At 65.1% G+C, this 52,576-nt stretch carries 55 protein-coding genes and 2 pseudogenes; 22 read left to right on the forward strand and 35 right to left on the reverse strand.

Annotated features, from left to right (window positions below; all coding sequences use genetic code 11):
• Nucleotides 1-6: 6 nt before the first annotated feature.
• A complete protein-coding gene (gene tpx / locus AC2VOG_RS11225) occupies nt 7-510 on the reverse strand; it encodes a thiol peroxidase (protein ID WP_486939971.1) in 504 nt (167 codons plus the stop codon).
• Nucleotides 511-626: 116 nt separating this feature from the next.
• On the opposite strand from tpx, the gene AC2VOG_RS11230 reads away from it, so the two are divergent.
• Nucleotides 627-1,484 (forward strand): glycoside hydrolase family 16 protein, encoded by an 858-nt coding sequence (locus AC2VOG_RS11230; protein WP_486940020.1) that lies wholly within the window; start codon nt 627-629, stop codon nt 1,482-1,484.
• Nucleotides 1,485-1,495: 11 nt separating this feature from the next.
• Here the strand turns inward: AC2VOG_RS11230 and AC2VOG_RS11235 are convergent, their stop codons facing one another.
• Entirely contained in the window at nt 1,496-2,257 is a 762-nt protein-coding gene (locus tag AC2VOG_RS11235; protein WP_486939972.1) for a hypothetical protein, read from the reverse strand.
• A gap of 59 nt (nt 2,258-2,316) precedes the next feature.
• Nucleotides 2,317-2,859, reverse strand: coding sequence for a TetR/AcrR family transcriptional regulator (locus AC2VOG_RS11240; protein WP_486939973.1), 543 nt, complete (start codon nt 2,857-2,859; stop codon nt 2,317-2,319).
• 243 nt (nt 2,860-3,102) lie between these two features.
• Between AC2VOG_RS11240 and AC2VOG_RS11245 the strand changes: the two genes are divergently transcribed.
• From AC2VOG_RS11245 to AC2VOG_RS11260, 4 genes are read left to right on the forward strand one after another with little or no spacing between them, the layout of a single operon-like run.
• The gene (locus AC2VOG_RS11245) at nt 3,103-3,807 is read left to right on the forward strand and encodes a hypothetical protein (RefSeq protein ID WP_486939974.1); all 705 of its coding nucleotides are present in this window, start codon (nt 3,103-3,105) and stop codon (nt 3,805-3,807) included.
• Nucleotides 3,804-4,553 carry a hypothetical protein gene (locus AC2VOG_RS11250; protein ID WP_486939975.1) on the forward strand — a complete coding sequence of 250 codons (750 nt, stop codon included), beginning with the start codon at nt 3,804-3,806 and terminating at the stop codon, nt 4,551-4,553. Before AC2VOG_RS11245 ends, AC2VOG_RS11250 begins: the two co-directional genes overlap by 4 nt.
• On the forward strand, nt 4,550-5,134 hold the full coding sequence (locus AC2VOG_RS11255; protein WP_486939976.1) for a cytochrome c oxidase subunit 3: 585 nt from the start codon (nt 4,550-4,552) through the stop codon (nt 5,132-5,134). The genes AC2VOG_RS11250 and AC2VOG_RS11255 overlap by 4 nt, the downstream gene beginning before the upstream one ends.
• 4 nt (nt 5,135-5,138) lie before the next feature.
• Nucleotides 5,139-5,417 carry a cytochrome C oxidase subunit IV family protein gene (locus AC2VOG_RS11260; protein ID WP_486939977.1) on the forward strand — a complete coding sequence of 93 codons (279 nt, stop codon included), beginning with the start codon at nt 5,139-5,141 and terminating at the stop codon, nt 5,415-5,417.
• 6 nt (nt 5,418-5,423) lie between these two features.
• Here AC2VOG_RS11260 and AC2VOG_RS11265 read toward each other — a convergent pair whose 3' ends face one another.
• Nucleotides 5,424-6,491: a phosphotransferase gene (locus AC2VOG_RS11265; protein ID WP_486939978.1), complete on the reverse strand. Its 1,068-nt coding sequence runs from the start codon at nt 6,489-6,491 to the stop codon at nt 5,424-5,426.
• Between the two features lie 134 nt (nt 6,492-6,625).
• Here AC2VOG_RS11265 and AC2VOG_RS11270 point away from each other — a divergent pair, with 134 nt between their 5' ends.
• A complete protein-coding gene (locus AC2VOG_RS11270; RefSeq protein ID WP_486939979.1) occupies nt 6,626-7,621 on the forward strand; it encodes an LLM class flavin-dependent oxidoreductase in 996 nt (331 codons plus the stop codon).
• Nucleotides 7,622-7,656: 35 nt separating this feature from the next.
• On the opposite strand, the gene AC2VOG_RS11275 is transcribed toward AC2VOG_RS11270, so the two are convergent.
• The 3 genes from AC2VOG_RS11275 to AC2VOG_RS11285 all read right to left on the reverse strand — a co-directional run bounded on the left by AC2VOG_RS11275 (nt 7,657) and on the right by AC2VOG_RS11285 (nt 11,105).
• Nucleotides 7,657-8,820: an LLM class flavin-dependent oxidoreductase gene (locus tag AC2VOG_RS11275; protein ID WP_486939980.1), complete on the reverse strand. Its 1,164-nt coding sequence runs from the start codon at nt 8,818-8,820 to the stop codon at nt 7,657-7,659.
• Between the two features lie 114 nt (nt 8,821-8,934).
• A complete protein-coding gene (locus tag AC2VOG_RS11280; RefSeq protein ID WP_486939981.1) occupies nt 8,935-9,627 on the reverse strand; it encodes an Rv0518 family GDSL lipase in 693 nt (230 codons plus the stop codon).
• Nucleotides 9,628-9,869: 242 nt separating this feature from the next.
• On the reverse strand, nt 9,870-11,105 hold the full coding sequence (locus AC2VOG_RS11285; RefSeq protein WP_486939982.1) for an acyltransferase family protein: 1,236 nt from the start codon (nt 11,103-11,105) through the stop codon (nt 9,870-9,872).
• A gap of 379 nt (nt 11,106-11,484) precedes the next feature.
• On the opposite strand from AC2VOG_RS11285, the gene AC2VOG_RS11290 reads away from it, so the two are divergent.
• Entirely contained in the window at nt 11,485-11,940 is a 456-nt protein-coding gene (locus AC2VOG_RS11290) for an STAS domain-containing protein (RefSeq protein ID WP_486939983.1), read from the forward strand.
• Nucleotides 11,941-11,995: 55 nt separating this feature from the next.
• The gene (locus AC2VOG_RS11295; protein ID WP_486939984.1) at nt 11,996-12,529 is read left to right on the forward strand and encodes an Rv1352/Rv1906c domain-containing protein; all 534 of its coding nucleotides are present in this window, start codon (nt 11,996-11,998) and stop codon (nt 12,527-12,529) included.
• Between the two features lie 129 nt (nt 12,530-12,658).
• Here AC2VOG_RS11295 and AC2VOG_RS11300 read toward each other — a convergent pair whose 3' ends face one another.
• Nucleotides 12,659-13,927 (reverse strand): esterase/lipase family protein, encoded by a 1,269-nt coding sequence (locus AC2VOG_RS11300; RefSeq protein ID WP_486939985.1) that lies wholly within the window; start codon nt 13,925-13,927, stop codon nt 12,659-12,661.
• Between the two features lie 165 nt (nt 13,928-14,092).
• Here AC2VOG_RS11300 and AC2VOG_RS11305 point away from each other — a divergent pair, with 165 nt between their 5' ends.
• Nucleotides 14,093-15,325 (forward strand): acyl-CoA dehydrogenase family protein, encoded by a 1,233-nt coding sequence (locus tag AC2VOG_RS11305; protein WP_486939986.1) that lies wholly within the window; start codon nt 14,093-14,095, stop codon nt 15,323-15,325.
• Between the two features lie 9 nt (nt 15,326-15,334).
• Here the strand turns inward: AC2VOG_RS11305 and AC2VOG_RS11310 are convergent, their stop codons facing one another.
• Nucleotides 15,335-15,907, reverse strand: a complete 573-nt coding sequence (locus AC2VOG_RS11310) for an XRE family transcriptional regulator (RefSeq protein ID WP_486939987.1) — start codon at nt 15,905-15,907, stop codon at nt 15,335-15,337.
• A 224-nt stretch (nt 15,908-16,131) separates the two neighbouring features.
• Between AC2VOG_RS11310 and AC2VOG_RS11315 the strand changes: the two genes are divergently transcribed.
• Nucleotides 16,132-17,403, forward strand: coding sequence for an MFS transporter (locus AC2VOG_RS11315; RefSeq protein ID WP_486939988.1), 1,272 nt, complete (start codon nt 16,132-16,134; stop codon nt 17,401-17,403).
• Here the strand turns inward: AC2VOG_RS11315 and AC2VOG_RS11320 are convergent.
• Both AC2VOG_RS11320 and AC2VOG_RS11325 read right to left on the reverse strand, forming a co-directional pair.
• On the reverse strand, nt 17,364-18,644 hold the full coding sequence (locus AC2VOG_RS11320) for a competence/damage-inducible protein A (protein WP_486939989.1): 1,281 nt from the start codon (nt 18,642-18,644) through the stop codon (nt 17,364-17,366). The genes AC2VOG_RS11315 and AC2VOG_RS11320 overlap by 40 nt on opposite strands.
• Before the next feature lie 10 nt (nt 18,645-18,654).
• Nucleotides 18,655-18,975 (reverse strand): thiamine-binding protein, encoded by a 321-nt coding sequence (locus tag AC2VOG_RS11325; protein ID WP_486939990.1) that lies wholly within the window; start codon nt 18,973-18,975, stop codon nt 18,655-18,657.
• 29 nt (nt 18,976-19,004) lie between these two features.
• On the opposite strand from AC2VOG_RS11325, the gene dtd reads away from it, so the two are divergent.
• Entirely contained in the window at nt 19,005-19,436 is a 432-nt protein-coding gene (gene dtd / locus AC2VOG_RS11330) for a D-aminoacyl-tRNA deacylase (RefSeq protein ID WP_486939991.1), read from the forward strand.
• A gap of 19 nt (nt 19,437-19,455) precedes the next feature.
• Nucleotides 19,456-20,376, forward strand: coding sequence for a class I SAM-dependent methyltransferase (locus AC2VOG_RS11335; RefSeq protein ID WP_486939992.1), 921 nt, complete (start codon nt 19,456-19,458; stop codon nt 20,374-20,376).
• Between the two features lie 62 nt (nt 20,377-20,438).
• On the opposite strand, the gene fadD1 is transcribed toward AC2VOG_RS11335, so the two are convergent.
• The 8 genes from fadD1 to AC2VOG_RS11375 form a co-directional block, all read right to left on the reverse strand.
• On the reverse strand, nt 20,439-22,037 hold the full coding sequence (gene fadD1 / locus AC2VOG_RS11340) for a fatty-acid--CoA ligase FadD1 (RefSeq protein WP_486939993.1): 1,599 nt from the start codon (nt 22,035-22,037) through the stop codon (nt 20,439-20,441).
• Nucleotides 22,030-22,437, reverse strand: coding sequence for a Zn-ribbon domain-containing OB-fold protein (locus tag AC2VOG_RS11345; RefSeq protein WP_486940021.1), 408 nt, complete (start codon nt 22,435-22,437; stop codon nt 22,030-22,032). Before AC2VOG_RS11345 ends, fadD1 begins: the two co-directional genes overlap by 8 nt.
• A 1-nt stretch (nt 22,438) precedes the next feature.
• Nucleotides 22,439-23,641 (reverse strand): thiolase family protein, encoded by a 1,203-nt coding sequence (locus tag AC2VOG_RS11350; protein ID WP_486939994.1) that lies wholly within the window; start codon nt 23,639-23,641, stop codon nt 22,439-22,441.
• The gene (locus tag AC2VOG_RS11355; protein ID WP_486939995.1) at nt 23,638-24,081 is read right to left on the reverse strand and encodes a MaoC/PaaZ C-terminal domain-containing protein; all 444 of its coding nucleotides are present in this window, start codon (nt 24,079-24,081) and stop codon (nt 23,638-23,640) included. Before AC2VOG_RS11355 ends, AC2VOG_RS11350 begins: the two co-directional genes overlap by 4 nt.
• 9 nt (nt 24,082-24,090) lie before the next feature.
• Nucleotides 24,091-24,606, reverse strand: coding sequence for a MaoC family dehydratase (locus AC2VOG_RS11360; protein WP_486939996.1), 516 nt, complete (start codon nt 24,604-24,606; stop codon nt 24,091-24,093).
• 34 nt (nt 24,607-24,640) lie between these two features.
• The gene (locus AC2VOG_RS11365; protein WP_486939997.1) at nt 24,641-25,762 is read right to left on the reverse strand and encodes an acyl-CoA dehydrogenase family protein; all 1,122 of its coding nucleotides are present in this window, start codon (nt 25,760-25,762) and stop codon (nt 24,641-24,643) included.
• A 7-nt stretch (nt 25,763-25,769) separates the two neighbouring features.
• Complete coding sequence (locus AC2VOG_RS11370; protein WP_486940022.1) at nt 25,770-26,939, reverse strand: acyl-CoA dehydrogenase family protein; 1,170 nt, start codon at nt 26,937-26,939, stop codon at nt 25,770-25,772.
• Nucleotides 26,940-27,172: 233 nt separating this feature from the next.
• The gene (locus tag AC2VOG_RS11375) at nt 27,173-27,910 is read right to left on the reverse strand and encodes a glucose 1-dehydrogenase (protein ID WP_486939998.1); all 738 of its coding nucleotides are present in this window, start codon (nt 27,908-27,910) and stop codon (nt 27,173-27,175) included.
• Nucleotides 27,911-28,079: 169 nt separating this feature from the next.
• Between AC2VOG_RS11375 and AC2VOG_RS11380 the strand changes: the two genes are divergently transcribed.
• On the forward strand, nt 28,080-29,210 hold the full coding sequence (locus AC2VOG_RS11380; RefSeq protein WP_486939999.1) for a nitronate monooxygenase: 1,131 nt from the start codon (nt 28,080-28,082) through the stop codon (nt 29,208-29,210).
• Here the strand turns inward: AC2VOG_RS11380 and AC2VOG_RS11385 are convergent.
• Nucleotides 29,207-29,425, reverse strand: a complete 219-nt coding sequence (locus AC2VOG_RS11385; RefSeq protein WP_486940000.1) for an Rv1893 family protein — start codon at nt 29,423-29,425, stop codon at nt 29,207-29,209. The genes AC2VOG_RS11380 and AC2VOG_RS11385 overlap by 4 nt on opposite strands.
• Nucleotides 29,426-29,441: 16 nt before the next feature.
• Complete coding sequence (locus tag AC2VOG_RS11390) at nt 29,442-29,885, reverse strand: hypothetical protein (protein ID WP_486940001.1); 444 nt, start codon at nt 29,883-29,885, stop codon at nt 29,442-29,444.
• 435 nt (nt 29,886-30,320) lie between these two features.
• Here AC2VOG_RS11390 and AC2VOG_RS11395 point away from each other — a divergent pair, with 435 nt between their 5' ends.
• The 4 genes and pseudogenes from AC2VOG_RS11395 (at nt 30,321) to AC2VOG_RS11410 (ending at nt 34,049) form a co-directional block, all read left to right on the forward strand.
• Nucleotides 30,321-31,583, forward strand: coding sequence for a cytochrome P450 (locus AC2VOG_RS11395; protein WP_486940002.1), 1,263 nt, complete (start codon nt 30,321-30,323; stop codon nt 31,581-31,583).
• Nucleotides 31,584-31,592: 9 nt separating this feature from the next.
• Nucleotides 31,593-32,606, forward strand: coding sequence for an alcohol dehydrogenase catalytic domain-containing protein (locus AC2VOG_RS11400; protein ID WP_486940003.1), 1,014 nt, complete (start codon nt 31,593-31,595; stop codon nt 32,604-32,606).
• A pseudogene (locus tag AC2VOG_RS11405) lies at nt 32,603-33,162 on the forward strand (YceI family protein). The gene AC2VOG_RS11400 and the pseudogene AC2VOG_RS11405 overlap by 4 nt, the downstream one beginning before the upstream one ends.
• 14 nt (nt 33,163-33,176) lie before the next feature.
• Nucleotides 33,177-34,049 carry an LLM class F420-dependent oxidoreductase gene (locus AC2VOG_RS11410; RefSeq protein WP_486940004.1) on the forward strand — a complete coding sequence of 291 codons (873 nt, stop codon included), beginning with the start codon at nt 33,177-33,179 and terminating at the stop codon, nt 34,047-34,049.
• Here the strand turns inward: AC2VOG_RS11410 and AC2VOG_RS11415 are convergent, their stop codons facing one another.
• Complete coding sequence (locus AC2VOG_RS11415) at nt 34,050-35,234, reverse strand: DUF7159 family protein (protein ID WP_486940005.1); 1,185 nt, start codon at nt 35,232-35,234, stop codon at nt 34,050-34,052.
• 349 nt (nt 35,235-35,583) lie between these two features.
• Between AC2VOG_RS11415 and AC2VOG_RS11420 the strand changes: the two genes are divergently transcribed.
• The gene (locus AC2VOG_RS11420; protein WP_486940006.1) at nt 35,584-36,564 is read left to right on the forward strand and encodes an esterase family protein; all 981 of its coding nucleotides are present in this window, start codon (nt 35,584-35,586) and stop codon (nt 36,562-36,564) included.
• Nucleotides 36,565-36,650: 86 nt separating this feature from the next.
• Here AC2VOG_RS11420 and AC2VOG_RS11425 read toward each other — a convergent pair whose 3' ends face one another.
• Complete coding sequence (locus tag AC2VOG_RS11425) at nt 36,651-37,046, reverse strand: hypothetical protein (protein ID WP_486940023.1); 396 nt, start codon at nt 37,044-37,046, stop codon at nt 36,651-36,653.
• Nucleotides 37,047-37,358: 312 nt separating this feature from the next.
• Between AC2VOG_RS11425 and AC2VOG_RS11430 the strand changes: the two genes are divergently transcribed.
• Together AC2VOG_RS11430 and AC2VOG_RS11435 are read left to right on the forward strand one after the other, a co-directional pair.
• Nucleotides 37,359-37,814, forward strand: a complete 456-nt coding sequence (locus AC2VOG_RS11430; protein WP_486940007.1) for an SRPBCC family protein — start codon at nt 37,359-37,361, stop codon at nt 37,812-37,814.
• 95 nt (nt 37,815-37,909) lie between these two features.
• A complete protein-coding gene (locus tag AC2VOG_RS11435) occupies nt 37,910-39,226 on the forward strand; it encodes a cytochrome P450 (protein ID WP_486940024.1) in 1,317 nt (438 codons plus the stop codon).
• Between the two features lie 405 nt (nt 39,227-39,631).
• Here AC2VOG_RS11435 and AC2VOG_RS11440 read toward each other — a convergent pair whose 3' ends face one another.
• From AC2VOG_RS11440 to AC2VOG_RS11460, 5 genes are all read right to left on the reverse strand, one after another.
• Complete coding sequence (locus tag AC2VOG_RS11440) at nt 39,632-40,381, reverse strand: peroxiredoxin (RefSeq protein WP_486940008.1); 750 nt, start codon at nt 40,379-40,381, stop codon at nt 39,632-39,634.
• 213 nt (nt 40,382-40,594) lie between these two features.
• The gene (ctaD, locus tag AC2VOG_RS11445; protein WP_486940009.1) at nt 40,595-42,340 is read right to left on the reverse strand and encodes an aa3-type cytochrome oxidase subunit I; all 1,746 of its coding nucleotides are present in this window, start codon (nt 42,338-42,340) and stop codon (nt 40,595-40,597) included.
• Between the two features lie 460 nt (nt 42,341-42,800).
• Complete coding sequence (locus tag AC2VOG_RS11450; protein WP_486940010.1) at nt 42,801-43,676, reverse strand: acyl-CoA thioesterase; 876 nt, start codon at nt 43,674-43,676, stop codon at nt 42,801-42,803.
• A 15-nt stretch (nt 43,677-43,691) separates the two neighbouring features.
• Nucleotides 43,692-44,585, reverse strand: coding sequence for a dienelactone hydrolase family protein (locus AC2VOG_RS11455; RefSeq protein WP_486940011.1), 894 nt, complete (start codon nt 44,583-44,585; stop codon nt 43,692-43,694).
• A 57-nt stretch (nt 44,586-44,642) separates the two neighbouring features.
• On the reverse strand, nt 44,643-46,436 hold the full coding sequence (locus AC2VOG_RS11460; protein WP_486940025.1) for a CocE/NonD family hydrolase: 1,794 nt from the start codon (nt 46,434-46,436) through the stop codon (nt 44,643-44,645).
• A 183-nt stretch (nt 46,437-46,619) separates the two neighbouring features.
• Here AC2VOG_RS11460 and AC2VOG_RS11465 point away from each other — a divergent pair, with 183 nt between their 5' ends.
• Nucleotides 46,620-47,063, forward strand: coding sequence for a nuclear transport factor 2 family protein (locus tag AC2VOG_RS11465; RefSeq protein WP_486940012.1), 444 nt, complete (start codon nt 46,620-46,622; stop codon nt 47,061-47,063).
• A gap of 14 nt (nt 47,064-47,077) precedes the next feature.
• Here AC2VOG_RS11465 and AC2VOG_RS11470 read toward each other — a convergent pair whose 3' ends face one another.
• The 3 genes from AC2VOG_RS11470 to bfr are packed head-to-tail and all read right to left on the reverse strand — an operon-like array spanning nt 47,078 to nt 49,507.
• A complete protein-coding gene (locus tag AC2VOG_RS11470; protein ID WP_486940013.1) occupies nt 47,078-48,430 on the reverse strand; it encodes a type I glutamate--ammonia ligase in 1,353 nt (450 codons plus the stop codon).
• 45 nt (nt 48,431-48,475) lie between these two features.
• A complete protein-coding gene (locus tag AC2VOG_RS11475; protein ID WP_486940014.1) occupies nt 48,476-48,970 on the reverse strand; it encodes a carboxymuconolactone decarboxylase family protein in 495 nt (164 codons plus the stop codon).
• Between the two features lie 51 nt (nt 48,971-49,021).
• Nucleotides 49,022-49,507 (reverse strand): bacterioferritin, encoded by a 486-nt coding sequence (bfr, locus tag AC2VOG_RS11480; RefSeq protein WP_486940015.1) that lies wholly within the window; start codon nt 49,505-49,507, stop codon nt 49,022-49,024.
• Nucleotides 49,508-49,864: 357 nt separating this feature from the next.
• Between bfr and AC2VOG_RS11485 the strand changes: the two genes are divergently transcribed.
• Nucleotides 49,865-50,047, forward strand: coding sequence for a (2Fe-2S)-binding protein (locus AC2VOG_RS11485; RefSeq protein ID WP_486940016.1), 183 nt, complete (start codon nt 49,865-49,867; stop codon nt 50,045-50,047).
• Nucleotides 50,048-50,052: 5 nt separating this feature from the next.
• Here the strand turns inward: AC2VOG_RS11485 and AC2VOG_RS11490 are convergent, their stop codons facing one another.
• From AC2VOG_RS11490 to AC2VOG_RS11505, 4 genes and pseudogenes are all read right to left on the reverse strand, one after another.
• The gene (locus AC2VOG_RS11490; protein WP_486940017.1) at nt 50,053-50,811 is read right to left on the reverse strand and encodes an enoyl-CoA hydratase/isomerase family protein; all 759 of its coding nucleotides are present in this window, start codon (nt 50,809-50,811) and stop codon (nt 50,053-50,055) included.
• A 9-nt stretch (nt 50,812-50,820) separates the two neighbouring features.
• Complete coding sequence (locus tag AC2VOG_RS11495) at nt 50,821-51,519, reverse strand: EthD domain-containing protein (RefSeq protein WP_486940018.1); 699 nt, start codon at nt 51,517-51,519, stop codon at nt 50,821-50,823.
• Between the two features lie 9 nt (nt 51,520-51,528).
• On the reverse strand, nt 51,529-52,161 hold the full coding sequence (locus AC2VOG_RS11500) for a PaaI family thioesterase (protein WP_486940019.1): 633 nt from the start codon (nt 52,159-52,161) through the stop codon (nt 51,529-51,531).
• A gap of 44 nt (nt 52,162-52,205) precedes the next feature.
• Nucleotides 52,206-52,415, reverse strand: a pseudogene (locus AC2VOG_RS11505) (IS607 family transposase); the annotation flags it as partial.
• Nucleotides 52,416-52,576 lie beyond the last annotated feature (161 nt).

Below are 52,576 nucleotides of genomic sequence, written 5' to 3' on the forward strand. Positions count from 1 at the left end.
CAACGGTCAGGACGTTGCGCCGAATGCGGCCAGCGCTGCGTCGTAGTTCGGCTCTTGCGCGATCTCCGGCACGAGTTCCTCGTAGGCGACGTTGCCGTCGGCCCCGATCACCACAACAGCCCTGGCAAGGAGGCCGGCGAAAGGGCCGTCGGCGATGGTGACGCCGTAGTCCCGGCCGAAGCTGTCGCGGAACGCCGAGGCGCTCTGCACGTTCTCGATGCCCTCCGCGCCACAGAAGCGGGCATGCGCGAACGGCAGGTCGTTGGACACGTTGACCACGGAGAGGCCGCCCGCGGCGGCACGCTCGTTGAAGGTGCGCACGCTGGTCGCGCAGACCGGAGTGTCCACGGAAGGAAAGATGTTCAGCAACACGGCTTTGCCCGCAAACTGCTGACTGTTCACCGCCCCCAAATCCGATCCGGTCAAGTTGAACGCAGGGGCCTTGGTACCGACGGACGGCAGCTCGCCGACGGTGCTGAAGGGGTTTCCGCGCAAAGTTATCTGTGCCATGGGACACAGTCTGCCAAGTTGCGCGCGCTGGCCGTGGGCCGGGGCGGGCTTGGTGTCGAAGCGAACGGGACTGGAAGACAGCCCGTTTCTCTTTATATGGTGTGACTGTGCCAGAGATGAATCGACGCAACGTCATGCTGACGTTCGGGATCGGCGCGCTTGCCGCCACGATCCCCACCCCGAAATCCCACGCCTACCCTTCGCAACCCGCGCCCGCGCCGCTGGCACCACCGCCCGGAGCGCAGACCGGCGGCTTCTTGTTCCACGACGAGTTCGACGGCCCGGCCGGCTCGGCACCGGACCCGTCGAAGTGGGCGGTGTCGTCTCGTCGCACGCCGATCAAGAATCCGAAAGGTTTCGATCGGCCCGAATTCTGGGGTCAGTACCGCAATAGCCGGGAAAACGTGTTCCTCGACGGCAATTCCAACCTCGTTCTGCGAGCCACCAAAGACGGCAATAAATACTTCGGTGGCCTGGTCAGCGGAAATTGGCGCGGCGGCATCGACACCACGTGGGAAGCCCGGATCAAACTCGATTGCCTCACCGCCGGCGCGTGGCCCGCCTGGTGGCTGTCCAACGACTTCCCCGGTCGCGAGGGCGAAGTCGATGTGCTCGAGTGGTACGGCAACGGTGAATGGCCCGCTGGAACCACCGTGCACGCCGACCCGTTCGGCACGGCGTTCGAGACCCACCCGATCGCGGTCGACGGCGGCTGGCACACCTGGCGCGTGACGTGGAATCAAAGCGGCTTTTACTTCTGGGAGGACTACGCCGACGGCAAGGAGCCCTACTTCAGCGTTCCCTCCACCGGCATCGAAGACCTCAACGACCCGATCCGTAAGTGGCCGTTCAACGACCCGGACTACAATTTTTTCCCGGTGCTGAATCTCGCCGTCGGCGGTTCGGGTGGTGGCGATCCCGCCACGGGCAGCTACCCGGCCGAGATGCTGGTGGACTGGGTCCGCGTTTTCTGACCTACGCGGGTTCAGCGTCGTGCCGGACGCACTTTGTACGTCGACGGCCACGAATGGCGAGTGTCGTCGCCGACCAGTGCGGTGCCCTTGCTGCCGACCTTGACGGCGTACGCCTCTTCGCCGGCGCCGACCTCTCGGTTGGCGTGTTCTTGCGCCAGGTAATACAACTCGTCGATAGTGGCCTCGTGGTAGGCGACGAACGTGGTTCTGCGTTCGATGTCGCCGGCCGCGGCGGTCATCCAGTCCGGCAGCACCCGGGTGGCCAGTGCGCCAAGGCCGAGCAGGGCGAATGGCACGACTCGAGAGCCGAGGTAGCACGCGGGCCCGTGGGCGTCGAGGATCGCTGGAATCGCCGATGACACTGTCATACCGGCGAACACCACGACCCAGATCATGGTCAGCCGGTTGGTGATCTGGCCGAAGACCTCGCTGTTGGCCACCGCCGGCGGCTGATTCGCCGCCGCGTACTCGTGCGGGAACGACCGGCCGAAGTGTCGGCCAGACACCACCGTCAGCAGTGCCCCGGCGAAGCTGAGCGGTAGACCCCACCGCAGCGCCACCGACTGGCCGGCCGACAAAGTCAGCGCGGTGACGATCAGAAATGTTGCACCGGAGCCGATTTCGAGTGAGCGGGTAGCTGTCCTGGTGAAATATCCGGCGGTCAGGCCGGCGATGGCGAGCGCGAAAGCGGTCACCGCCGCGACCAGGACCGGCGCATGGCCGACCAACACCCAATACCCGATCCACGGTGCGAAGCCAAACAGAATGCCCACGGTCGCTCAGTGTAGGAGCGCCGTCACGGCGACCCGAGCATCGGGTGTCGTGCGAGTGCTCAGCGCCGCAGGCTGCGCAGCGTGCTGATGAGGAATCTCTTCAGCACCTCCTCACGCGACGCCCCGGGCGCTCCCGCGCTGATCAGTTGCCCATGCACGCCGATCAGAAAGAACGCGGCGCTGTCGTAGGGGTCGACGTCGTCGTAGAGCTCACCGCGGATGCGTGCTCGCTCGATCTCGGCCGCCAGCAGCAGGAATGTGGGGTGCTTCGTCCAATTCTCGTCTTTGGGTGCTGCCGGGGAGAAGTACAGGCTGATAACGTCACGGAATAGTGCCGCACCCCAACGCGTTTCGAGTGCCACGACGAGTCTGATGATTTCGTTCAACACTTCCGCCAGATCGCGTCGGGTGTTGAGAAACTGACTGAGTTCGGCGGCAAGATAGTCCTCGTCCCGGCGGATCAGTTCGAGCAGAACGTGTTCTCTGGTCGGAAAGTGAAAGTAAAAGGTGCTCCGGGCGACCCCCGCGGCTTCGACGATAGCGTTGATATCCGCCGAGTGCGCGCCCGCGCGCTGGAACTCCACGATCGCGGCATCGAGCACGCGAGCTCGCGTTTTCTGGCGCTGCGCGTCGCGACCCGTGGCGGTGTCTGGCACAGGACTAGTCTGCCGCACGCGGTCGATTCGCTGACGGATATCGCCCAAATCTGCACCTGCAGCCGGATTCGGCGATGTCGAAGGGGTACGGCGCCGCAGCGTGGTGTCCGATTTGGTTGTCATCTGTCAGTGAACATGCTAGATCTTTCAGACGCACGTTTTCCCATCCGGCGAGGCAGGGCGGCAGCGATGAATACCCGAGGTCAACGCATCCTGTTGTGGACGGCGCCGCCGGCGGTGGCGTTGTTCGTCCTGGCCTACTTCGCGTTCCCGGTGTTCTCTCCACCGCTGTCGCCGACGTTGACACCCGATCAAGTCGCGGGGTTTTTCCGGGGCAATGTCACCGGGATCCTGGGTGTGTCGGTGCTGTGCAACCTGATCGCATGCTCGCTGGTGCCGCTGTTCGCCGTGACCGCCGTACAGATCTCCCGGAGCAACACATCGAGCCCGGTCTTGACCTACGCGTACGTCATCTGCGTCGGCGTCGGTACCACGGCATTCGTCCTGGCCGACTATTGCTGGGGCATGGCCGCTTTCCGGCCCGACCGTGACCCGCAATTGACCAGCCTGCTCAACGACATGGCGTGGTTCTTCTTCGTCGCGCCGGTGGGCACCATCATGGTGCAGAACCTGTGTTTCGCGTTGAGTGTCTACCTCGATGATCGCGCAGATCCGGTTTTCCCGCGATGGGTGGCGCACTTCAACGTGGCAACGGTCGCCTTGCTGGCCCCCAGCGCGTTCGCCATTCTTTACCAGGCAGGCCCGCTCGCCTGGAACGGTTCACTCTCCTTCACATTGCGGCTGAGCACGTTTGCCGTCTACATCGTGGTGATGTTCTGGGCCCTGTTGCGAGCCGTCAACCGCCAGGGGCACGAACAGGTGGCGTTGGCATGAGTGCCCACGCGGCCGCGGTCCCAGGGTGGGGCGTTCGGCCGGAAAAGTCGTGGCGCCGAAATCGCAAGCTCGATCAGTGGATCGCGTTCTGGAGTGTGCCGTTTTTCTTCAACCTTTTTGGGCTGGTGTTCGTGCCATTGAGTTGGATGATGCCGCCGCGGTCACCCAGCAGCCCTACCCCGCGCATCGTCGAGTTCATGCACTCTCACAATTTGCTGATCGCGTGCGTGATCCTCACCCTGGCTTACGGTTTGGCGCCGGTGTCCAATGCGTGCTATTTGATGCAGGTCAAGCGGATGTCGGTCAGTCCGGCGTTTCGCTACTCGATGATGGTGGGCGCGATGACCGGCGCGATCGTCGGGATGCTCTTTCCGATGTTCTGCTTCGGGCTGGGCGCGTTTCGCCCCGGCTATCGCGCGGCTGTCCTGTCGATGCTCTATGACTTTGGCTACCTGGCCTTTATCGGATCACTGGGCTGCTTCTGCGTCATGTGGATGGCGTTTGGTCTGGCGATCATTCTCGACGAGAACAACATTCTGCCAAAGTGGTTGGGCTACTACACCATTTGGCAATACCTCACCGAGCTGATGGCGGCCCCGGTCTGGATCGCGAAGTCGGGCCCTTTCGCCTGGAACGGGCTGATGACCTTCTGGTTCGCCATGGTGGTCTACGTCTCGTGGCAGTTCATCGTCTACGTCTGCATTTACCGGGCGATCAAGAACCAACCCGAGAGCGAGTTCGCATGACCGAGGTCGCCGACGAGTCGGTCGCGCACGCGCGTGGCCACGTCCCCGGCGAATCGAGCATGTGGTTTTTCGTCATCGGCGACCTGCTGATCTTCGCTGTCTACTTCGTCGGCTACACGTATTTCCGCGGTCAGCATCAGGATCTCTTCCTGCGGAGCCAGGCTCGGCTCAACGTCGATATCGGTGCGCTCAACACCGTGCTGCTGCTGACGAGTTCGCTGTTCGTCGCCTCCGGCACGGCGGCGGCTCGCGCCGGCAATTCGGCAAATGCTCTGCGCGGGTGGATCATTGCATTGGCCTTCGGCGCCGCCTTCCCACTGCTGAAGCTGTTCGAGTGGATCCCCGAGATCGGTGCGGGTCTGACGCCGGGAAAGAACCTGTTCTTCATGTACTACTTTGTGATGACCGGCATGCACCTGTGCCACGTCGCGCTCGGCCTGGTCATCATGTGCTTCGTGGTTCGTGAACTCAAAACAGCGGTCATACCCAGGATCTCGTTTGTCGAGACCGGCGCCACTTACTGGCACATGGTCGATGTCCTGTGGCTGGTCCTATTCGCGCTGCTGTACCTGATGAGGTAAATCCGTGACGTCGCTGATCCGCAGTCCGTTGACGATCGTATGGGCAATTCTCGCCGCGGTCACCCTGGTGTCGTCGTTCGTCTCCCAGGACGGCGGCGCCGCCCATGAAATCGACCCGACGGTCACCCTTGTGGTCCTGCTGATTGCTGCGATCAAGGCGTACTTGGTGATTCAGTATTTTATGGAGGTGCGTCGCGCACCGCTCTGGCTCAAGGTGACCACCGGCGGATGGGTGCTCGGGCTTTTCACCCTGCTGCTGGGGTTCTATGTCGCCAGCCAGTAAATCGGCTCACGCGGTGATCTTTTGCGCCAATTCCCAGGCAGTCTCAGCCATGTCGCGGTAGCGCTGGCGATACTCAGTGGTGCCGGCCCGCGAATCGGCAGCGTTGCCTTCGACTCCGCGGCGCCAAACCCCTGCGGTGATCGAGGCCAGCCGGAACATCGAGAACACAACGAACACCTCGAGCGAGTCGGGTAACTCCCGGCCCGCATGCGAACGGTAACTGTCGAGAAACGACTGCTGATCGGGAAGCCCTGTGCCAGTGAGGTCTTCGCCCAGAACGCCACTTCTGCGATCGGGCCCACCCGGCACGTGATAGGTCACGCAAAAGTACCCGAGATCGGCCAGTGGGTTACCGATCGTCGAGAGCTCCCAGTCCAGCACCGCCACCACCCGCGGCTCGGTCGGGTGCAGCAGAACGTTGCCCAGTCGATAGTCGCCATGGGCGATGCAGGGCGGCGCATCGTCGGCCGGTAGGTGCGTGGGCAGCCATCTCGCCAGCTCATCCATCGCCGGCATGTCCTCCATGCGCGCGGCCTCCCATTGGCGAGTCCACAACGCCACCTGGCGCTGCATGTAACCCTCCGGCCGGCCGAATCCCTCGAGTCCGACTGCCCGCCAGTCCACCCGATGCAGCGCCGCGAGCACCTTGGCAAGGTCTTCGTAGACCGCGGCGCGGTGCCCGGGCGTCTCCTCGCGCATCACCCGGTCTGGAAAGATCCGGCCCGGGACATGATCCATCACGAAAAATGTTGTGCCGAGCACTGACTCGTCGTCGCACAGCAGCCGCATCCGCGGAACGGGAACGTCGCTTTCGGCTAGCGCGGCCATCACCCGGTGCTCCCGCTCGACTTCGTGTGCCCGCGGCAGAAGCTTGCCGGGCGGCTTCTTGCGCAACACGTATTCGCCACCGGCGGTGTGCAGATAAAACGTGGGATTGCTCTGGCCACCCTGAAACTGCCGGATCTCCAGTTGACCGTCGAAGCCGGGCAGCCGACCCCGCAGGTAGCCCGCCAACGCAGCTTCGTCGAAGCGATGCGCAGGCAGTACCGGTACCAGCTCTGCCGTCCCCGCCATCTGTGGCCCCTCGTCGTCGCATGCGTCAGCGAAACCCTACCGACCAGCCGAAGGTTCAACCATGACGATGACCGGCAAGTCAACGCGCTGATCGATGACGCCGTGCCATCGGCGGGCTCGGTTAGGGTCCGACCATGGACATTTCTTGCGCGTTCGCCACCTCGTCGGACACTCCGGAGCATGTTGTGCTGGCCGAGTCGCTCGGCTACCGACGAGCGTGGCTCTACGACTCCCCTGCCTTGTATCCCGACGTCTGGATGATCCTGACCCGGTGTGCCGAGCGCACGTCGCGCATCGGTCTGGGTCCCGGGGTGCTCGTCCCCAGTCTTCGGCACCCGATGGTCAATGCGGCCGCCATCGCCGAGCTGGTCGATCAGGCACCGGGGCGGGTCGCGGTGGCCGTCGGGTCGGGCTTCACCGGGCGGTTCTCGTTGGGCAAGCGGCCGCTTCCGTGGCGCCAGGTCGCCGACTACGTCCGGTGCCTGAAGTCGCTGCTGGCCGGCGAGACCGTCGAGTGGGACGGCGCGATGATTCGGATGATGCACCCGAGCGGATACGGGGCCGGGCGGCCGATCGACGTGCCGATCCTGATCGGCGCCGACGGGCCCAAAGGACTGGCGGTGGCCGCCGAATTGGGCGACGGCGTCTTCTCGGCGGCCGTGCCGCAACCCGAGGCGGTCAATGCGGCCGACTGGCGGGCGTTGCTGTCCTTCGGGACTGTTCTCGAGGAAGGCGAAGAGCTGACCTCGCCCCGGGTGATCGACGCTGCAGGCCCCGGGGCGGTGGTGATGTATCACGCGATGTACGAGCGAGGCGGCGCTGCCGCGGTGGACGGACTGCCGGGCGGGCGGGGCTGGCGGGAGGCGGTGGAGAGCCACCCCGACAATGAACGCCATCTCGCGATCCACGAGGGGCACCTGGTGCAAGCCAATCCGCGCGACGAGCCATACGTGGCCGAACTCGTACCAATGGCCAGCGCCGCGGCGCTCACGGGAACCGCCGAGCAGGTGGCGGACTGGGCGCGCGGGCTGGCTGCGGTCGGAGTCACCGAAATTGCCTACCAGCCGGCGGGCTCCGACATCGAGCGCGAGTTACGCGCCTTTGCAGCTGCCACCGGCATCGCGGGCTGAGGAGCGCAGCACCGTCGATCGACACCGAAAATCGGCTATTTCGAGGCGATTTCGTCCTGATACTTCTTGGTCATGTGCGCGACGGCGTCGTTCTGCGACTGTGCGAGCCCCTCGCGTACCTCGCTGGCGCGCGTGGCTGCGTCCAGCGTCGGCTGCGCCTGGCCCTGAAAATGCGGCATCACTTCGGCAGCGAACAGCTCGGCGGACCGTCTGGTTGCCGCGGGATTCGCCCACTCGTGGCCCATCTGCAGCATGCAGCCGAACCCGCCCGACTGGTCCCACATCCGTTGCACCTGTTCGCGGGCCTGCTCGGGGGTTCCGATCACGCCGGCACCGTTGCCGTTGATCACGTCGATCATCTCGTCGACCTGCTCGCCGGGCATGGTCATCTGAGGGAACGCGGCGACCTTCTGGAAGTACCTGAACCACGGCGCGAGACCGAATCTCACGTCGTCGCGGGCCTGCTTTTCGGTCTCGGCCACATGGAACGGGCTGACCAGGGTCCAGTTCGTGCGGTCGACGTCGGTGCCGAACACCGAGGCGCGCTCCTCGACGATGTCCCAGTGGTACTGCAGGGCGTTGAAGCCGTCGACGGTCAACGTCGCACCGATGGACAGCAAGCCGATGCCGTGCTTGCCGGCCAGTCGCGCGCCCGTCGGCGAGGCGACCGCGGCCACCGCCAGCGGCACCCCACCATCGGAGTACGGGGCAAGCTGCAGTCGGGCGTTATGTAGTTCATGCGTAGGTGTTTTCGCCGAAACAGTCTCGCCGCGCAGCAGGCGCACCACGATGTCGAGGTTGGTGTCCAGCAGCTCCCGGGTGTCGGTCGGCGTCAGACCGATCATCGACGAGTCGCTGGGCAACGAGCCTGGACCGACCCCGCCGATCACCCGGCCGTGGGTGAGGTGATCCAGCATCATCAACCGGTCGGCGACCCAGAGCGGGTTGTGGTAGGCCAGCGAAATGACGCCGGTGCACAGCTTGATCCATCTGGTCCGCTCGGCGGCGGCGGCGATGAAAATCTCGGGCGAGGCGATGATCTCGCTGCCCGCGGAGTGATGCTCGCCGATCCACGCTTCGTCGAAACCCAGCGCATCGAGGTGTTCGACGAATTCGAGATCCCGCCGCATGGCAAGCGTCGGGTTGGTCCCGGCGCGGTGAAACGGTGCAATGAAATACCCAAACCTGAGCTTGCCCATCAACGATCCCCTAGTGGTCGAGTTGCTTCGACCCTAATCCCGTTGGCGCGTTAGGACTCAGGAGTTGACGCCGCCGAACCTGCAAAGAATTCGTGGTGCGCCCTGGGCGCGGAATCAGCCTCGCCGGGACAGCTGAGCGTGGATGAGCGGAGCGATTTTATCCGCCATGTACGCATGCCCGGCGTCGTTGGGGTGCACGCCGTCCGGGCCGATCAGTTCGGGCCGACCGACGAACCAGCCCTCGCTGATCGGATCGATGAACGTCGCTCCCGCATCATGGGCCTGACCGCTGAGAATGTCCCGGATGTAGAGGACGTCCAGCGGCGGGTCGGAGTCAGTCCACGGCGGACCGATCACGAGCAACTTCGCCGCCGGTGCGATCCGGTGGGCCAGATCCAGCGTGTCGTGCGCCATGGCCGTCATCTGCATCGGGTCGACGCCGTGGTCGTTGCGCGAACCGAAGAACACCACCAGCGCATCGTCGGGATGAACCGCGCGATTCGTCAGGTCCTCAAAGACGCTGCCGTGGTCGCCGCGGACGACGTAACCGGCCCGGCCCTCGGAGGCAACCTCGGGCGCGACCTGGACGCCCTGGCGTGCGAGCGTCAGCCACGTGCGGTTGGTCCAGGTGTTGGCTCCCCTGCCGCCTTCGTCGGTACCCGTCGTGTACGAGTCACCGATCACCGCGACGTGATCGATCGGCGTTCCGCGGGCGACATTGCGAAACGACTCCGGCGCTAGGGGACGGCTCGTTACCAGTCCCGCTGCCAGCGCGGAGGCGACCACCACCGTAGCTACTTGACTCACCGCTACCCGCACTGTCCACCACCTCGGCCGCTTGTCTTACCCATATCAGCGGCATCCTAAAAACCACTACGACGAATTTGGCGGTCGACGCGGTGTGTCCGGCTGGGCGCCGTGCGCGGGTCAGTCACCGCCGGTGCATCCCCCACTGTGTCGACGGGCGCGGGACACCGAAGGCGTCGCGCCACCAGGATCGTACTCGATGAGCGTTGTGGCGCAGTATTGCTCGCGTCAATTCGCGCTGCTCAGCCCGCGCGCGCCGGAACGGACTTCGGCCGTCCTTCGTGGGCACCGTCGATCGACTGCAACATTCCGCCCGCGCCCTGCCCCGGAGAGTCCGCGTCGACGACGGGTCGGCCGTCACCGACCATTCTGCGCATCCAGAGCCGCGCCGGGTCTTCAACCACGTGGTAGAGCACGGCCGCGCTGCCGAAGGTCACCGCCAATACCGCGGCCAGCAGCAGCTTTCCGTCGTTGCCCAACATCGTCAGCTCGAACTGCTGCGCCGTCCAAATCCAGGACGTGTGCACCAATTCGTGGACCATGTAGAGGCAGAACGAGATCTGCCCGCCGTAGACAAACGGTCGAGTGGCCAGCAGCGCCGGCAAGCCGCCTGTGCCGATCGCCAGGGTCAGGACCAGCGGCACGAACAAAATGTCGACCAGACCGCCGGTGTCGGAGACGCCATGCAGCGGGTGCGCATCGGAGAAGTACAGGAACCCCACCACGCCGGCGATCAGCAATCCCGCTGCCACGCCGGCCACCCGACGGTTCCGATCGGTGAGCTGCAACCGGCTGACCGCGGCGGCCACCAGTGCCCCGGCGGTGAACTGCATGACGATACGCGGCAACCAACTCCATGGCGTGTAGAACTGGCCGGTCACCAGCAGCGACATCACCGGGGGCAGTGACGCGGCGACAGCCAGCCAGACCAGGTTGCGCGCCCGGGTCGCTCGGGCCATCCGGAAGATCACCAGCACCAGCAGGCCGAACAACAGGTAGGCCAACCACTCCGCGCTGATCGACCATGCCGGGCCGTCCCAGCTCGAGTCGTCAAAGAACGGCTGGAACCACAGCTGCGCCAGCAAGACCTGGCGCACGTAGCTGATCGCGGTGAAGCGGTAAATCTCCTGCGACGGTATGTGGCCGACATGCAGCGTGAAGATGACCCACAGCGCGGCCAGGTGCAGGGTGACCAGATACACCGGCCAGACTCTGGCCAGCCGCAGCCACAGGAAATGCAGGGTGGCCCGGGTCGACCAGGATCCGCCCATCCGGTCGAGGTAGGTCCACGTCAACACGAACCCGCTGAGAATGAAGAACAGATCCACACCCTGGGCTCCGCAGTTGAGGACGGGTGTCAGCGCGTCGAGAAATCCCGGTACCGCATCGCGTAACAGCGGACGGAAATGAAACAGCACCACCCACACAGCGGCGACGATCCGAAGTCCTGTGAGGGCCTTGATCTCTCCGCTGCGCACAACATTCTTTCCGTGAGGCCGTCGGTGCTCATCCGCTGCGGCGCATCGCCACAAATGACGGCGTTGGCAGGGTATCAGTGCGCGACGCGGGGCTTGGCCCGGCAAGCGACGTGTCCGGTGGCGCGCCGATGTGCCGGTGCGCGTCATCGCCTGCATTCAGCGCAGGTTTGACGGCAACGACCGTGACTTTCTGGGATGGCCGGGGCTGCGGGTGAGCCAAGGCCCAACGCAGTTGCCAGCGCGTCAAAGTGTTTCTTAGCGAAGTATTAAAGGCTGGAACAGGTGACCTTAGAGTAGGCAATTAGCGTCTCAAACAGATCGGGTTCGTCGTTGATCCTGATTTTGCAGTAGCAGTGTTTGGGAATGGGGGAAGCGTCACATGAACAACCCGATTGAGTCGGCCACCTACTTGGCACCTCGGCACGCTCACCTTCCCTTCGACTGTCACGGGGCCTTGGTGCGTGCCCAGTGCCGGCACTTGGCGACCGTGGTGACAATCACCGGTACGGTCGATGCGGGCAACGTGGATCAGGTCATCAAATACGCCCAGCGCTTCAACTTGCCGGACAAGGCCTTCGTGCTCGATCTGAGCGGTCTGGACACTTTCGGTGCGCAAGCTGTTCGGCTGCTGTACGCCGTCGACGAAGCTTGCGCCGTCGCGGGCCTGGAATGGGCGCTCATCCCGAGCCAGGCCGTGAGCCTCACGCTGCTGGTGACCCACGGCGACATCGACTTCCCGACCGCGACGACGGTGCATGAAGCACTGCAGTTCTTTGCCGATGCCACCACCGCCCGGCGTCGGGTTCTGCTGCCGCTTTTCAACAAAACTGCCTAGTCGTGCAGTTGTGCTCGGGCGTGCATTTCGCCAAGTCCGTATGCTGGCATTTGTGATGTCCAAGTCGACTATCGCTGCCGCTGCGGCGCTGACAGCTCTCGGTTGGGGGGCGTCGGTCGGCGTCGCCGTCGCCGACCCTGCGCCGCCGCTTCCTGCTCCGCCCGGGCCATCTCAGGGACCGACCCCCGGCCACGGGCCGGCGCCAGCCCCGGCCAAGACGACCATTGATAAAGACGGTGTGTACAACGTTGGAACCGATATCGTGCCCGGTGTTTACACCTCGGCAGGGCCGGTCGGTAACGGCGTCTGCTACTGGAAGCGGCTCGGCGACGATGCCAAGCAACCACTCGACAACGCGATGAGCAAGAGGCCGCAGATCGTCCGGATCGAGCCGACCGACAAGACCTTCAAGACGGACGGCTGCCAGACATGGCAGAAGAACGACGCCGCGGTTCCCGATCCGGGCAAATCGCCGGAGCAGGCCAGCCTGGGCCTGGGCATCCTCAATTCGCTGATCGGAGGCGGCGCTGCCCCGGCACCCGCCCCAGCCTCGCCGGCGCCAGCTCCAGCTCCAGCGCCGCCGAAGTAATTGCCCGACCGACTCCAACGCATGCAGACGTTCGAATGCGCCGCCGGTCGTCGCGGTGCCGACGCCTTCGAAGAAACCTCTCGACGCAGGGTTCCGCGGCGGCACGGCCGGCCAGTGCGGGTGGCCGAGTTAGCCCTCGATGCCGCCGCTTTCATCGCCGACGCCGCCGGGGAGCGCTGCTGAGGGCGAAAGCCAGTCGCGAAGTTTCGCATAAACCAGTGGATGATTCAGCAAGTCGAAGTGATTCAGCCCGGTGAGGTTCAGCCCGAGCTCCGGCCGGAACGGGAGCTTTCGCGACCTGCCAAGTCCTGCAGCGCTTTTTGGGCGCACAAGGTGATCGCCGGCCACCAGCCCCAGTAACGGTGGCGCCACCGTGGACGATACAAAGTGGTAGGTCGCGTGCGGCAGGAACGGCGCCTCGTGACACCGATCGCGAAGGAATTCGTCCGGGTCGGCGTCGAGCCAGTCTTCGTCGAGGCAGTTGCCGAAACGCAGATCCTTCACGCCGTCGCTGCGGGAGTTCAAAAATGCTGCAAAAGACCGTGTTTCGGGCAGCTTGGACAGTGCCCAGGACGCGATGTGCACGCCCTTTTCCAGGTCCGCCCCCAGGTGCGGCGAACCCAGGCACACCACCCGGCTGACGGTGTCGATCCAGCCGTGCTGCTGGTCGGTGCCGTAGTGGCAGGCGCTGCGCACCACCAGTCCGCCCATCGAATGGCCCACCAGCACGATATCGCTGATGGGGACCGGCCACCGTTCGGTCAACAGGTCCAGGATGTCGGCGAGGGTTCGGCCGTTGGTCGAGATGTGCAATCCGGTGTTGTAGCGCAACAGAACTGGGCTGTAGCCGAGATCGTCGCTCAGTCGATCCCCGTAACTACGGGTGTCGTCGGTCTCGCGGGGTTGCCGCGACCACGCCCGCTCGGTCATGCACCAGCCGTGCACAAACACCGCGATGCGCCCGGTGGCCGCCGGGTATGCCGCGGTCAGCGCATCGGTGGTCAACGCCACCGATTCGCCGTCGCGCCGCACCACCATCGCGCCGGCCAGTGGATTCTCGTGGTCGCTCAACTCGTCGCCGTAGATTCCGTTCACCGCGGCGATGGCCGCGCCGAGGGAATCGGCGCGGGATTCCAGAGCGTCGTCGATCTCGTTGCCCCAGATCTCCGCCGCGACCATGGCTGCCGCACGAGTGGCGCCACGGAGCCCACGGTCGACTCCGGTGTAGACGGTTCGGGTGATCGCGTCGTGAATAGTCCTGGTCGGCATGGCCGCCGGCCCGATCGCGTTGAAGACACGACTGGCGATTCCGGCGTGCACACCACGCACGAGGGTGGTCAGTACCGTCGTCGCCTCCCCCGCGAGATCGCCGACGGCGCGGATGTCGGTCCGTTGCATGCGGGCCCCTTTGCGGACGCAGGTCAAAATCCTCCGGCAGCATGCATGGGATCCAGGTTTGAGCGGCCGGTTTGTTGTTTCAGTATACAAGCGTTTACTCTATGCGCTAGCGGCCGAACCTTACGGACGCCACCCGCGCGCGGGCACACACTGATAGGAGCCCTGATGGCAGGCACGTTGACGGATGGGACTTTTTCGCTGGAGCTGTCCGACGAGGTCGTGCAAGTCCGTGACTGGGTGCATGAGTTCGCCGACTCGGTGATCCGGCCGGCAGCGGCGGAATGGGACGAGCGGGAAGAGACGCCGTGGCCCATCATCCAAGAGGCGGCCAAGGTTGGGCTCTACACCCCGGACCTGTTCGCGCAGATGGCGGGCGAGGCCAGCGGGCTCGGAATGCCGACTGTCTTCGAGGAGATGTTCTGGGGCGACGCGGGCATCGCGTTGTCCATCATGGCCACCGGGCTGGCCGCAGCAGCCCTGGCCGCCAACGGCACACCCCAGCAAATCGGAGAGTGGTTGCCGCAGATGTTCGGTAGCCCAGGCGATCCACAGCTGGCCGCGTTCTGCTCGTCCGAACCCGGCGCCGGGTCAGATGTCGGCGCTGTGCGCACGCGAGCGAAGTACGACGAAGCAGCCGGCGAGTGGGTGCTCAACGGAACCAAGACGTGGGCAACCAACGGTGGCATCGCCAACGTCCACGTCGTGGTGGCGTCGGTGGAACCCGAACTGGGCACCCGGGGGCAGGCGACGTTTATCGTCCCGCCGGGCACAAAGGGACTTTCGCAAGGCCAGAAGTTCAAGAAGCACGGCATTCGCGCGTCGCACACCGCCGAAGTCGTGCTCGACGATGTCCGGCTGCCGGGCGAGCTGATCCTCGGCGGCCGCGAGAAGTTCGAAAGCCGGATCGCCAGAATCAAAGAGGGCCATAAGACCTCGAGCCAGGCCGCGATGATGACGTTCGAGCGAACCCGTCCCACCGTCGGGGCGATGGCGCTGGGTATCGCGCGGGCCGCCTACGAGTACGCCCTCGAATATTCCGGTCAGCGTGAGCAGTTCGGTCGCAAGATTGCCGAATTCCAGGCTGTGGCATTCAAATTGGCCGACATGAAGAGCCGAATCGACGCGTCTCGGATGCTCGTCTGGCGGGCCAGCTGGATGCAGCGCAACAACAAACCGTTCACCTCAGCGGAGGGGTCGATGGCGAAGCTGTACGCCAGCGAGACCGCGGTGTACGTCACCGACGAGGCAATTCAGATCCTCGGTGGCAACGGCTACACCCGCGACTACCCGGTCGAGCGGATGCACCGAGATGCCAAGATCTTCACCATCTTTGAGGGCACCAGCGAAATTCAGCGATTGGTCATCGGCCGGGCGATCACCGGCCTGCCCATCCGCTGACGCGCATCGTTAGTGAGCGTGCGCCTCGTCGGCGGCGCCGTTGAGGGCTAGCGATTCATTCCGCGCGATGCCCTGCTCGTCGACCGTCGGCGACGGCTCGTTGTGGCCGTCATCGAGCCCGGCCACCATCCGGATGGCAGCGATCAACTGCTCGACCAGTGGCGCCTCCTGCGCGGTGGGTGTGCCGCCCTCTTCGAGCTCATCGGGCAGCTCACGCCGAAGTCCGAACCCGTTGGCCGCTTCGTGCGCTGAGAGCTTGGCGTGGGTGCGGGCGTTGTAAAGCTGTTGCCCCAGAGTCGATCCGGGGGCGTCGGCGGCTCGCTCCATCAGGTCGTCGTAGCGCCGCCGGACATCGCTGAGAGCCATCATCACCGTGGGAGTGGGCCGACTGTGGCTGGCGGCCGCCGTCAGCGCGGCGCGAAGTTTCCGCATACCTGTCAAGACCACTTCGGCGCGCTTCTGGAATTTCTTGTCTTCAGGAAATGGCAGCGAATCAATAGCGGCCCGATACATGTGCATTGCCGCTTCGGCGAGACTCACAATGGTTTGCGCTTCACCTTCATGCTGATCGAATTCGCCCATGATTCCTCAACTCTTTGGTGTGTTCAGCTCAGGTCCTGACCGGCTGTCACCAACGTCCGCCTCGACAGCTGCCAGCAAGAGCGTATGGGTAACGGCGGCGACTCGCCAACAATATTGCGGGCCAAAAACGGCGGCCGGTTGCCCATCCTCGATCGGCCCGGTATCGGGGGGCCGATCCTGGTGGGCCCGCCACACCGTCGCACGCCGTGTGATACATGGTGCGAATGCCCGCGAACCCACCGCTGACCAAAGATCAGCGCAACTCCTTCATCGCCGCGATGTTGGGCTGGACGATGGACGCCTTCGACTACTTTCTGGTGGTCTTGGTCTACGCCGACATCGCGAAGACGTTTCACCGCACCAACGCTGAAGTCGCATTCCTGACGACGGCCACGTTGCTCATGCGCCCGGTGGGTGCGTTGCTGTTCGGGCTGTGGGCCGATCGGGTCGGCCGCCGCCTGCCGCTGATGGTGGACGTGGTGTTTTATTCGATCGCCGGATTTTTGTGCGCGTTCGCGCCCAATTTCACCGTGCTGGTGATCCTGCGACTGCTGTACGGCATTGGCATGGGCGGTGAATGGGGACTCGGTGCCGCTCTGGCGATGGAGAAGGTTCCCGTGCACCGGCGGGGATTCTTCTCTGGACTGCTGCAAGAGGGGTATGCGTTCGGCTATCTGCTCGCCACGGTGGCGTCCCTGCTGGTGATCGATCAACTCGGGCTGTCCTGGCGCTGGCTGTTCGGGATGAGCATCATCCCGGCGATGATCAGTCTGATCATCCGCTACCGCGTGCAGGAGTCCGAAGTCTGGGAAGCCGAGCGTCGTCGAATGAAGTTGACGCGCAGCAGGATCCGCGATGTTCTGCGCGACGCCGCGGTTATCCGGAGGTTCATCTATCTGGTGCTGCTGATGGCGGCATTTAACTGGATGAGTCACGGCACCCAGGACGTGTATCCGACATTCCTGTCCGCCACCCACGATGGCGGTGCCGCACTCCCCCACGCCAGTGCCAGATGGATTGTGGTCATCTACAACGTCGGCGCCATCGCGGGCGGGCTGATCTTCGGATCGCTGTCGCAGCGGTACAGCCGCCGTTACACCGTGGTGTTTTGTGCGGCGTTGGGTTTGCCGATCGTGCCGTTGTTCGCCTACTCGCATTCTGCTGCGATGCTGTGTCTGGGCTCGTTTTTGATGCAGTTCGCGGTGCAGGGTGCATGGGGCGTCATCCCGGCGCACCTGACGGAGTTGTCGCCGGACGCGATACGCGGCTTCTATCCCGGAGTCACCTACCAATTGGGCAATGTCCTGGCGGCGTTCAACCTGCCGATCCAGGAAAGCCTGGCCGAGACTCACGGCTATCCTTTTGCGTTGGCCGCCACGATCGGTCCGGTGTTGATCGCAGTCGCGGTGTTGACGGCGATCGGCAAGGACGCCACCGGAATTCGTTTCGGTAGTAGTCAGGGCAGCGCGACCGGCGGCAGAGATTCGAGCGCTTGACGCAGCAGATGCATCGCCACCGTCGTCGATCGCTCCCGGATGTCGTTGCGACCGCCGGGAAGTTGAAGCGTGCGGGTCGAGGACCCGCCATCGGCCAGGGCCACGGTGAAACACACTGTCCCGACCGGTTTGTCTTCGGTTCCGCCGTCGGGGCCGGCGATCCCGGTGATCGCCACGGCGGTGTCGGCGCCGAAGCGGTGCAGCGCGCCGGCGGCCATCGCTTCGGCGACGGGTTCCGACACGGCGCCATGCTCGTCGATCAGCGCCGGATCGACGCCGAGCAATTCGGTTTTCGCGGCGTTGGCGTAGGTCACCAGCCCGCCGGCGAGGTAGGCCGACGAGCCGGGCCGTTCGGTGAGCCGCGCGGCGAGCAACCCGCCGGTGCATGACTCAGCCGTCGCGATCCGGCGCCCGGTCAACAGCTGCGCGATCTGGTCGTCCACCGTGGCGCCGTCTTCGGAGAAGATCTGTTGCCAGTGCCGGTCCCGGAGGTATTCGCTCAGCCGCTGGTAGGTATCTGCGGCGTCAGGTTCGTAGCGGGTGACCATTTCGATCTCACCGCGGCGCAGACAGGTGGTGATCTCCAACGCGGCGAATTCGGGCACGTCGTGTTCGGCCTCGCGCAGGGTCTCGGCCAGACCGGATTCCGGCAGCCCGAACATCCTGATGGTGTCCTGGCGGTAGACGGTTCGGCCCGCGATGGCGTGCTGGACGGCAGCTGTCTGCACCGCGGTGTTCCACATCGGCTGCAGTTCGCGCGGCGGACCCGGCAGGACCACGACGGTCGGCTTACCGGGAACGACCACCCCGGGAGCGGTACCGACCGGGTCCATCACCACGGCCCCGACCGGGACCATGGCCTGCTTGCGGTTGGCCGCGCGCACGGCCTCGAAATCGGAGCCGACGCGCGCCATCAGCCTTTTCAAGATCTCGGCGATCTTGTTCTCCAACTCGGTGTCCAGCGCGAGTTCGCAGCCGCAGAACTGCGCGACGACGGCGACGGTCATGTCGTCGGCGGTCGGTCCGAGTCCGCCGCTGGTCACGATGAGGTCCACGCCCTCGTCGGCCAGGAAGCGCAGCTGCGCTTCGATGTCGGACGCCCGGTCGCCGCAGATGGTGATGTGGGCCAGCTCGACGCCCAACTCAAGCAGGCGATCCGCGAGCCACGGTCCATTGCGGTCGGCCACCCGGCCGGTCAAAACCTCGGTACCGGTGACGACAATGCCCGCGCGTGCGCTCACCGCTACGACATTAGGCGTGACGGTCGGGGCCTGCAGAAAGGTGTCGCTCCACCGACGCGGTCTTGCTGGTCATGGCGTCGGTGACGCCGGATCGCCAGTCAGCCTTGATCACCACACTGACCCGATTGGCGCGCGCCGCAACCGCCTCGACGGCGCGTTCAACGACGGCCATCACCTGGCTCCAGCTCTCCCCTTCGACGACGGTGAACATGGCGTCGGTTTTGTTCGGCAACCCCGACTCGCGGACCACCCGGACTGCCTCGGCGACGATGTCGCCGACGCCCTCTCCGACTCCGAGCGGCGTGACCGAGAACGCAACCAGAACTGACATCTGGCGAGCGTACGTGGCAGCATCGGGTCGTGCGGGTTCTGGTGCAACGAGTCGCATCGGCGGCGGTGTCAGTCGACGGCCAGGGTGTCGGTTCGATCCGGCCCGCCGGCCAGGGTTTACTGGCGCTGGTTGGAGTGACACACGACGACGACGTCGACAAAGCTCGGCAGCTCGCCGAAAAGCTCTGGCGTTTGCGGATTCTTGACGAGGAGCGGTCCGCCTCCGACGCCAACGCACCGATCCTGGTGGTCAGCCAGTTCACCCTGTACGCCGACACCACGAAGGGGCGGCGACCGTCGTGGAACGCGGCCGCGCCGGGGGCAGTCGCCGAACCGTTGGTCGACGAGTTCGTGGCAGCGCTACGGGGTCTGGGCGCCGATGTGGAAACCGGCATCTTCGGCGCCAATATGCGCGTGGAGCTGGTGAACGACGGGCCGGTCACCGTGCTACTGGAATTGTGAAAGAAAAAGGGGCCATTCGATGAGCGCAGGACAGGACAAGTGGGGCATCAACCGCTCCGACAATGACACCTGGGACATCGTCAGCAGTGTCGGCTACACCGCGCTTCTGGTCGCGGGATGGCGTGCCTTACATGCAGTGAGCGCACAGCCGTTGGTGCGCGACGAATACGCCAAGCATTTCATCGCCGCCGCACAGGATCCGTTTCTCACCGGTGCGCTGGCCGATCCGGGAACCTCGGAAGGCGCGTTGACCTTCCCGCGGCTGTATGGCGTACAGACCCGGTTCTTCGACGATTTCTTCAGCTCCGCATCCGAGGTCGGGATACGGCAGGCCGTGATCGTGGCGGCCGGGCTGGACTCGCGGGCGTATCGGTTGCCATGGGCGATCGGCACAACGGTATTCGAGATCGATCAACCGGAGGTTCTCGCGTTCAAGGTGCGGGTCCTCGCTGAGCAGGCCGCCGCGCCTACCGCCCGACGCATCGACGTCGCGGCGGATCTACGAGAAGACTGGTCGATACCGTTGCGCGCGGCGGGGTTTGACACCGCTGTTCGCACTGCCTGGTCGGTCGAAGGCATCCTGCCGTATCTCACCGGTGACGCGCAGGACACGCTGTTCGACCGAATCACCGAACTCTCGGCGCCAGGCAGCCGGCTCGCGATCGGCGCGCTGGGCTCGCGCCTCGACCACGACCGGCTCGCGGCCCTGGAAGAGAACTACCCGGGTCTCAATCTGTCCGGTGAGGTGAACTTCGCCACGCTGACCTACGACGACTCGACGAAAACCGACCTCGCGCATTGGCTCGCCGCACATGGTTGGACGATCGAATCCGTTCGCACCAATCCCGAACTGCAGCGGCACTACGGTCGGACCGCTCCCCAGGTCGACGTGGAGATCGACGAGATCATGCACTCGGAGTACGTCATGGCATCCCGCTGAGTTCGCACCCGGCGTCGAATGTGCGTCTTATAACGGCGATGCAGCGTGTTGCACCTGACGACCTACACAGTCGGCGAACCAAGACTCTCGGGCATCGCGACGTAGGCAGTCCCCCGGCCCACCCGCTGCCACAGCATGCCGCCCTCGGCGCTGGCTCCGGCGCGGATCAACTCACGCTTGAGGATCTTGGTGGTCGCCGTATGCGGAAGCGCATCGTTGATCCGGACGAACCGGGGCCAAGCTTTCGGTGACAAGTCCGGTTGAGTGGCCAGGAATTTCTCCAACTCATCCGGCGTCAGCGACTGACCGTCATTCAGAACAATGGCAGCCATCACCTGGTCGCCGACCTCATCCCGAATCCCGTATACCGCAACCTGATTGATCGGGCCTAGCCGTTGCAGGATGCGCTCGATGGGCGCGGCCGCCAGGTTCTCGCCGTCGACACGCAGCCAGTCCGAGGTGCGGCCGGCCAGGTAGATCCAGCCCTCGGCGTCGCGATACGCCAGATCCCCCGACCAATACATGCCGTGGCGGACGCGCTCGTTGGTCGCCGCGGGATCGTTGTAGTAGCCGGCGAACGGGCCGGTCCCCTCGGTATTCACCAGCTCTCCGACCGCATCGTCGGCGTTGGCCAGTGCGCCGTATTCGTCGAAAACCGCTGACGCGCATTCAGTGACTGTCTCGGAGCGGTAGACGGCGACCCCAGGGTATCCCCTGCCGATGGACCCGGCGGGCGTACCGTCCTCGCGGGTGATGATCACCGCGAACTCGCTGGAACCGAAGCTGTCAACCACCCGGCAGCCGAAGCGCCGGGCGAACTCGTCGATGTCGCGGTCGGACGCCTCGTTGCCGAATGCGATACGCAGGGTGTTGTCCGCGTCGTCGGGAAGCTCGGGGGTGGCCAGCAGCAATGCCAGCGGTTTGCCGACATAGTTGAAATACGTGACGCCATGGCGACGGATATCGGCCAGGAATCTCGACGTCGAGAATCGTGCCGGAACCATTGTTGCGCCGCTGTTGATGGCGACGGCCCACCCGGCGGCCACGCCGTTGGAGTGAAACAGCGGCATCGACAGGTAGCACACGTCGTCGGCGGTGACGTCGTACTGCCCGACCAGACTCGCGCCGCACATGATTGCCATGACGTGGGAGAAACGCACCGCCTTGGGGTCGCCGCTGGTTCCCGATGTGAAGATCATCATCAGGGTGTCATCGAAGCCGACCTCACGGTGTGGGACCAGTGGCGGCGCGGACGCGATTGCATCGAGGTAAGACCGGGACTCGACGTCGAGCACGGTGATCCCGGCAAGGTCCATACCGTCCAGCAGCCGCTGATGCGCGGAATCAACTACCAGCAGTTGACAATCCGATCGGCGGATGTCCGAAAGCAGCCCGTTTCCGCGCCGCGTGGTGTTGATCCCGCACAGCACATAACCACCCAACCCGGCCGCCGCCATTGAGCGCAGCATGGCCGGCGAATTACCCAGTAGGGCGCCGACGTGTAGCGGTCGACCGGTGTCGGCCAGCCCGATCAGCGCGGCGGCTTCGGCGGCAGCTTCGGTCAAATGTTCACGCCAGGTCCAGTTCCGGTCGCCGTGCGCGAGCGCCGGTGTGTCGTCGTCCATGCGGGACCGCAGCAACTGCTGCACGGTCTCAAACATCGGCCGGCCGATACTTGAGCAGCGTCATCTCGCCCATGTCGCAGAACACCGGGCTGACCCGCATACCGATTCGGACATCGGCGGGATCCACGTCGACCAGCTCGGTGCTGAGCCGGGGGCCCGCGTCCCATTCGACGACGGCGAGGATCTGCGGCATGTGATTCGCCCACGGCGGGCCGGTGGGCCGGCGTGCCACGGTGAACGTGTACACCGCTGCGGCCCCGTCGATTTCGCGCCACTGCAGATCGTCGGCCAACGTGCCTGGTGCGAGGGTGCGTGGATAGAACACGTATCGTCCCAGCGACGGCGAGAACTGCACCAAAATCCGATGCTCGGTGAGGGCCTGCCAGAACGGCGCCGACACGGGTGTGGCTTCCGGAAGTGGTATCGCCTCGGTCATGTCAGTCACCAGCCAGCACCAGTGCGACTTGTTCGCTCATGATGCCACCGGTTCCACTGACGAATGCCCGGTTGCAGTCGGCGACCTGAGCGGCGGCGGCGCGGCCCATCACCTGGCGGGCTGCGTCGACCACGTGGTGCATGCCGCCCGCCATACCGGCCTGACCGAACGACAGCTGTCCGCCCGCAGTATTGAGCGGAAAGTCGCCGGCGAAGGTGAGGTCACGCTGGTTGACCCACGCCATGCCGTCGCCTTTGCCGCAGAAGCCGGCATCTTCGAGCGTCATCAGAACCGTGATGGTGTAGCAGTCGTACAGCGACGCCATGTCGATGTCCGACGGCGCCAGACCCGCCATCGCGAAGGCGCGTTCGGCGGCACGCGACACCGGCGTCGTCATCAGGTCCTCGGCGTAGGTCGCTGTCTTGAAAGCGATGTGTTCGCCGAACCCCTCGACCCACACCGGGCGGTGCCGCGCCCGGCGGGCGACGTCGGCGTTGGCGATCAGGACGCCGGCGCCGCCCTGCACGCGCATCACCGTCTCGAGCATGTGAATGGGATCGGCGATCATCGGGCTGTCCAGCACGTCGGCGACGGTGATGGGTTTGCCGTGGAACACCGACCCCGGATGGGCGCATGCGTTGGTCCGCTGGTGCACCGCGATCTTCGCCAAAGCTGTTGGATCATAACCGTAAAGCGCCGCGTAGCGCTGCGCAATCTGCGCATAGGGCCCGTTCTGGCCGACGTTGCCGTAGGGAATTTCGAATTCTGCCTGCGGCGACCCGTACCTGTTGCTCGATGCGCCGTGCCAACCGGGCGGCGCCGGTGGATGGCGGGTGGAGGTCGGCAGCACCGCGGATCCGGGCACGACCGCGAGCACCGCGTCGCACAGCCCGAGTTCTACGGCGACCGCGGCCCGCCACACCATCCCCGCCGACGTGGCACCGCCGAGGTCGACGCGTTCCCCGAAATTGACCGGCAGGCCGAGATATTCGGACAGCGTCGCCGGGGCGAACATGTCGGATTCCGCCAGGCCGTGGCACACCAGACCATTGACCACTTGTGCGTCGACCCCGGCATCGTCGACCACCATCTTGGCCAGCAGCGCGTACTGGTCGAGGGTGAACGACGGCGGCCGGGTCTGCTTACGTTCGGCGGGCAACTCGGCGATGCCGATGATCGCCGCCTCGCCGCGCAGGCCCGTCACGACTGGTCACCACGCAGCGGCAGGGCGACCGTCGCGGTACCGGGCATCAACACAGTGTCGTCGCGGCGCCCGGCGATTTCCAGGTCGACCAGACCGATGCGGTCGACCAAGCGTTTTCCGGTCACGGAGCCTGCGAAAGTCAGCTGCTCACCGACAAGCGCGACCGCCCGATTCTGCACGGAGTACTCGACCAGTCGCCCGCGCCCGCCGATCCAGTCGGTGATCGCCCGGGCCAGCAACGCGGCTTGCAGCGGGCCCTGCACGATGACGTCGTCGTAACCCTCGGCCGATCGAGCCCAGTCTTTGTCGTAATGGATGCGGTGACCGTTGTAAGTTGCGGCGCTAAAGAAGAATAACTGTCGTTCGTCGGGCGTCACCGTCAGTGCCGGCAAGGTGTCGCCTTGGTGGACGTCGTCGTAGAAGATCTGCTCGCGGGTCACAGCTGCTCCCTAGGGTCGGGCGATCATCGACGTCGTTGCCTCGGCAAGCAATTCGCGGTGTTGATTGTGATACAACGTTCTCCAGGTCACCAGGACGAATGCGCCTGAGCGGCCGTGCTTCTCGACGATCGACTCAATGGTCCGGACCATGTCGATCTCGTCGTGGTGGTAGGCCGGCCCGTGAAACACCGTGCTCTCGCCGCCGGCCATCCTTTTGGGCGCACGCGGGAACGCGAGGCTGCCCGACACCGCACCCGACGACCCGTCGGGCCGCGCCGCGTCCAGCGGTGTGACGCCCAGGATGGCGTACTGCAGGTACAGCGGCGGGCAGACGATATCGCGATAGCCTTGTGCGCGGGCGTATTCGGGGTCGAACCAGAGTGGATTGTGGTCACCGACGGCGGCGGCCCACCGCTGCCAGTCGCGCCGGTTGACTTCACCCGTTGCGGTGGCAGCCACCGTTCCTGCCCGCGCCGCCGACTCCGCGTCGATCAGGCTGTGTTCGTGTGCGCCGCTCCTCCTCATCGCTCGGCTCTGCATCGTCGTCGTCGCGGCTCGCTCACGTCCCCTCCTGGAGCCACGTCGATGCGATGTCCGCGCCGCCGCCGAGCGTCGAGAGCACCCGGGCTCGTTCGGAAAACAGATGCAGGTCCGTTTCGACCACATAGCCCATACCGCCGTGCAATTGGTGCGCGTCGAGTGTGACGAGCTTCGCCGCGGCGGCCGCGTGCATCCGGGCAATCGCGGTCTCTCGAGCACCGTTGTGGCCCTGCGTGATCCAGAACACGGCCGACTGAGCGGCGAGCCGGGCCGCCGCCAGCGCGATATGCATGTTCGCCACCAGATGCTGCGCTGCCTGAAACGACGCGATCGCCCGGCCGAACTGTTTGCGTGCCATCGTGTAATCGACCGTGCGCTGCAGCACCGCCTCACCGACGCCGACCAGGTCCAGCGATTGCAAGGCCACCGCGGCGTTGGCGACCCGGCGTAGATCCTCAGCGGCCAGGCCCGCGCCGCGCGATCCGGCCAGCACGGCCTCGGGATCGGCCACTTCGACGTCGCCGAAGCCGATGCGGAAGGCGCGGTGGCCACCCATCAGTGGTTGTGCCTCGATCTGCAGACCCGCTACCGCCAATGGCACGACGAAGCCCACGGTCCGCTCGCCGTCAGCGGCGGAGACCACCAGCAGATCGGCGAGGTCAGCGTCGGCGACGAAATTGACGGCCCCTCGTAGCCGCCAGGTTCCGACTGCGTCGACGCGGGCCCGCAGCGTCGGGGTGATCTTGGCAGCATCGCGCGGATCCCACAACGACGTTGTGGCCCAGAGGTTTCCGGCGGCCAGCGGTGGTAGCCAGGCCGCACGCTGATCTGGCCCACCGAGCAGGTGGATGGCCAACGCAGCCAGCAGGGTGCCGTGCACGATCGTCGGGCACAGCGCGCGGCCGGCCTCGACGCAAAAGACGCCCGCATCCGACAGCGTGCCGCCCGCGCCGCCGTACTCGGTGGGCGTCGACAATCCGAACACGCCGGCATCGGCCAGCGCCTTCCACAATCGTTCGGGTCTTGCCCGGGAGTCGGTATCGCGCAGTTCACGAACCAGGCTCGTCGGGCACTCGGCGGCCAACAGCGCCGACAGCATGGACGCCAGATCGCGTTCGTCGTCGCTGGGTAAAAGTCTCATCAGGCGGTCAGCGTCCGTAGGACGGCATGCCGTGGCCACGTTGGGCGATCACGTCGCGCAGCACTTCGTTGGTGCCGCCGCCGAACCGCATTAGCGGCGAAACCCGGTACAGCCGCTCGAATTTGCCGCCCTCGGGCGCTCCCGGGCTGCGATAGGCCAGCAGACCGTCAGGGCCGAGTATGTCGAGAGCCAAATCGGCTATCCGCTGGCGTAGCTCGCTGGTGAAGATCTTCTCGACGCTGACTTCGATGGTGGGAATCACGCCGCTCTCCAACAGTGAGGCCGCGTGAAATCCCATCAACTCCGCCGCTTCCACATCCGCCTCGGCCTGGACGAGTCGGCGGCGTAGGCCGGGTGTCTGCAACAGGGCTGCGTTGTCACGGCCGGCCAGTTCGGTCAGGTCGTCGAGTGCGCGCCGTAGGTCGCCGGCATTGGTCAGCGCGCCGCGCTCGAGATCCAGGGCGCCGGTGATGTAGGTCCAGCCCTGATTGAGTTCACCGATCAGGTTGCCGACAGGCACCCTGACCTCGTCGAAGAACACCTCGTTGGTGCGATACCCCGACCAGGCGTACAACGGGTGGATCTGGATGCCGGGCAAGTCGGTGGGAACCATGATCACCGAAATGCCCCGATGCCGGGGTGCATTGGGATCGGTTCTGACACAAAGCCATTCATGAGTTGCCCGGTTCGCTACGCTGTTCCAGATCTTGGATCCGGTGATCACCCACTCATCCCCGTCGCGGACCGCCCGAGTCCGCAGACTGGCCAGGTCGGTACCCGCCTCCGGTTCTGAGTAGCCGACCGCGCAGACCAGCTCGCCGCGAGCGATCGGCGGGAGGAACTCGCGCTTGTTTCCCTCGGTGCCGTGCCGCATGATCATCGGCGCCACCGACGTCACGGTGAGATCGGGGCCCGGTACGCCCCAGTACTCGAATTCCCGCATCAACAGGTGCTGATGTATTGCGCCCAGTCCCAGCCCGCCGTACTCCGACGGCCAGTTCAGCCCGAACCAGCCCCGTTCGCCGATCCTGCGCCGAAAGGCCGCGACCTCCCCATCCGCAACTTCCTGACCGTGCTCGCTCAATTCGGATCGCAGCGCCGGCGTGACGTTCTCGGTGAGGAACGCGCGTACCTCAGCCAGCCAGGCCGTCTGCGCCGCATCGAGTTGGAAATCCACCATACTTTTAATAGCGGGTTTTATGAAACTGCGCGCGGGATTGACGAAATCGAACCTGGAGTCCTACGGCATGCACAGGTCGCCGCAGGACGATGCGAAAGTGCAACTACCGACGGTCCTACTCGGGAAATGCCTCGGCAGTTGCACTCTCGTGGACGTCAACGAACGGAGATGCGGCCAGCGTGCCCTGCCGCGATCGCCCGGCGTCAATAGCGCCTGACCGCAACTAACGGTCAGAACTTGTGCGGGACGTCGTTGACCAGCCCGCCATCCATCACGAACTCGGCACCGGTGGCATACGAAGACTCGTCGCTGGCCAGGAACAACACAAAGCTGGCCACTTCCTCGGATACACCGGGGCGGCCCAGCGGAACAGTGACCATGTCGTCCGGAAAGTGCTTGGTCATCGGCGTCCGGATGAAGCCGGGGTGGATGGAGTTCACCCGGATGTTCTGCGACGCCAATTCCAGCGCCGCTGATTTGGTCAGGCCGCGCACCGCCCACTTCGAGGCGACGTAGGGGTGCACCATGACCGCGCCACGCAGACCCTCGATCGACGAGACGTTGATGATCGAGCCGCCGCCCGCGGCCTTCATCGGCTCGACCACGGCCTGGATGCCGTGGAAGGTGCCGTTGAGGTTGACGTCGATGACCTTGTTCCACTTGTCCACATTGAACTGGCCCAACTGGCCGAGTGCCACGATGCCGGCATTGTTGACCAGCACGTTGAGCTTGCCGAAGTCGTTGACCGCGGTGGACACCGCGGCCGCCCACTCCTCGGGCTGGGTGACGTCGAGGTGGACATAACGCGCGGACTCCCCGATGTCGTCGGCGAGTTTTTTGCCATCATCGTCGAGAATGTCGCCGATCACGACCTTCGCGCCCTCGGCAACCAGGGCCCGGGCGTGAGCGGCGCCCATCCCCCGGGCGCCACCACTGATCAGTGCAACTTTTCCGTCCACGCGTCCCATGACGCGACACGCTACCGCAGCCGGCCTCGACGCTAGAACTTGTTCCACCAGGACTCGCTCGGCGAGTGCTTGCTTTCACCCGGGTGTTGTGGCCGACCAAATCCGTACTAAACTAGAACACGTTCCAGTTAGCCTACGCCGCGGTAAGCAACAACGTGAGGACCTTCCCATGCACACTCCCATCTGCGACGAGCTCGGCATCGAGTTTCCGATCTTCGCCTTCACGCACTGCCGTGATGTCGTGGTCGCGGTCAGCAAGGCCGGCGGATTCGGCGTCCTGGGGGCGGTCGGCTTCACTCCCGAGCAGCTCGAGATCGAGCTGACGTGGATCGACGAGAACATCGGCGATCATCCGTACGGCGTCGACATCGTCATCCCGAACAAGTACGAGGGCATGGACTCACACCTGTCGGCCGAAGACCTGGCTGAGTCGCTGCGCAAGATGGTGCCGCAGGATCACCTCGACTTCGGCAAGAAGATCCTCGCCGACCACGGCGTGCCGGTCGAGGACAGCGACGGCGACACCCTGCAGCTGCTGGGCTGGACCGAGGCGACGGCCACGCCTCAAGTCGAGGTGGCGCTCAAGCACTCGAAGGTGAAAATGATCGCCAACGCGCTCGGCACCCCGCCGCCGGAGATGATCAAACACATCCATGACGCCGGGCTGAAGGTGGCGGCGCTGTGCGGCTCTCCCTCGCAGGCCCGCAAGCACGCCGATGCCGGCGTCGACATCATCATCGCCCAGGGCGGCGAGGCCGGTGGGCACTGCGGCGAAGTGGGTTCGATTGTGTTGTGGCCGCAGGTCGTCAAGGAGGTCGCGCCGGTTCCCGTTCTCGGCGCAGGTGGTATCGGCAGCGGTCAGCAGATCGCCGCGGCCCTGGCGCTGGGCTGCCAGGGTGCGTGGACGGGCTCGCAATGGCTGATGGTCGAGGAATCCTCGAATACCCCGGTGCAGCAGGCCGCTTACATCAAAGCCGGCAGTCGCGACACCGTGCGCAGTCGGTCATTCACGGGTAAGCCGGCCCGGATGCTGCGCAACGACTGGACCGAGGCCTGGGAGAAGCCGGACAACCCGAAGCCGCTCGGAATGCCCTTGCAGTACATGGTGTCCGGCATGGCGGTGCGGGCGACCAACCGCTACCCGAACGAATCCGTCGACGTTGCGTTCAATCCGGTCGGCCAGGTCGTCGGGCAGTTCGCGAAGGTCGAGAAGACCTCGACGGTCATCGAGCGCTGGGTTCAGGAGTATCTGGAGGCGACCAATCGGCTCGACGAGTTGAACGAAGCCGCCGCGGTCTAGTCGTCGTCTTCGGCGGCGCCGGTGAAGACCTCTTTGGTCCGCTCGACCGCGTACGTGGCGATGTCCAGCGAGTTGTGGATGATATCGCCTGTGCCACCGGCGATATCGCCTTTGATGATGTGGCTGGCGTTCTCGACGATGTCCGACGACCGCTCGACGGCGTTCGTCACGATGTCGCGGGCGGCGTCGATGGCGTCTTTCGGCCTGAAGGCCATGGCTGTCTCCTGAGTTTTAGGGGAAGTGGGTGATGCTGGTGTCGGACGGGAATCCGCCGCCTTGGCCGTTCGGGGCCCCGCCCCCGGTCAGCTGGCCGATCTGCCAGCCGTGTTCGGTGCAGAGCATGGGCTGCCCGTCGGGCGACTGCGCCGACGACCCGCGCGGGTTGTCGCACTTGGCGCCGACTTGCTGAACTCCGTAGAGCGGATAGGTGATGACCCAGTACCCCGTCTGCGCTGCCGGGAACTGGTTGATGATGAAATGGCAGGCTTCGGCCTGACCGCCGGGGCCCCGGCCGAAGATGAATCGTTCGTAGTTGTCGCACGGTGCACCGAGCGACGCGTCGTAGTTCATCCCCGGTACGTCGCCGTCGTAGTGCCCGGCATCGGCAGGGGCGACCGGCGCCAGGCCGACAGCAGCACCGGTGACCGCCGCGGCAGCGAACATTTCGCGAATCATGATCCACCTTCGGTAGTGCGTCACCGGGCCATTTCTCCTGTGACCCGCAGGCAAGCATAGTCAGTACCGCCGCCGCCACAAGGCCGTTTCGCGCAGCGATCGACAGGCCGGTATGTGCAGATCAGGACGCCGGTCGCGGCCGTCGCCGAAACGAGGTGCAGTGGGCGGGTGCTTGCACCGCGTCGTCGGGAGTGATGACGTCGCTGACAACCATGCACACCAGGGTGGCCTCCTAGTCGGTGACTTCTCCCGGCATGAGACCAGACCGGCAGTGACACCGAAATTCAGCTGAAGGGCTGGCGAGAACACGTTCCAATCTGGTGTCGGGCAATCCCTGCAGAGCCGTTCCATCTCGGCGGTCGCGGTGCTTTACTGAGCCAGAACGCGTCATGTCCAAGTCGTTTTCCCAAAGCCATTTTCATAGGAGTGCCACCGATGCCGACTCCGAATCTTCCTGCCGGATTCGATTTCACTGATCCCGACGTCCACGCCAAACGCCTACCGGTGGAAGAACTCGCCGAACTTCGCCGGACCGCGCCGATCTGGTGGAACGAGCAGCCCGTGGGCGCCGGCGGGTTTGACGACGGTGGTTTCTGGGTCGTGTCCAAACACAAGGACGTCAAGGAAATTTCGCGCCGCAGCGATGTGTTCTCGAGCCTGGAGAAGACCGCGCTGCCACGCTACAAAGACGGTACGGTCGGCGAGCAGATCGAGCGGGGCAAGTTCGTCCTGCTCAACATGGACGCGCCGCAGCACACTCACCTACGCAAGATCATCTCGCGTGGCTTCACGCCGCGCGCCGTGGAGCGTCTTCGCGACGACCTCCGGGAGCGGGCCCGACAGATCGTGGAAACCGCGGCGGCGCACGGATCCGGCGACTTCGTCGAGCAGGTGTCCTGCGAGCTTCCGCTGCAAGCCATCGCCGGACTGTTGGGTGTGCCGCAGGAAGACCGGATGAAATTGTTCCACTGGTCCAATCAAATGGTGGGTGACCAGGATCCGGAGTTCGCCGGCAACGACGCCATCGACGCCTCGATCCAACTGATCATGTACGCCATGCAGATGGCCGCCGACCGGGCCGCCAACCCCGGCGAGGACATCGTGACCACGCTGATCAAGGCTGACGTCGACGGCCACAAACTCTCCGACGACGAATTCGGGTTTTTCGTCATCCTGCTCTCGGTCGCCGGCAACGAGACGACCCGCAACTCGATCACCCAGGGCATGATGGCCTTCACTGACTTCCCCGACCAGTGGGAGCTCTACAAGAAGGAGCGTCCCGCCACTACCGCCGACGAGATCGTGCGGTGGGCCACCCCGGTGACGTCCTTCCAACGGACCGCGCTGCGGGACTATGAGCTGTCCGGAGTGCAGATCAAGAAGGGTCAGCGCGTCGTGATGGTCTACCGGTCGGCCAATTTCGACGAGGAGGTGTTCGAGGACCCGTTCGCCTTCAACATCCTGCGCGACCCCAACCCGCACGTCGGCTTCGGCGGCACCGGCGCGCACTACTGCATCGGCGCCAACCTGGCCCGGATGACCATCGACCTGATGTTCAACGCGATCGCCGACGCCATGCCCGACCTGGAGTCTGTCGGCACTCCCGAACGACTGCGCTCGGGCTGGCTCAACGGCATCAAGCACTGGCAGGTCGATTACCACAGCGATGCCTCGGCCAAATGCCCTGTCGCGCAGTAGGCTACGGCTATGTCGTCACATAAAGCGGTCCAGGTCAAGTCCGCGGGCGCACCGCTGGAGCTCGTCGACGTCGAGACCAGGCCACCGGCGCGCGGAGAAGTGCGGATCAGCGTCAAGGCCTGCGGCATCTGCGGCACCGACGCCCACTTCGTCGCCGGCGACTTCCCCGGCCTGTCCTGGCCGCTCACTCTGGGCCACGAAATCGCCGGTAGGATCGCCGAAATCGGGCCTGATGTTGAAGAATTCGACGTTGGCGACCGCGTTGCCGTCGGCTGGTTCGGCGGCAACTGCAACCACTGCGCGCAGTGCCGCAAGGGGCAGTTCATCCACTGCGTGAACGGCAAAGTGCCGAGCTGGCACTACCCCGGCGGCTACGCGGAGTCAGCGACGGTTCCGGCCACCTCCCTGGCGCGTATCCCCGCGGAGCTCTCCGACGCCGAAGCCGCCCCGATGGGCTGCGCGGGAGTGACGACGTACAACGCGCTACGACACACCAGGGCGCTGCCCGGCGACCGGGTGGCGATCCTCGGTGTCGGTGGGCTCGGTCACCTGGGAATCCAGTTCGCCCGCGCAATGGGTTTTCAGACCATCGCGATCAACCGCGGGACCGCCAAAAAAGAAGATGCGCTCCGACTCGGTGCGCACCACTACATCGACGCGACGGACGGCGACGTCTCCGATGCCTTGAACGACCTCGGCGGGGTTGCTGTCGTGCTGGGTACCGCAGGGGCGTCGAAGGCGATGGCCGCAACTGTCGGCGGGCTGCTGCCCAGGGGCGAGCTTCTCGCCATCGGCGTCACCCCGGAGCCGCTGCCGATCAGCCCCCTCCAACTGATTACGCCGGGCCTCAGCATTGTCGGCCACCCGTCCGGCACGGCCAGCGAAATCGAAGACACGATGCAGTTCGCGGTGCAGACCGGAGTGCGGGCGTGGATCGAAGAGTTGCCGTTGGCGCGGGCCGCTGACGGCTACGCCACGCTGGAACAAGGTCGGGCCCGCTACCGGACCGTCCTGACGGTGTGACGCACAACGACGTTGCTGACTGGAGCCTCGACGGCTCCGACGGTGACGTGCTGATCCGCACCGGTGTCGCCGGGCCGGCCGCGGCGATGGGACATCGGCTGACCCTCGCGATGCGGGGCTGGCGGGCGACGACGAAGTGGGATGCCGACGAACGGTGGCCGCGGAATTGACGGTCGATACTGGCTCGCTGCAAGTCGTGCGCGGTGAGGGCGGCGTCACTCCGCTGTCCCCGCCCGAGAAGTTCCTGGTGCGCAGCAATGCGTTGCGATCGCTGGCTGCCGAGCGCTATCCGCGAATCACCTTTGTCTCCGCGGACATTGAGAAGACCGGCGACGGCTACCGGTTGATCGGGACATTGACCATCCGCGACGTCTCCCGACCGCACATCGTCGATCTGCGCACCGAAGACCTAGGCGGGCACTGGCTGCTTTCCAGCGAAACCACGGTCCGGCAATCGGATTTCGGCATCAAACCGTACTCGCAACTGCTCGGCTCACTGAAGGTCGCCGACGACGTCGTAGTCGCATTCACCGCGAAGCGCGCCAAGAGGTCCTGATGGAAGGAGTCGCGATGAGAATCGGTGTGGTGTTCCCGCAGACCGAGATTGGCGCCGATGCGGGCGCGGTTCGGGCCTATGGCGAGCAGGTCGAACGACTCGGGTTCGCTCACCTGGTGGCCTACGACCATGTCGTCGGTGCGGACGCACGCGTTCACTCCGGCTGGAACGGCCCTTACGACCTACACGACACTTTTCACGAGCCGCTCGTGACATTCGGCTACCTCGCCGCTGTCACCAGCACGCTTGAACTCGTCACCGGCGTGGTGATTCTCCCGCAGCGACAGACCGTTCTGGTCGCCAAGCAGGCCGCCCAAATCGACCTGCTCAGCGGCGGTCGGCTGCGCCTCGGGGTCGGCCTCGGCTGGAATGCCGTCGAGTATGAAGCTCTGGGCGAAGACTTTTCGACCAGAGGTAGGCGCTGCGACGAGCAGGTGCAGCTGATGCGCAAGCTGTGGACCGAGCCGAGCGTCACCTTCGCCGGCCGCTACCACACCGTGACCGGGGCTGGGATTGCGCCGCTCCCGCTGCAGCGCCCGATTCCGGTGTGGTTCGGAGCGGCCACACCGCGCGCGTTGCGACGAGCGGGCCGGCTCGGCGACGGCTGGTTTCCGATGATGGCGCCCGGCCCCAAACTCGAGCGGGCACGTCAAGAGGTGGCGCAGGCGGCGTCCGAGGCCGGCCGGGATCCGGCCCACCTCGGCATGCAGGGTCAGGTGTCCTGGGACGGCAGCGCCGAGCGCTTGGCCGGCGGATTACGAATGTGGGCGCAGGCGGGCGCGTCCCATGTCGCGGTCAACACCATGAACGCGGGGTTGGCGTCGGCCGACGAACACCTCAACGTGTTGAGCATCGCCGCCGACATCGCTCAGGAGTTCGCGGCTTGACTAGGGCGCCGGCGCGCCCGGTGCTCCCGGTGGCGGGGGCGGTGGCTGTTGGTCGGGGTCTTGCCCGTGCAGGCGTTGCAACAACTTCGTGAGCAGCGGGTGCGGGTTGGGCGGCGGCTCGGGCGGAGGCGCAACCGGCGGTGGCGGCGCCGGCGGCGCGACCGGTGCAACGGCGGGAACCTCAGCGGGCGCCTGCTCGACGACGGGCTGCTGCTCGACGACGGGCTCGTGGGCCGGCGCAGTCTTGTGAGCGGGCAGAGCGGGCGGCTTGACCGCGGGCGGCGGCGGAGCCTCGGCGATGGGTGCTTGGGCGGCCAGGTGGGCGAATGGCCGGACCGGGTCGGGCGCGTGGTTGGGCACCAAATGCGGCCCCAGCGCCAGCGACAGCGACGCCACGAGCGTCACCGCGCCGGCGGCCAGGATGGTCACCGCGCCCGCATACGGGCGCTGCCGCGCGGTCTTGTGGTCCTGCCGCCAGCGGTTCACGGTGTCGAGCATCTCGGCATCGGTGAACTCGGTGCTGTGCGCCGCGGCGAGGGCGGCTCCGCGCGCTAAGGCCAATTCCGCGCCGGCCTGAGTGATGACCGGGACCGGCAGCGACGCGAGCCGTGCCGACAGCGCGTCGAGTTCATCGTGAGCGCCGACAACGACGATGCCGCCGGGCTGCCAGGAGCTGCGGTCGAACAGCGCGGTCAGCCAGTGCATCAGATTGGCCGGGCCGCCGGACAGCTGCTTGATGGCGGTTTGGGGTTCGCCGCCCTCGGCGTCGACCATCACCACGATCGTAGAGTCGCCGTCGACCACGCATACCGCGGCTTGGTCGTAGCCGACGACTGGCGCGATGGCGCGGGCGAGCATGTCGCAGGCGTCGTGCAGCCGGATGGGCACCACGTTGTCGAATCCCGCGTCGGTGAGTGACTCGACAAGCAGCGCCGCTTCCGCGACCGATTCGTCGTTCCAGGTGACGCCAACGACGCGCAGGCGTTGATCGAGCCCAGCGGCGGCGCGTTGCGCATCCAGGACAGCGGCGCTGGCCTGCTCAGATGTGTAAACCGCCTGGATTCCGGCGGTGAGATGAACGTCGAAGTCGTCGTGATCGAGGATGGCGCCGTCGGCATCGCGACCTTCCACCAGGACCCAGCCGACTGACTTCGATGTCAGCGACAGCCCAAGTACCGTTTCCAAGTCTGCACCTCAATCGCGGTCCGGTGCCCATGCTCCCGCCCGGCGAACATGACGAAAGACGTATTGCTTCGCAGGCGGCGGAGGACCGGGACCGCGTGGTCTCGTCGGTCTTACCCCGGGTCACCCTACGCGCTCGTCGCGAGAAAGCGCGACTCGGGATAACCGGGTGTGGACTTGCCGGCGGTCGCAAAAAGTTGCCCCGAAGAGGCCGTTTAGGGTTCCTAGCACAGGCCCGCGCAGATGGAAAGGGTTGCTGCCAAATCGCCACACCGTTGTGCCTTCATCGACATATGGTCGGCCGCGCGGTACGTTTTTCCTAGCGTGTAAAGCCGTCGACAAGGGGCCGGATATGGCATATGTGAGCGTCAAGATGCGTGGCTGGGCGAGGCGACTAACGGTCGCCGCGATTTCTGCCGCTGCGCTACCGGGTCTGGTGGGCCTCGTCGGCGGGGCGCCGTCGGCCAATGCTTTCTCTCGACCCGGGCTGCCTGTCGAGTATCTGGAAGTACCGTCGGCGTCGATGGGTCGCAGCATCAAGGTCCAGTTCCAGAGCGGTGGCAGCGGCTCTCCTGCCGTCTATCTGCTGGACGGTCTGCGGGCCCAAGACGACTACAACGGCTGGGACATCAACACCCAGGCGTTCGAGTGGTACTACCAGTCCGGGCTGTCGATCATCATGCCGGTCGGGGGCCAGTCCAGCTTCTACACCGACTGGTACCGCCCGGCCTGCGGCAAGTCTGGTTGCCAGACCTACAAGTGGGAGACATTCCTGACGAGCGAACTGCCGGGCTTTTTGTCCGCGCAGAAGAGCGTGAAGCCGACCGGTAGCGCTGCGGTCGGCATCTCGATGGCCGGTTCGTCGGCAATGAACCTCGCTATCTACCACCCCGCTCAGTTCATCTACGCCGGGTCGCTGTCCGGCTATCTCAGCCCGTCTACCGGCCAAGGCCCGATCGGGCTGGCGATGGGCGACGCCGGCGGCTACAAGAAGGAAGACATGTGGGGGCCCGATAACGATCCGGCGTGGATCCGCAACGACCCCACGGTCAACGTCGACAAACTCGTCGCCAACAACACCCGGCTGTGGGTGTACTGCGGCAATGGGACTGCGAACGAACTGGGCGGCAACAACTTGCCGGCCACCTTCCTGGAGAGCAATTTCATGATCGGCGGTAACAAGAAATTCCAGGATGCGTACCTTGCGGCCGGCGGTCACAACGCCGTGTTCAACTTCCCGCCCTACGGCACCCACAGCTGGGAGTACTGGGGCGCACAGCTCAACGCCATGAAGCCCGACCTGCAGGGCACGCTGGGCGCTCACGCCGGCTGAGTTTCTTTCGCGTCGCGCTCGAGTTCCGATCGGTGCAGGCCGTCTGTGATACGTCCGCACCGGCGGGGTATCCGCTGTGGTGGTTGTCAGCCGCCCAGGGCAGCGAGAAGCTCCTTGATTCGGGCCGCTTCATCATCGGACGGGACTTCTTCGGCCTCGATGGCGTCGAGGAGTTCGGGTGTGAGCCCGGCGCCGTTCGCCGTTTCCTGGGCCGATAGCTTCGCTCGCCGCCGGACGACATAGAGCTGTTGACCCAGCGTCGCGCCGGGTGCCTCGGACACCATCTCCATCAGCGCGTCGTAGCGGGTCCGAACTCCGCTGAGCGAAACGATGACTGACGGTGTCGCGCGACCGCGGGCCGCTGCCTTGGTCAGTGCGGTCTGCAGCTTGCGCAAACCGGACAGGATGACATTTGCGCGATTGGAGAACTCCGGGTCGCTGGTGTCGGGCAGGGCGTCGATGGCTGCGGAGAACATCTGCATCGCTGCCTCGACCAAGCTGACAATGACGGGCGCTTCGCCGTCATCGGGTCCGCTGTCGGTTCTGGACCGCTTTGTGCTGTGGAAATCGTCGATGATGATCACTCCGTCTGAACAGTCATTGGGAAGGCGTCGAAACGCTGAAACGCTAGCGCGGATCTATCGTCGGGACAAGGGATGCGCCGCCCGGCCAATTCGCGGGCATCAGCGTCACTTCTGGCATCCGGGACTGCCCATTGGCTGCGCGGTGCAAAAAATTGGCCGGCATCGCCATTTCCCCGCACCGCTCCCCTGCGGGCATGCTTGGATCAGTACATGCAGGGTTCTGCGACAGTTCAGATGGCCGCGCCGGCGGACCAGATCTGGGATCTGATTACCGATGTCCGAAGCATTGGCCGCTACTCCCCCGAAGTGTTCGAAGCCGAGTGGCTCGACGGCGCCACCGGACCCGCGCTGGGTGCGCGCTTCCGCGGACACGTCAAGCGCAACGAGATCGGACCGGTGTACTGGACGGTCTGTCGAGTCACCGCGTGCGAACCCGGCAAGGAATTCGGCTTCGAGGTGCTGGTCGGCGATCGCGCGGTCAACAACTGGCTCTACCGGCTGACGCCCTCGGGTGACGGGACCGAGGTGACCGAGTCGTTCCGGATGACGTCCTCGCCCGTCCTGAGCGTTTACTACTGGCTGTTCGGCGGATGGATGAGGCAGCGACGCAATGTCCGGGACATGACCAAGACACTGCACCGCATCAAGGAAGTGGCCGAGGCATGAACTGGGAACTCGGCTGAATCCTGATCTCCGGGTGAGCCCGTAGGCTTGGGGCGGCAGCGCGCGCCGGAGTGGAGGCTTGATCTGTGGCAATCGAACTGCGGCAGAGGCTGCACTGGCTGGCGATGCACGGCTTCGTCCGTGGCGTGGCATCGCTCGGCGCGCGGCGCGGTGACCTGCAGGCCCGGCTGATCGCCGACCCGTCGGTGCGAGCGAACCCGGTGCCGTTCTACGAGGAGGTTCGGGCCCGCGGCGCCTTGGTGCGAACCGGGCTCGGCCACATCACCGCCGATCATGCGATCGGCCACGAACTGCTGCGGTCCGACGATTTTCGGGTGCTGTCGATCGGATCCAATCTCCCTGCGCCACTGCGATGGCTGGAGCGCCGGGCCCGCGACAAGCTGCTGCACCCGTTGCGCCCGCCGGCGCTGCTGGCCGTCGAGCCGCCGGATCACACCCGTTACCGCAAAACGGTGTCGTCGGTGTTCACCCAACGCGCCGTGGGCGCACTGCGGGACGGCGTCGAGCAGACCGCGGAGTCGTTGCTGGACGAGTTGTCTTGCCAATCAGGTGTCGTCGACATCGTCGACCGGTACTGCTCGCAGCTGCCGGTGGCGATCATCAGCGACATCCTGGGAGTCCCAGAGTGCGATCGGCAGCGCATTCTCGAATTCGGTGAGTTGGCCGCGCCCAGTCTCGATTTCGGGCTGCCCTGGCCGCAATACCGGCGGGTGCAACGCGGGCTCGCCGGATTCAACCTCTGGCTGGACACTCATCTGGACAAGCTGCGCCGCGATCCCGGCGAGGATCTGATGAGCCAGCTGATCCGCAAAGCTGAAAGCGGCTCGGCGCAAACGTACCTCGATCACGAAGAGCTTCGCGCCGTCGCCGGCCTGGTGCTGGCCGCCGGGTTCGAGACCACGGTGAACCTGCTGGGTAACGGGATCCGGATGTTGCTGGACCACCCTGAGCAGCTACGCACCCTCAGCCGTCGTCCCGAGCTGTGGCCGAACGCTGTCGAGGAGATCCTGCGGCTGGAGTCGCCGGTTCAGCTCACGGCGCGAATAGCGCTCAACGACACCGAGATAGCGGGCCGTCCGGTCGGTCAGGGCGAGCTGGTGTTGGTCTACCTAGCCGCGGCCAACCGTGACCCGGCAGTGTTCCCCGACCCCAACAGGTTCGATATCGAACGCGACAACGCCGGTAGACATCTGGCTTTCTCCGGCGGCAGGCATTTCTGCCTGGGTGCGGCGTTGGCGCGTGCCGAGGGAGAAGTGGGGCTGCGGGCATTCTTCGATCGTTTCCCCGACGTGCGCCCCGCCGGCGCCGGTAGCCGCCGTGATACCCGGGTTCTGCGGGGGTGGTCCATCCTGCCAGTCGCGCTAGGTCCGGCCAGGTCGATGGCCACCCGCTAGAGGCGTGCGCGCAGAGACAGTCCGCGCAGTGCGATGGGGCGGCCTGGTCAGTTGGCGGCGCGAGACGGAAGCCCAGCAGTCGCCCGTCTCAATGACCCGGCCTGCGAGCGTTCGTTGTGGACGGCTCTGGGGATCGCCCAGTTCATGGAACCGTCGCCTATTCAGTTGGGTCGGACGGTCGAAGAATGCTCATTCAGGAATGACGGGCGCGCTGGGGTGTTGATGGGACAAGCACGAGCGAGCCGATTCCCAGCGCGATCGTCATGGCCGTTGGCACCGCACCGACACGTAGCGGGGGCGCAGCAGCAACACCAGCGAGGCCGAACCGGCAAACGCCGCGATGACGACCAGAGGGAACGTTCGGTGCGTCAGGCCCTCCCAAGATTGAAAAGGGCCGACCACCTGTCACTTATGCTGCATGGAACTCTGGCCTTGGATGGCCGATTCGATCTCGTCGGCGGGAATCGCCTTGGTGCAGAAGAACCAGTCCTCGCATTCGACATCATCAGCGTGGCCTTCCATTCGCTCCTTGGCTGTTCCACATGAGCCCGCGGTGGGCACGATTACCCGGTCACCGGGCCGCCAGTCCGCCGGCGTGGCGACGTCGAAGTGGTCGGCCGTTTGCAGGGCCTTGACGACGCGCAATAGCTCGTCGAAGTTGCGGCCCAGGCTCAGCGGGTAGAAGATCATCGCCCGGATCACGCCCGTGGGGTCGATGACGAAGACTGCGCGCACTGCTTTGGTCGTGTCTTCGCCCGGCATGATCATCCCGTACTTTTGTGCGATCTTCATCGACACGTCCTCGATGAGGGGGAAGGTGACCTCGACGTCGCTCATGTCGCGGAAGGTGATCTTGTCCTTGATGGTCCGTAACCAGGCGATGTGGCTGTAAAGCCCGTCGACGGATAATCCAACCAACTCGGTGTTGTATGCCGCGAACTGCTGTTGCATTGAGGCCAACGTCATGAACTCGCTGGTGCACACCGGGGTGAAGTCAGCGGGGTGGGAAAAGAACACTACCCACTTGCCCTTGTAGTCGGCGGGAAAAGCGATATCACCTTGGGTGGTGACAGCTGTGAACGCCGGGGCTGGGTCTCCGATGCGGGGCATGGTTGTCATGGGGGCGGGCGCGGGTGCCTCGGCAGTGGTGGTCATGGCAAGTCGTCCCTTTTCGTTGATTGCTGAAGTGTTCGTTTACCAAATAACGTATACCCGCCGGGGTATATTCCGCGAACGTGGTCTGCCGCGGAGCCAGACTTCTACGCAGTGCCCGCTGCGCGCGGAGGCCCCACCGACTCGTCCGGCGGCGTCGGCGATGGGCATTGCACTGCTGCGCTGATCAGTTCGTCGCTACCGGTGGCTGCGCCATCAGCTGCGGACGTTGACGTCATCGTTTCGGGTGACGTCGCTGTCGCCCGGGCCGTGGGCTCGTCCGACATGCGCTTCGTCACGCATGCGTTGTGACATGTGGGGGTAGTGCAGTTCGAACGCCGGCCGTTCGGAGCGGATGCGGGGTAGCTCGGTGAAGTTGTGCCGCGGCGGCGGGCAACTGGTCGCCCACTCCAGCGAGTTGCCGTACCCCCACGGGTCGTCGACGGTCACCACCTCGCCGTAGCGCCAACTGCGGAAAACGTTCCACACGAACGGCAACATTGACACTCCGAGGATGAACGCACCGACCGTCGAGACGATATTCAACGTGGTGAAGCCGTCGGTGGGCAGGTAGTCGGCGTAGCGGCGTGGCATCCCCTTGTTGCCCAACCAATGCTGCACCAGAAATGTGGTGTTGAACCCGATGAGCGTCAACCAGAAGTGCAGTTTGCCCAGCCGCTCGTCGAGCAACCGGCCGGTCATCTTCGGGAACCAGAAGTAGGTGCCGGCGAAGGTGGCGAACACGATGGTGCCAAACAGTGTGTAGTGGAAGTGTGCGACTACGAAGTAGGAGTCGGTGACATGGAAGTCCAGCGGCGGGCTGGCCAGCAGCACCCCGGTCAGTCCGCCCAGCAGGAAGGTGACCAGGAAGCCGATAGAGAACAGCATCGGCGTCTCAAAGGTCAACTGCCCCTTCCACATCGTGCCGACCCAGTTGAAGAACTTGATCCCGGTCGGTATGGCGATCAGGTAGGACGTCACGCTGAAGAACGGCAGCAGTACGGCGCCGGTTGCGAACATGTGGTGCGCCCAGACCGCGATCGACAATCCCCCGATGGCGAGGGTGGCATACACCAGGGTGGTGTAGCCGAACACAGGTTTGCGGCTGAACACCGGCAGGATCTCGGTCACGATGCCAAAGAACGGCAGCGCGACGATGTAGACCTCGGGGTGCCCGAAGAACCAGAACAGGTGCTGCCACAACAGGACTCCGCCGCTGGCCGGGTCGTAAATATGGGCGCCCAGATGGCGGTCGGCGGCCAGCCCGAACAGCGCGGCGGTCAAGATCGGGAACGCGATCAGCACCAGGATGGACGTCACCAGGATGTTCCAGGTGAAGATCGGCATCCTAAACATCGTCATGCCGGGGGCGCGCATGCAGACCACGGTGGTGATCATGTTGACCGCGCCCAGGATGGTGCCCAGACCGGCGACGATCAGACCCATGATCCACAGGTCGCCGCCGGCGCCCGGTGAGTGGATGGCGTTGCTCAACGGGGTATAGGCGGTCCAGCCGAAGTCCGCCGCGCCGCCGGGGGTGATGAAACCGGAGATGACGATCAGCGAACCGAATAAAAAGAGCCAGTAGGAGAAGGCGTTGAGCCGCGGGAAGGCGACATCGGGAGCACCGATCTGCAGCGGCAGCACCAAGTTCGCGAAACCGAAAACGATCGGGGTGGCATACAGCAGCAGCATGATGGTGCCGTGCATGGTGAACAATTGGTTGTACTGCTCATTGGACAGGAACTGCAGCCCCGGCTGAGCCAGTTCGGCGCGCATCAACAGCGCCATCAGCCCGCCGATGAAAAACAGCGCATAACAGGTGACCACGTACATGATCCCGATCATCTTGTGATCGGTGGTCGTCACCAAACGGTAAACCAACGTCCCCTTGGCTCCCAACCGCGCTGGAAAAGGGCGGCGCGCCTCAAGGGTTTCGCGCGAGGGTGCTTCGGCCGTCACAAACGCCTCCGGATATTTGGCATTGATGACAATCGCGCGGTCGCCAAGCCAGAAGACTTCGAGCACACGTGATGGCGCAGACCAGAATTGAAGTCTGTCCGTGAACCATGTTGACTGTCAATGCATTTGGCGGCGATCACAGAGACCCTCCACCGCGGCGGTTGCTACAGGCGCGTCCAGCGTGAGCTGCTGCTCAGCGGGGCCAGCGGAAAACCGGTGACCCCGCTCCCGGACTGGCTGGGGTGTTCAGCAAGATCGACGCTACACCGCGCGAGAACGGTGTGCAATGGAAACGTACTCCCCATGGTCGGTATGTGGACTAGTGTTCCTGGGCGCGTAAAAATGGCGAGGTCCCGAGATCGTCTCTGGCGAAAGAAAATAGGCCGCTTTATCAAAATCTAGCCGACCTGGATTCCGAAGTTTCACGGCCTAAACCCGTGATTGGGATTACTGACTCAGGCTAGAGGCGTGACTTACCGCCGAAGTAACACTCCAGCGTCATCGTGCACACCAGTTGGCCGTTGCGGTTGAACATGGTGCCCTGCGCCAATCCCCGACCCCCGATGCCGCTGGGGGAATGTTGTTCATAGAGCAGCCAGTCCGACAAATCGGGCGGGTGATGGAACCACATTGCCAGATCCATCAGCGCCGAGAACCCCGGTCCCAGTGGCGTCGTGCGGCGCGCGATCATTGCCGACTCGAGCAACGTGCGTCCCGCAACGAATGCGGTGAGGCAGTCGGCGACGACAGGGTCGGCCGGAGCGATGCCGTTGGGGCGCCACCACATCCGGATGCCGGCGGGCGGCTGCGGCCCGGCGACGTCGGCCGCGAGTCTGGCCGACGGGTCCACGTATCGGTAGTCGATGGGTTGGTCGCGCACCCACCAGCCATTGCGTTCGTCAGCATGGTCGCGGTGCTGTTCGGCGAAGCCCGGCACGGACTCAGGATCGGGGAGATCCGGTGGAAGTTGCTGGTAGACAATGCTTTCGACGGATTTGCTGAACGATGCGACGCCCTCCAGCAGCACCGAGCCGAATTGCCGGGCAGTGACGCGTCTGGCTGAGAAAGTGCCGCCGTCGTGCAGTGCGGCGACTTCGAAGTCCACTGGTTGCCGGGCGTCGCCGGCGCGGAGGAAATACATGTGCAGGCTGTGCGGTAGCCGATCGGTGACGGTTCGGCTTGCCGCCATCAACGCCTGCGCGGCGATGTGTCCACCGGAGATGTGATGGGCGATTTCGTCGATCTGCTCGCCGACGAAGAAGTCCGCGTTGACCTGTTCGAGGTCGAGGCTGTCGAGGACGTGTCGCAGTGTGATGACGGGTGGCGGAGTGGTCACGCACGCATCATGCCGCTAAGACAGGTAGCGGCCAAACCATTCCAGGGTGCGCTGCCAGGCGTCCTCGGCCGCCGCGGCGTTGTAGCGCGGTCCGCTGTCGTTGAAGAAGGCGTGGTCGGCGTCGGGTTCGATGACGAGGTCGTGAATCAGGCCGGCGCGCTCGAGTGCCGCCTTGGCCGCCGGCTCAGAATCAGTCACCCGCTTGTCCAACGCCCCGTAGAACGCCAGCACCGCGGTCGCCTTGTCGCCACTGAAATCGGGGTTGTCGGGAAGCGGGCCGTAGAACGGGACGGCGGCCGACAAGCGTGCGGTGTGTGATGCCAGCAGTTGCCAGACCAGACCGCCGCCGAAGCAGAAGCCGACCATCGCCATCTTGCCGCCCGGAACCCGGTTTTGCAGTTCCGTGATGCCGGAATTCAGGTCGGCGAGCAACCGGTCCGGCGGCGCCGCGGCCAGCGCGGCGGTGGCCTTGGCCGGGTCGGAGAACTTCTCCGTCCCGCCCTCTTCGGACAGCAGGTCTATCGCCAGCGCAGAGTAGCCGGCCCCGGCGAACCGTTCGGCCACCGAGTGGACCCAGTCGGTGAGCCCCTTGTTCTCGTGGATGACCAGCACCCCCCGGCGGGCGTTGTGCGACTGCGCCCAGGCGCCGCGCAGTTCCCCGCGGGGACCGGCCCAGGTGATCGGCTCGGTAGGCAGCGCCCGCTTGGCTCCCGGAGGTTCCACTCCCTCACCCGAACTCGAGTGCAGCGGCCGGGTTTCGTCCTTGCCGCATGCCGCGATCAATGCGGCCGCAGCGCCGCTGCCCAGGCCGAGCAGCGCCAGCCGACGCATGGCTTCGCGACGAGTCAGCAAACCTGCGGCGTGTTCGGTGGCAATCTCTTCGGCGACGTACTGCTGTAAAGATGTCATCGAAACGAGTATGCGCCACAACCGGCGGTTGTGACCGGAAGACGCTGTCGGGCTCGGTCAGTCGAAGCGGTCTGGGTCGGCGAACGAGACCAGCAGATGTGATGGTGTCGGCCCACCTTGATGCAACTGATAGCTGCCACCAGCCAGGTTGCGGCGGGCCGGCACGGTCGGTACGAGATGCGGAAAGTCGAACGTGGTGACCGTCAGCCTCAAGCGGTGACCGGTATCGAGCAGCGCGGCGGTCGGAAAAATCTCGATGTCGTAGCGCGTGAGCTCCCCGGGAACGACGGGCTCGACCGCAGCCCGGGTGCTGAGATGATGCGGCTTGAGCACGGTGCCGTCGGGCAGATACCAGGTGCGCTCGGGGTCCAACGCCCGGTGTGAGCCCAGCAGCGCACCCTGGGTCAGTGGGCGAGAGGAGCCGTCGGGAGCGACGTCGTCGAGGTGGGCGACCCACAGCGTCTCGGTGGTGTCGGCGGTCGCGTGGAGCGTGAGCGTGATCGGCCCGGCGATCAGGGTGGGCTTGGTGCAAGCCTCGGTGGTGTAGGTGAGTGCGCCGCGCTGGACTCGCCGGTTGTCCTGGTCGTAGCGGGTGTTTCCGCCGCGTTGGCTGCGGATGAAGCTGGTCATCCCGAGCGTCCACTGCTCGACGCTACGGCCTGCGATCGGCCCCCGGCTCACGTATTTGACTGTCACCGTGGATGTTTCGGGCGCAGGATCGGCGGTGAGCCGACCCGCGTCGGAGAGATACAAGCGGGTCGGTGTCGCCTGCTCGAGCGGATAGTTGCGCACGTGTAACCAGCGCGAACTGCCAACCGGCTGGAAGGTGAACGGGGCTTCGCTGATCTCTGCCGCGGCGTCGTCGTTCAGCCAGTAGTCAAACCAGCGCAGCTGTATCGCCTGCAGGTGCAGGCCGCCGTAGTCAGAGACGTGATACCAGGGGCCCATCATCAGCCGCAGGTGCTCGGACACCGGCTGCCCGGGCTGCATCGGCTGCTCGTCGGGGCGGCCCGCGAAGGCGTTCTGCAGCGCGGCGTAATTCAGCGGCACACCGCGCTGAAAGGCGTCGTGCCAGCCGCCGATGAGGAACACCGCCACCTTGTTCGCGACGATCTGCGGCAGCACCGAGGCCGGCCGCAGGTCCTCCCAGAACTCTTCGTCGAACGCAGTCTCACCGCCGCCCACGGCGTCGGCGATCAGCGGTCCGAAGTAGCCGCGCTGAGCGCGTCCGCGCTTGCGCACCCCGGCGATGCCGCCGGCCCGAGGTCGCGGATGCTTTCCGCGGTTGATCACTTCCAATGCCGGGTTGACGATGTTCAGCAACTGATAGACGCCGCCGTACACCCGGATCGTGCGAAGGTGCGGCGCCCCGCCCATCGCCGCCGCGTCGCGGTAGAAGTCGCGCGCGGCCATCACCGGGAAGATCGCCTTGAGCGGCGAATCCGGGCCCACCGCGGCGGCGGTGAACAGCTGATTGATCGCCAGGTAGCTCACCCCGAACATGCCGACCCGACCGTTGGCATTGGGCAGCCTGGATGCCCAATCGACCAGCTCGACACCGTCCTGTGCCTGCCGCTGACCGAACATCTGGAAGACGCCGTCGGAGACGCCGCATCCGCGGACATCGACCATCACTTCGATGTAGCCCCGCTTGATCAGAAACGGGGTCGGGCCGCTGCCGATCTGAGCGGCCGGCGGCGGAGCCTTCTTGCCGTACGGCGTCAGCGACATCAGCACCGGGAACGGCCCGGCCGCGGGCTGTCCGGTGTCGCGGTCCGTCGGATAATGGATGTCGGCGCGCAGTTTCACCCCGTCGCTCATCGGAATAGCGACGTTGTGCTCAATGCCCACCCCGTACTGCGCCGCTCTGGGCGTCCAGGGCGGTGAGAACGGTGATGGGCTGGTTTCCCGGGCGCGCCTGCGTCGTGGTCGCAGTGTTGGCATCCCTACCTCCTGCGAGCGTCGTTGCCTGGGCCGACTGTAAGGATGCGCCGAAGCTTGCCCGGCATGGGGGCTGCCTGTCAGGCTTGTTCCATGTCGGTTGACGAAGCGGTGCTCGGCCTGTGGAAGGCGTTGTCAGCCCGGGATTGGGAGGCCGTTAAAAACTCTCTGTCCGCGGATTGCGTCTACATCGACATGCCGGTCGGGCCGACGCTGGCCGCGCGCGGACCTGAGGACATCGTGAAGCGACTCAAGGTCGGTCTCGAACCGCTGGCTTGCTATGAGAACCATGACGGCCTGCTACTGTCCAACGGCGCCGACGTCATGTACGAGCATTCCGAGACGTGGAACTGGCCAAGCGGGGAAACCGCTGTGCTGCAGTTTGTTTCAGTGCATCGCGTCGAGGGCGGCAAAGTCACACTGTGGAAGGACTACTGGGATATGGGCGGGCTGACTGCCCACGCCCCGCCGACGTGGATGGAGGACCTGGCAGCGGCCGACACGTCATGGATCTTTGACGCGACAGGCTTGGTCTGACGAGGCCGAAGCCTTCATACGCTCCAGGCCATCCGGAATTTGTCGGCCAATTGCTCACGGTTGAGATGGGCATAGTGGTCGTGTTCGAAGCGCCGGACCGCGACTGTGGCATCGACGATCGGGTCGCCTAGGATACCGCGCAGCCGTTGCGAGTTATCCAGTGCGGCAATCGCATACGCTTGTGAAGTGGAGAGCGGCTGGATGCCGAGCCGGCCGCGGTCGGCTTCGCTCAGGGTCGCCGGGTCGACCTTGGTCTCTGCGGGCAGCGCCGAGCTATCGGTGATGCCGTCCAGCGCCAGACCCAGGATGGTGGCCGTCGCCACGTACGGATTGGCCGACGGGTCGACGGCCTTGACCTCGACGTTGCCGCCGTACGAATTACCCGGGCCGTCGGCGACGAACCGCACGGCCGCCTCGCGATTCTCGGTGCCCCAGCAGACGTAGGCGCCCGCCCAATTGCCAGGGCGCAGCCGTAATCCTGACATGATCGACCCGCACAGCAGGCCCTGAGCCTCGGGCAATCCACGCAGCACGCCCGCGATCGCGTTTTCGCCCTGCTTTGTCATTCCAGGTGTGCCCCCGCCGTCGGAGAACAGCGGCACGGTTCCATTGCTCAGCGAAAAGTGTTGGTGGGCACCGGATCCGGCGTCACCGACAAACGGCACCGGCGAAAGGCTCACCCGCATGCCGTAGCGGCGGGCGATCCGACTGGCGATGATCCTGGTCAGCACCAATTGGTCAACCGAGGCGACCGGCGATTGCGGTGCCAGAGAAATCTCGAACTGATTGGTCCCGTACTCGGGATGGATTTGTTCGAGCGCAATGCCGGACAACGACGCTGCCGCGACGACGTCGCGGACGAAGGCCTCGTACTCGAGGACGCCTGCCAACCCGTACTGGGCCCACACCGTCGGTGCGAGGCGGTGTCCGTCCGGCTGAACGAGCAGGAATTCCAGCTCGTGACCGACCAACGCCTCGATGCCGGCGTCGGCCAGTGCCCTCTCGATGCGCTGCAGCGCAGCGCGGCCGCACTCCGGCACCGGTGTGCCGTCCTGCTCGAAGAAGGAACCGGGCGCCCACGCCAGTCCATCTCCGAGAATCCGCAGCGCTGACAAGTCGATGCGAACCCGTTGATCGCCGACGACGCCGATGCGGTCGGTGAATGCGATGCCAGTGTGGTCGATCGCGAAGGCGTGCCATACCGGGCTGGCACCCAGACCGTGCTCGGCGAAGGCGTTGGTGCGCCGGATCGGTACGGCTTTGGCCTGGGTGAGCCCCGCCGGATTGATCACCGTGCCGATGACCGCGTCCACTCCTTCGGTCTCGAGCTTGGCGATAGCCGCGGCAGCGAGTGGTGTGGTCGTCATCAGCCGGGAGACGGAAGTCGGCCCTTGGCTAGCGAACTCGGTGCGTCACACCCGGCTGGGCAAGGTCAGCGTGCAGGACTGGGCGATGTCCAAGGTGCGCAGCACGCGTCCCATTCCTACCCACAGCGCGCACGACAGCGCCAGATCGGCGAGCAACTCCTCGGAGAAGTGGTCGTTGCAGCGCGCCCAGAAATCCTCGTCGTCACGCAGCACTGTGTGTTCGGTTGCGAATCGGTAAGCGAATTCGGCCGCCAAGCGCTCTTGGTCGCTGTAACCGGTCCAGGTGCGCCACTGGTCGGCGTGGGCGTAGAGGTCCTCGTCGACGCCGTGGGCGAGCCCGTCGCCGTCACGGGTGTTGACGCACACTTCGCATTCGTTGCTGTGTGCGATGACCATGCGGGCCAGCTCACGGGTTCGCATCGGTAACCGGCTGCGGTTGTAGACCGCGTCGCTGAAAGATCCGATCGCGCCGCCCAGTTCAGGTGACTTCAGGATCCAGCCGGCGAGGTCGTCATCTGGGAAGTTTCCGATTCGGCTCATGGCTGGATGTTACGCCCGAAGGGCCGACAGCCACGGCACTCAGCCGCTGGCTTAACCCGTCGTCGGCGGACGCGAGACACACTGCGCCGAGTACAGCTCTTCGCCGAGCTTGTCCATCAGCTGCAACTGGGTCTCCAGGTAGTCGGCGTGGTGTTCCTCGTCGGCGATGATGCCTTCCAGCAGGGCGGCACTGGTCGAATCCTGCTTCTCGCGGCACATGATCACGCCTGGTTTGAGGCGCTCGAGCACGTCGCGTTCGATCGCCAGATCGGCTTCGAACTGTTCGCGCAGGGTCTGGCCGATGCGCAGGGAGAACAGCCGTTGGTAGTTCGGCAGCCCGTCGAGCAGCAGGATGCGGTCGGTGATGGCCTCGGCGTGCCGCATCTCATCGAAGGACTCGGCGCGGGTGTGGGCCGCCAACTCGGTGAATCCCCAGTTCTCCTGCATCTTGGCGTGCAAAAAGTATTGGTTGATCGCCGTCAGCTCGCTGGTCAATTGCTCATTGAGTAAGCGTAAAACGTCGGGATCGCCTTGCACCTTCACTCCTTAAATAGATCGCCGTAGCACGTGTCCGGGCAACGCTACCGCAGGTCAAAAGCCTTGTCACCGAAGGTAATACTCAGTCAGGTCAGCATTCCCTAACTAACCCGATCCTTGGTTTGAGCATTCGATACGCCATTCGGCATTTATGTCGCCAGCGCCGAGCCGAGAAATTGTGGTCGGCCGGTCCGTGCACGACCCGCGCCCCGCCCGCGCCAAGCGGCGCGCGGATGGTAAGTCAACGCGAGGGGTTGCCGCCGCGTTAGAAGTTAGGTTAGCCTTCACGAACCTGCTTAGGTTAGACTCTACTAACAACGCGATCTGATCACTGTCGGAGATCCTGGAGGTGCGCTGATGTACGTGTGCCTGTGCGAGGGCGTCACCAGCCAGACCGTCTCCGAAGCGGTCGCCTGCGGTGCGTCAACCTCCAAAGAGGTCGCTGCTCGATGCGGCGCGGGCCTGGACTGCGGCCGTTGCCGGCGCACCGTGCGCGCGATCATCGAGGCCTCCACGCAATTGCAGCCGACCGGCACCTGAGTTCTTCAACTCCCCCGCTTGGCGGTGAAATCCGCCAGCGCTGCCGCATTGGCTTGACCGCCCAAAAGTTCAGCGAAATACGCGTTCTCCCGCTCAGTCGCCGCAGCGATGTCAGCCATCGTGGGTTCGACCATCGACTGCTTGACCGCGATCAGGCTCGGAATCGACCGTGCGGCCAGGATTTCGGCGTGCCTACGGGCCTCGGCGACCAACTCGTCGGGCTCGCACACCTTCCAGACCATGCCCATCGCCAGGGCCTCCTGCGCGCTCACCCACTCCGACGACATCAGCAGCCACGCGGCGTTCTGGCGGCCGATCAATTGCGGTAGCAGGTAAGACGATGCCGCCTCGGGTGCGACGCCCAGGCTGGTGAACGGGCACTTCAGCCGCGCCGTCGACGACATGAACGTCAAATCTGCGTAGCCGAGGAGGGTGGTGCCGATACCGACGCCGACGCCGTTCACCGCACAGATCAGCGGCTTGGGGAACCGGGTCAGCGCGTCGATCATCGTGGTGAAATGCGATCCCTGGTTGGCCATCGCGGGATCGGTGATACGGGCCTGCATCTCCTTGAGGTCGTTGCCGGCGCTGAATGCACGCCCGGCCCCGGTCAACAGCACAACGGCCACCTCGGGGTCCCCGGCGGCCTTCAGCAAGGCCCCGGCGGTGGCTTCGTAGAGTGCCTCGTTGAACGCGTTGAGCGCTTCGGGCCGGTTCAGTGTGAGGGTGCGCACTCTCTTGTCGTCTTCGATCTGGAGTATCACCGGCGTCTCCTAGGTAGCGAACGGTGTGGTGAGTACGTAGCGGCTGGTCGGCACGGTGTCGATGTTCTCGTTGGCGCCGAAAGCCGCTGTGCTGGAGACCATTCGGGCCAGCCGCAGCTGTAGATCGGCGTCGTCGGCGGCGCCGAAGAATGCCTGCAGGTCGGTGACGGCCTCGATCGGGAATAGCTCTTCGACGATGCCGGCCAACCGCGGCGCGTCGGGTGTCAGCGCACGCACTACCGCGTTCTGGGTGTAGCCGAAGGTGGATTGAGTCTCGATCGCCACCGGCGTGTGATCGTGCTGCCAGCGCCGAAGCCACGTCGCGTACTCCAATTCGGCCGGACGCCGGAGCAGTGCGATGTTCGCCAGACCTGTCGTGCGCTGCCCCAATTGCAGTGGCGCCGGTAACGGTTTTGATTCGGTGACCAGATAGGCCGCGAGGTGGTCGCATTCGGTCCCCAGCAGGCGCAGCGCCTCGGCGATCTGGTCCCCGTAGCACTGCTGTGTCCACATACTCACCACGGCAACGGCGGGTGGATCGAGCGTCGTCAACGTCATCATCGAGTGATTCACCGCCGCGTCGCGGACGTTGACGCTCAAGCCGGCTACACCGAGCGCCAGGATCTCCTCGGCGACCGATGTTCGCTGCCGTCGACACCAATCATCGTCATGGTCGGCGGACCGCAGCAGTGCCACTACCTTTTCCATGGGCGCAACCTATGCCGAGCGATCCCGCGCCCAGCGCGGTTGGATGAATACGCCTTCGGCCTCGACGGTGACGCCCGCTGCATCGGCGAGGTGGCCGACGGCGTAGGTCTTCACACCCTCGGTGCGGGTGATGCGGGCTTCGCCGCGCAGGTCCCCGAGTCGGGTGGCTCGCACGTAGCGGAAGTTGATGGTGCCGGTCAGGCGTGGATTGATGCCGTCGCTGGCGGCCTCCCCCAGCAGGTGATCGAGTACCAGCGCGGCGACGCCGCCGTGGACGTGACCAGGCGGTCCTTCGTACGCGGCGCCCAGATGAAAATCGCACACCGATGTGCCGGATGCATCGCGATGGATCTGCACCGGCGGCGCAAGCGGATTGCGGATCCCGATGACGGCGTTGCCCCACGCCATCCGCTCGCCGGTGGCCAGATAGCGCACACCAAAGCCACCGTCGGTCTGTTTCTGACGCAAACGTGTGGTGGCCGAATCGATCTCGGCGACGGCGGTTGCTACGGTGCCGGCGTCCACCTCGGTCCTGATCGTCGCGTCGATCAGCGCCCGCACCGACTCGGCCAGCGGCTGGTAGACCGCCCGTAGCCGTTCGACGTCCTCGGCGCTGAGGTCTTCGAGCGTGAAGTCCAACATCAAGCGAAACTAGAACACGTTCACTTCAGTCGCGGTACTGGGGTCCTCGTGACTGCCGTTGCAGTCACCCACGCCACCTGCCGATCCAGATCGGCCGCGGTCCGCGATCGCGCGCCAGCGTCCCCAGCCGGTTCGTCGACAAGAATCAGTCGGCCTACCCGCCGGGCCGGTACCGGCAACAGACCAGCACGAAACCAGCGATACGCCCTCACCCGGGCAACACCATTGCGCTCCGCCCACGCCGCCAGATTCATGTCGTTGTTCCTTCAGCACGCTACCGACAACAACCGACCACTCACCAGGCAACAGCTGACTACGCCACCGGACGAACTCGCTGGTCGGCGACGAGCAGTTCGCTGATCAACCCGGCGAGCTGCCGGTAGGGGCCTTCGCGTCCGCTGGATGCGCGGAACAC

The organism is Mycobacterium sp. TH-M11, assembly GCF_057473725.1.

Excerpts from the sequence above, each read along its gene's own strand:
- AC2VOG_RS11295 (WP_486939984.1), top strand. The coding sequence starts at position 11,996 with ATGTCCAAGTCGACTATCGCTGCCGCTGCGGCGCTGACAGCTCTCGGT.
- AC2VOG_RS11475 (WP_486940014.1), bottom strand. The coding sequence starts at position 48,970 with ATGAGCCGAATCGGAAACTTCCCAGATGACGACCTCGCCGGCTGGATC.
- AC2VOG_RS11440 (WP_486940008.1), bottom strand. The coding sequence starts at position 40,381 with ATGACCACCACTGCCGAGGCACCCGCGCCCGCCCCCATGACAACCATG.
- AC2VOG_RS11315 (WP_486939988.1), top strand. The coding sequence starts at position 16,132 with ATGCCCGCGAACCCACCGCTGACCAAAGATCAGCGCAACTCCTTCATC.
- AC2VOG_RS11375 (WP_486939998.1), bottom strand. The coding sequence starts at position 27,910 with ATGGGACGCGTGGACGGAAAAGTTGCACTGATCAGTGGTGGCGCCCGG.
- AC2VOG_RS11335 (WP_486939992.1), top strand. The coding sequence starts at position 19,456 with ATGAGCGCAGGACAGGACAAGTGGGGCATCAACCGCTCCGACAATGAC.
- AC2VOG_RS11395 (WP_486940002.1), top strand. The coding sequence starts at position 30,321 with ATGCCGACTCCGAATCTTCCTGCCGGATTCGATTTCACTGATCCCGAC.
- AC2VOG_RS11470 (WP_486940013.1), bottom strand. The coding sequence starts at position 48,430 with ATGACGACCACACCACTCGCTGCCGCGGCTATCGCCAAGCTCGAGACC.
- AC2VOG_RS11430 (WP_486940007.1), top strand. The coding sequence starts at position 37,359 with ATGCAGGGTTCTGCGACAGTTCAGATGGCCGCGCCGGCGGACCAGATC.
- AC2VOG_RS11455 (WP_486940011.1), bottom strand. The coding sequence starts at position 44,585 with ATGACATCTTTACAGCAGTACGTCGCCGAAGAGATTGCCACCGAACAC.
- AC2VOG_RS11250 (WP_486939975.1), top strand. The coding sequence starts at position 3,804 with ATGAGTGCCCACGCGGCCGCGGTCCCAGGGTGGGGCGTTCGGCCGGAA.
- fadD1 (WP_486939993.1), bottom strand. The coding sequence starts at position 22,037 with ATGTTTGAGACCGTGCAGCAGTTGCTGCGGTCCCGCATGGACGACGAC.
- AC2VOG_RS11495 (WP_486940018.1), bottom strand. The coding sequence starts at position 51,519 with ATGGAAAAGGTAGTGGCACTGCTGCGGTCCGCCGACCATGACGATGAT.
- AC2VOG_RS11420 (WP_486940006.1), top strand. The coding sequence starts at position 35,584 with ATGGCATATGTGAGCGTCAAGATGCGTGGCTGGGCGAGGCGACTAACG.
- AC2VOG_RS11380 (WP_486939999.1), top strand. The coding sequence starts at position 28,080 with ATGCACACTCCCATCTGCGACGAGCTCGGCATCGAGTTTCCGATCTTC.
- AC2VOG_RS11255 (WP_486939976.1), top strand. The coding sequence starts at position 4,550 with ATGACCGAGGTCGCCGACGAGTCGGTCGCGCACGCGCGTGGCCACGTC.
- AC2VOG_RS11345 (WP_486940021.1), bottom strand. The coding sequence starts at position 22,437 with ATGACCGAGGCGATACCACTTCCGGAAGCCACACCCGTGTCGGCGCCG.
- AC2VOG_RS11360 (WP_486939996.1), bottom strand. The coding sequence starts at position 24,606 with ATGAGGAGGAGCGGCGCACACGAACACAGCCTGATCGACGCGGAGTCG.
- AC2VOG_RS11270 (WP_486939979.1), top strand. The coding sequence starts at position 6,626 with ATGGACATTTCTTGCGCGTTCGCCACCTCGTCGGACACTCCGGAGCAT.
- AC2VOG_RS11305 (WP_486939986.1), top strand. The coding sequence starts at position 14,093 with ATGGCAGGCACGTTGACGGATGGGACTTTTTCGCTGGAGCTGTCCGAC.
- AC2VOG_RS11290 (WP_486939983.1), top strand. The coding sequence starts at position 11,485 with ATGAACAACCCGATTGAGTCGGCCACCTACTTGGCACCTCGGCACGCT.
- tpx (WP_486939971.1), bottom strand. The coding sequence starts at position 510 with ATGGCACAGATAACTTTGCGCGGAAACCCCTTCAGCACCGTCGGCGAG.
- AC2VOG_RS11385 (WP_486940000.1), bottom strand. The coding sequence starts at position 29,425 with ATGGCCTTCAGGCCGAAAGACGCCATCGACGCCGCCCGCGACATCGTG.
- AC2VOG_RS11410 (WP_486940004.1), top strand. The coding sequence starts at position 33,177 with ATGAGAATCGGTGTGGTGTTCCCGCAGACCGAGATTGGCGCCGATGCG.
- AC2VOG_RS11400 (WP_486940003.1), top strand. The coding sequence starts at position 31,593 with ATGTCGTCACATAAAGCGGTCCAGGTCAAGTCCGCGGGCGCACCGCTG.
- AC2VOG_RS11275 (WP_486939980.1), bottom strand. The coding sequence starts at position 8,820 with ATGGGCAAGCTCAGGTTTGGGTATTTCATTGCACCGTTTCACCGCGCC.
- AC2VOG_RS11265 (WP_486939978.1), bottom strand. The coding sequence starts at position 6,491 with ATGGCGGGGACGGCAGAGCTGGTACCGGTACTGCCTGCGCATCGCTTC.
- AC2VOG_RS11425 (WP_486940023.1), bottom strand. The coding sequence starts at position 37,046 with ATGCAGATGTTCTCCGCAGCCATCGACGCCCTGCCCGACACCAGCGAC.
- AC2VOG_RS11325 (WP_486939990.1), bottom strand. The coding sequence starts at position 18,975 with ATGTCAGTTCTGGTTGCGTTCTCGGTCACGCCGCTCGGAGTCGGAGAG.
- AC2VOG_RS11465 (WP_486940012.1), top strand. The coding sequence starts at position 46,620 with ATGTCGGTTGACGAAGCGGTGCTCGGCCTGTGGAAGGCGTTGTCAGCC.
- AC2VOG_RS11390 (WP_486940001.1), bottom strand. The coding sequence starts at position 29,885 with ATGATTCGCGAAATGTTCGCTGCCGCGGCGGTCACCGGTGCTGCTGTC.
- AC2VOG_RS11500 (WP_486940019.1), bottom strand. The coding sequence starts at position 52,161 with ATGTTGGACTTCACGCTCGAAGACCTCAGCGCCGAGGACGTCGAACGG.
- AC2VOG_RS11485 (WP_486940016.1), top strand. The coding sequence starts at position 49,865 with ATGTACGTGTGCCTGTGCGAGGGCGTCACCAGCCAGACCGTCTCCGAA.
- AC2VOG_RS11230 (WP_486940020.1), top strand. The coding sequence starts at position 627 with ATGAATCGACGCAACGTCATGCTGACGTTCGGGATCGGCGCGCTTGCC.
- AC2VOG_RS11300 (WP_486939985.1), bottom strand. The coding sequence starts at position 13,927 with ATGCAACGGACCGACATCCGCGCCGTCGGCGATCTCGCGGGGGAGGCG.
- AC2VOG_RS11310 (WP_486939987.1), bottom strand. The coding sequence starts at position 15,907 with ATGGGCGAATTCGATCAGCATGAAGGTGAAGCGCAAACCATTGTGAGT.
- AC2VOG_RS11365 (WP_486939997.1), bottom strand. The coding sequence starts at position 25,762 with ATGAGACTTTTACCCAGCGACGACGAACGCGATCTGGCGTCCATGCTG.
- AC2VOG_RS11245 (WP_486939974.1), top strand. The coding sequence starts at position 3,103 with ATGAATACCCGAGGTCAACGCATCCTGTTGTGGACGGCGCCGCCGGCG.